A 56,269-nucleotide genomic window follows, 5' to 3' on the forward strand; every position below is an offset into this window, starting at 1 on the left:
GGCATGAAACAGGTGCCTGGCGGGGTACGGTTTCCGGCGGTGATGTTGATGACACCGGTGAGACCTTTGGTAGCGGAGGAGCGGCGACAGCTGAGTTCCCGCCCGTCGATCCGGATCTCGCAGCGCCGGCGGCAGACGTCCCAGCGCCGACGGCCAACGAAGGACCTGCCGAACCGCCCCAGCCGCGCGCTCCGGGTCTGTAGGCAGTCTCTCCGGAGCCCGACCCCCTAGCGCCAGGCTTTGGACTGGCTCAAACTGGACATGGAACCAAATAAGTAGCTCTAACGAGGGCCGGCCACCACAACGGGCCGGCCCTCGCGGCATATCCCCGAAAGGTAGGAATTCCGCGTCATGGCACCCTCCAGCAATGTGGAAGCTGAACAGAAATTCGACGCCGAAGCGTCCACGCCGCTTCCTGCCCTCGACGCGATCGACGGGATAGGGCGAGTGGGTGAACCTGCAAGCCACAGCTTGGAAGCCATCTACTTTGACACCCGGCACTTGGCCCTTGCGTCCCGCGGAATCACGCTTCGCCGCCGGACCGGTGGGCCGGACGCCGGCTGGCACCTGAAGCTCCCGCACAGTGCGGGAAAGCGAACAGAGATCCAGGAGCCGTTGGGCAACGCGGACACTGTTCCGGTGGAACTCATGGACCGTGTGCTCGCTTACACCCGGGGTCATGCAGTGGCGGCTGTCGCAAACCTGGCCACGGAACGTACCAGCTACCCCTTGTATGGCAACGACGGCCACCACCTGGCTGACTTTGTGGATGATTACGTTCGCGCCAAAGCGATGCTTGGTGAACCCCGCGAGCTGGAATGGAGGGAGTGGGAGGTGGAGTTGGCACCGGATGAAGCCGACGACGACACCTTGCTGAGCACCCTGACGCAGCAACTCTCCGATGCCGGAGCTAAATCGAGCGAGCGCACCTCCAAGCTGGCCACAGCATTGGGCGACTCATGGCCTCCTTCGAAGCGAACAGGCCGCGAAGAGCCCAGCGGTAACGGTCCAGCCGTATTTCCCGTGCTCAAGTATCTGGACGAGCAAGTGGCCGATCTACTCCTTCAGGACTCCCACGTTCGCCTTGCCCGAGATGATTCAGTTCACCAAATGCGGTCACAGATCCGCCGAATCCGTGCTGTCCTGCATGGTTTTAGGGCGCTGTTCGAACCGGTCCCTGTGAAGGATCTTGAAAAGGAACTGAAATCGCTCGCGAAGACCCTTGGCCGGTATCGGGATGTGGAAGTCTTGCACGAACGCCTGAAGAGCAGCCTCGATGAGCTGCCGGGAAAGCTCGTCCTTGGTCAACTCCAGAATGAGCTGGAAGAGCGTATGGCGCTGAGGGCCCATACTGCGATGTCTGCCGTAAGGAACCGTTTGAACAGTCCCCGCTACTTCAAGCTGCTGGATGATCTGGAAGCTTTCATCGACGCCCCGCCCACCACGTCAAAGGGTGACGCGGCGGCCAAGGAGACCACGGCGAAGCTCGTCAACAAGGCCGGCAAAAGACTCCGCAAACGGCATGGCGAAGCGGTGGATGCCGCCGTCGGGCCTCAACGCGACAAGGCACTCCACGAAGTCCGGAAGGCCGCCAAGAAGCTGCGCTTTGCCGCTGCTGCTGTGGAAGATATCCACGGCAAACGTGCAGTGAAGTTGGAGGACGCGGCACACAGGGTCCAGTCGATTCTTGGCGACCACCAGGACAGTGTGATGGCGCGGGCGGAACTGCTGAAGCTAGGCGCCGCGCCAGGCGTCAGCAACGGTGCTTTCACGTATGGAGTGATCCACGCGATGGAAAGCACCGCCGCTGACGCCACTCAGCAGGAATACCTGCGGAAGGGCAAGAAGGCGCGGAAACTACGCCTCAAAAAGTAGCTCCAGGTTTTACTTCTTGAGGAACGCCAGCAGGGCCTCGTTGATTTCTGCCCCGTGCGTCCAAAGCAGGCCGTGCGGTGCGCCCTCAATTTCAAGGTACTCGGCGCTGGGCAGGGCATCCTTGAATCGCCGGCCCGTGACATCGATGGGCAGGATGTTGTCCGCTGTGCCATGGACGATCAAGGCCGGGACATCGATCTTGGGGATGTCCGCGCGGAAGTCCGTCAGCCAGGTGGGCTGGGCGGCTACTGAGGCGAACGCGCCGGATTTGCTGGCAAGGTTCCAGCTGGCATCCACGGATTCCTGGCTGAGCCGAGCTGTGCCAAGGAAGGTGTCCGTGTTGTAGAAGTTCTTGAAGAAGTCGGTGAAGAAGGCGTACCGGTCAGCCTTGACGGACTCGGCCAGGCCATCGAAGACCTCCTGCGGGACACCGTCAGGGTTGTCGTCAGTCTTCAAAAGGAATGGCTCCAGCGAACCGAGGAACACGGCCTTTGCAACGCGGGCCGAACCATAAGTGCTGATGTAGCGCGCCACTTCGCCTGTACCCATGGAGAAGCCCACCAACACGGCGTCGTTCAGGTCCAACGTGTCCAGCACGGTCTTCAGGTCTGCGGCGAAGGTGTCGTAGTCGTAGCCTTCAGTCGGTTGGCTGGACTTGCCGAACCCGCGGCGATCGTACGTGATGACGCGATATCCGGCGTCGAGCAGTGCGGCGGTCTGCTTCTCCCAGGAGGATCCGTCCAACGGGTAGCCGTGAATCAGGACCACTGGCTGGCCGGCTCCATGGTCCTCGTAGTAAAGCTCAATCTCAGTGCTGTTTTCGTTTCCGACGGTGATGTAAGCCAAAACTCAAGTCCCTTCGATGCGGTTCAACACGAACGTTTCCAGCCTACTGTCCGGGGCTGACACTGGCATGGACTCCAGCTCAGGGTGGTGTTCCCACCACCACCATCCGGGGACACTGGTTGCCGACGTTGTTGCAGTGGATTCTTGGATCACCGCCGATGACGAAACCAAGGAACACTCATGCCCCTTGCCCTACGCTCCGCCACCGAGAGTTACGCCTCCATCGACGACCTCTTGGGCGATGGACGCCGCCGCTTCTTCAGCCACGGGTACAAGACCACCAACCCCCGGCTGCGGACCCTTCGCGTTGCCCACACCGTCGCTGAGTCCACGTTGACTGCCCGAGCCAGTTTGGGTGTTGAAGGAGTTTGGTCCATCAAAGGCAATAAGGAGCAAACTCCGCACCTTGGCACCACGGACGTCCTTGTCCTGGCTTGCAGAATGGCGGAAGCCCTGCTGGCCAGCAGATTTTCGCCGGATATATTGCCAACTGCTTATCTGACGTCCGTCACCATCTCCGGCGGCAGTGAACCGGTGGAAGGCACGTTGGGTGATCTTGGCTGCAAGGCTACCCTGCAGGACCACGGTGACGGGTCCGTCCTGCGGTGCTCGGTCGCCTCCATGAGCGCGGTCCTTGAAGTGGCCCACGCTCCGGCTGAACTTGGACTTGCTTCCGTCGAGTCACCCTCAGAAGAGGCGTTGGTGGGCGACGCCGCCATGCGACTTTATGGTGACCTGTGGGCCGAACGGCAGGTTACGTTGGTGAACGTGGTTCTCGAACCGGAACTGGAACCGGTACAGGCTACAGCCCACGCGCAGCTCTCGTTTCGCCAGCAACCCACGTTGGGCCACCAGCTGGCTGACCGGCGCGGGCTGGAAGCTGCGTACCCCCAGGCGCTGTCCGCCGTCGAGTGCTTCGTGGCCACCCTGCAACTAGGGCAGGTTCTGCTCTACAGGTTGGACGCCATGAGCCGTTCCGACAGCAACACGCTTTGGATGCGCAAGACCCGGGTTACTTTTGCCGGTCCAGGCCCGAAAATTGGGGGCGGACAGGGAACCGGTTTGAGTGTGAGGTTGCAGAAGGGCCGGCTGATCGGGAAGGACGGCGGGTCCTGGCGCTGCGCCGACGTGGTGGGAACGTTCGACGGCGGCGAGGTAGTCTGCAGCGTCGCTCACCAACTGCCGGCAGGGGCTGTTCAATGAGCGCGAGATCCGCGGTGGTCCGCGGCTTGGGCGGCGCGCTCCCCGAACGAGTGGTCACGAATGAGCATCTCTCCACTGTCTTGGATACCTCTGATGAATGGATTCGGCGCCGGACCGGCATCGCCGAGCGGCGCCACTCGGACGAAACTGAGAGCACCAGCGTCCTTGCCACAACAGCTGCACGACGCGCCTTGGCGAGTGCCGGCGTCGATTCCGTGGGGCTGCTGATCGTGGCGACCTCTACGCCGGACAAGGTGTGCCCGGCCACTGCACCGAAGGTTGCGGCGAACCTTGGGCTTCAGGGGATTGCCGCCTTCGATATTTCGGCGGTTTGTTCAGGATTTGTCTACGCGCTCGCTACGGCCAGCTGGGCCATCACCTCAGGCTCCGTTGGTTCTGCACTGGTGATCGGCGCGGACACTTTCACCCGTTTGCTGGACCCGACGGACCGCACCACGTCCGTGATCTTCGGCGACGGAGCAGGAGCGGCCTATCTCTCGGCGGGAACCGCAGATGAACCGGGTGCCATCCTTGCTTCCACGCTCCATTCCGACGGCGACGGGGAAACGCTGATTCATGTTCCACGCGGTGCCGGTGCCTTTTTTGAAATGCAAGGCAAGGAAGTGTTCACGCAGGCGGTGACGGCGATGTCGGACTCCGTGGAGACCGTGCTGGCGAGTGTTGGCTGGACGGCGGGCGACGTCGATTCCCTGATCGCACACCAGGCCAACCTGCGGATCCTCACCACGGTGGCTTCGGTGACGGGAATACCCGTATCCAAAGCCGAGGTCCACTTGGACAGGGTGGGAAATACTTCAGCTGCCTCGATTCCACTGGCCATGACCGACGCCGGCACCAAGGGCCACAGGTCTCCCGGGGACAAAGTGGTCCTGACGGCCTTCGGCGGGGGAACAACCTGGGGTGCCATCGCCATGACCTGGCCTTCGATCTCGGTTGTGGACCCGCATTAGGGCCGCTACCGATTCCTGCGGGCAGGGTGCCTTGCAGGATCACCGTGGCCCGGCCATCCCGGGCCACACTACAAAGGGGGAAACCAATGGAAATTACAGCTTTGGACGTCGTTGAGGCTATCCGATCCACCATGGACGAGCTCAGCCACATGGGCCCGGACGACTCCTTCGCGGACCTGGACATCGATTCATTGTCGCTTGTTGAAGCGGCCGTCATCCTCAGCAACAAGTTCGGCGTTCGCGTGGACGAATTCGAACTCGCAGACGCAGGAACGGCCCGGGTTGCGGCCGGACTGGTGACCGGGAAGCTTGCCCTGCAGCCCGCCGTCTAGCGGGAACCCACTAACGAGTAACCTTCGCCACCACCTGGACACAGGTACCAACAGATACAAACAGTGAGGACACCCATGGCCACTCCGGCAATTGCAGTTGTTTACTATTCAGGTTCCGGTCACACCAAGGTCCTCGCGGACGCAGTGGTCTCCGCTGCCGCCTCCACGGGAGCCACCGCAGCCCTCCTGCGCGTGGATGAACTTACCGAGGAGTCCTGGAACTTCATCGATGAGGCCGATGCCATCATCTTCGGCGCACCCACGTATATGGGTACCGCACCTTCAGCGTTCCACGCCTTCGCAGAAAAGACGGCAGGCCGTTGGGCTGTGCAGAAGTGGCACAACAAGCTGGGTGCAGGCTTCACCAACGCCGCCTGTAAGGCAGGCGACAAAAACTCAACCCTGGATTACTTCGCTACTTTTGGCGCCCAGCACGGCATGAACTGGATCAACCTCGGCCTGCTTCCGGGCTGGAAGAGCACCAAGGGTACCGAAAACGACCTCAACCGCTTCGGCTACTTCAACGGCGCTGCCGCACAAACGTTCTCGGACATCGGCATCGAGGGCGTCCACCCCGCAGATATCGCTACGGCCGCCCACTTGGGCCGGCGCGTTGCGGAAATCACGGCGGTCTTCGCTGCCGGAAAAGCCGCCTTGGAGAACCTTAACCAGGAGAACCGCACCTCCGAGAGCAACACTTCAGACCGGGAACTCATCAGCACGGGGGCATAAACGACCCCACGCCGAGGAGCGGCCGGACACGTATAAAGCTTGGCGACATGGATAAAGCCTGGGGACACGCACATTTGGGTGTCCACAGGCTTTATTCATGTCGCTGTTTGGTGTGGACGTCCCTGCTCGCCTCAGAGGACAGGGTCTTTTCCACGAGCAAACGCACGGCAGGGTTGCCCAGGTGAAACAGATGGCCTCCAGTGTCCAGCTTCACCAAGCGTGGTTCGGCCGCGCACCATGCGGCCCAGCGCAGGGAATCGGCAACCGGCACCACAGGATCGTCGGCGCTGTAGAGGACGGTGGCTGGAACTTCCAACTGTTTCCTGGGTGGTGTTCCCGGATATCCCGCCAGAAGATCGAGGTCCTCAAGGAGGACTTCCCGGGCACGCGGCGATAGTGCGCCCGCAGCGGCAACTGCGGCAGCACCGGCGTCGTGCATTCCCGACGGCTGGCGCGTGGCGGCAAGGAAGACGTGGGCCACCCGCTCTGTGTGCTGTAGCCGCAGTGCGATCTCGAAGGCGAGGACAGCTCCCATGCTGTGGCCGTATAGGGCGAGCTGGACAGACGCCGACGCCGAAACCCGCTCTGCGAGGGCATCAGCAGCCGCCCCCAAGGACCTGAAGTCCCAGCCACGATAGCTGAGTTTGGTAACCGTCACGCCGTCGAAGCGCCAGCCTGCGAAACTGGCCGTAGTCCCACCGGCGTGGTGCAGGCAAAACAGGTGCACGCCAGGGTCCTGACCGTCAGTTGAAGGCGAGCCGGTGGCGGTCGTGCTCCAAACGGGACGCTGCAACGTCATCCATGTGCTCCTCCGCCCATTCCTTCATTTCAAAAATGATGCGAAGCAGCGAGCGGCCCCGGGGAGTGAGTTCGTAGTCGGTGCGGATGGGAACTGACACCGTGACATGCCGGAGGACCAACCCATCGCGTTCCAGGGAGCGGAGGGTGGACGTCAGCATCTTCTGGCTGGCACCCGGTATGAGCTTCCGAAGGTCGCTGTGGCGCTGCTGGCCGTCCTCAAGGGCAAGCATCACCAAGGTGACCCACTTGCTGCTGATGGCCTCCAGCAATTGCCGGGCCGGGCAAAGGTCCAAGGACGCGTTGTAATGCTTCCGGGCTTTCTGGCGTTTCTGTTCAGCCGTGAGAGTCATATCCCCAATACTTTCCTCATCAAGTGGACTGCTGGGCACAGTTTACTCGGGGCCTATGACAGCTGGGGGAACGGTGTCGTAAACCTTAACTCACCGGCGTTGTCACGGCTCTCAGCGTTGCGTCAACCAACAGGGATTCACCGGCCAGGGCCATGAATGGGAGATCCGAAGGGTGATCCCCGTAAGCGAAGCTGCCCGCGAGATCCACGTTGTTCGCTAACGCGTGGGCCAGGACGGCACGGGCTTTGGCGTCACCCACCAGTGCTTCCTCGATCCCACCGGTGTACTTGCCATCGGCCACCAAGGGGCGGGTGCATAACAGCTCAAGGTGGGGCCACCGCCGTCGAACCCTTACCAAAGCCGGTTCGAATGATGCCGTGACTGCCACCAGTTGCCGCCCGGAGTCCGCATGGGCGTCCAAAATAGACGCCACAGGCTCCAGGAAAGCCCAGCCGGCCGCCTGCCCATCCTGCAGATCCGCCCAGCGCTCGCCGAGTTCGGCCACCTCTGTGACGTTTCGGCCGTGCCACCAGCGGAAGTAGCGGGCGTTCGTCACCGAACGAGGGACAGTGTTCGCCGCCGCAGTGCGCAGACCGGCAAGGAACTCTTCGGCCTCTTCAGCCCGGGCATGTTCGGCGGCGTCGAAGCGAAGGAACTCGAAAATGGTGTTGTAAGCGGTGACAGTGCCGTCGATGTCTGTGTAGGCAGCTTGGCTGCGGCTTCGGGAGGATTCTTCCACAGGAAGAATCCTATGGACCGATACGCCGTTCGGAAGCCCCTAAGGGCAGGGCACTTTGAGGTGCCCTAGGCACAAAAAAGTGCGTTCTTACGCGGCGCCGCGCTGTCAGTGAGGATCGATCACGGGGCACAAAGCGTCCCCGAAAGCACAGCCTCGAAAGGAAGCCAATGCCTACCATCCTCCACATCAACGCCTCTCCGCGCTACGCCAACAGCGACTCCCTGCGGTTGGCCCGGCACTTCATCGATTCCGTCCAGACTGCCGGTGCGGAGAGTTTCGAAGTGGAGACTCTGAACCTGTTCGACGACGGCGCGCTGCCCGTTTTCGGTCGCGTCGCCGCCGCTGCGAAGATGGCTGTTTTCACCGGACAGGACCAGACTCCCGATCAGGTTGCCGCCTGGGAATCTGCCCGTGCAGTATTCGACCAGTTCGCTGCCGCCGACGCCTACGTCTTCAACATCCCCATGTGGAACTCGGGCGTTCCGTATGTCCTGAAGCAGTGGATCGACATCATCACCCAGCCCGGCTGGAGCTTCGGTTTCGACCCCGAGCAGGGCTACCGCGGCCTGCTGGAGGGCAAGCAGGCACTTGCAATCCACACCAGCGGCGTTTACGCACCGGGCGTGCCGGCCGCGTTCGGCTCTGACTTCAGCAGCACTTTCTTTGCCGACTGGCTGAACTTCGTGGGCATCGAGGACGCAACGCACGTTCGCTTTGCCCCCACGGTGCTCAACGGTGACGTGGATGGCACCCGTAAGGTTGCCGAGGCTGACCTCAGCGACGCTGCCATCGAGTTCGCCGGCAAGCTCAGCGCCGCGGGAACCCTCCAGCTCGTCAACGACTAAGGCGGACGCAGTGCGCATCGGCATTTCAGGTACCTACTCCTCGGGCAAAACGTTCACGTCCATGGCCTTGTCCCACTACACGGGGCTGCCCCGGACCAAGGCAAGGACCATGCGTGAAATCCTCCCCGAGGCCGCGCCAGGCAAGACCCTTGAGGAGTGCACGGCCGCGGAGCTTATCCAGATGATCGTGACACGCCATGTTGAGCGGGCCGTTTACGAGGACAAGCTCTCGGCAGGGTTCATTTCCGACGGGTCATCCTTGCAGGAATGGATCTATGGGTCTGTGCGGGTTTCGCTTGGCCTGAATCCCAGTGCCTCGGCGCATCTTTCGGCGGGCGAGATCGTGGAGAAGACGCCGGAACTCGCCTTCTTCGAAGAGGTGATGACCAGCCTTGGCAACAGCTTCAAGAGGCACGTGCAGAACTCCTTCGATGTGTTTGTGCACCTGAAGAACGAGCTCCCGCTCTCCGCCGACGGGCACCGCCCGGTCAACGATCAGTTCCGGAACATGTCCGACGCCATCTTGCAGCAAACCATGGACGAGCTGGGGATACCGTTCCATGTGGTGTCCGGATCCGTGGAGGAACGACTCGAGCAGATCGCTTCCCTGTTCAAGCTGGAGCCACGCATGAGTCCGGAGGATGCTGCTCGTTTGGCCTCCGAAGAGTACGCACAGTTGGACGTCCGTTCTGAAAAGGAACGCGTCCTGCAGTAATCCGCCTGACCCAGGATTCCGGATTCGACCCACCCGTCCGGCCGACTGCCATAAAGCGGTCGGCCGGACGCTCGTCATGAGTGGAGAACCCATGCCCACCCAACCTTCTGCTTCCCACCAAGCGCGGTCCAACCATGCGCGACTAGGCGAGTTCTTCCGCACCCGCCGCGAGCAGACCCGGCCGGAGGACGTCGGGCTACCGGTCAGCCCACGACGACGGACTCCCGGACTCAGGCGCGAAGAGGTGGCCGTCCTGGCCAACGTTGGGGTCTCCTGGTACACGTGGCTGGAGCAGGGGCGGGCCATTGGTGCCTCCGCGGAAATCCTGGACGCGATAGCCAATGCCCTGCAGCTCAGTCCTGAAGACAGGACCTATGTCCGCAGGCTTGCGTCCGGGCGCCGGCCCAGCCCCGCCGCCGGCACCATGCAGGCCGGTGGCAGTGATGGCTTTCCTGGAACCGTGGACGGTGGACATCGTTTCGACGTCGACAACACCCAGCTGGCGCTTCTGCAGCAACTGGTGGATGCCATGGCAAATCCCAGCTACATCGCAGACCCGTTTTGGACCGTCGTAGCTATGAACCCTGCCGCGGCTGACACTTTTGATACCCGGGTGGGCGAAAGCTGCCTCCACCGCTTCTTCACCGATCCGGAGCTTGCCCGGCCCCACGTCCACAAAGAGATGATGGCCCGATCCATGGTTGCCCAGTTTCGGGCGCAATCAGCCAAGTTCCCTGACGATCCCCGTTTCGACACCATGGCCCGGAGCCTCTGTGAGGTCTCGAAGGCCTTCAATGAGCTGTGGCAGCGCCAGGTGGTCAGCGACTCGTACCATGTGGACGTTGTCTACGACCACCCAACACTCGGCCGGCTCAGCTTCGCCCCCATGGTTCTGGGCGTCCCCCAGTTTCCCGCTCTCCGCCTGTTTACCTACCTACCCAAAAGCGGGACAGGGACGCAGGCATCCCTTCTGGGGCTCGGCCGGAAGGCTGTTGTCTAGTGCTGGTCAGAGGTTCGTCATCCGTTCGCCGGCCTCGTTGTAGCGGCCACCCTCCACCGTGATTTTCGCAGCGGCCGCTTCGATTTCGTCAAGCTCTGCAGGCGAAAGTCCGACGTCGGCCGCGGCCAGGTTTTCTTCGAGGCGGTGCAGTTTTCGTGTGCCTGGAATCGGCACGATCCACGGCTTTTGTGCCAGCAACCATGCCAAGGCGATCTGGCCCGGCGTCGCGCCTTTTCGTTCTGCGATTCCGGCGAGCAGGTCCACCACAGCCTGGTTATTTTGCATAGCCTCGGGGGTGAACCGGGGGATGGTGCTGCGGATGTCGTTGCCGGATTCGAAGTTGGTGGAAGCGTTGATGGTACCGGTCAGGAAGCCCTTGCCCAGCGGGCTGAAGGGAACGAACCCGATGCCAAGTTCTTCGCATACATCCAGGACTTCTTCCTCTGGTCGACGCCACCACAACGAGTACTCGCTCTGGACCGCAGCCACAGGGAGGACTGCATGGGCCCGGCGGATGGTGCCGGCCGCAGCCTCGGACATTCCGAAGTGCTTCACCTTTCCGGCGTCGACGAGTTCCTTGACTGCACCTGCCACGTCCTCGATGGGTACGTCCGGGTCAACCCGGTGCTGGTAGTAGAGATCCAAGGTGTCCACTCCCAGCCGCTGCAGTGATCCTTCCACTACCTCTTTGATGACCTCGGGGCGGCTGGTGACCTTGCCGCTGGCTTTCCGCGCGGCGGGGTCAATGTCCCAACCGAATTTGGTGGCGATGACTACCTGGTCCTTGAACGGGGCCAGTGCTTCGCCGACGAGTTCCTCATTGGCATAGGGTCCGTAAATTTCGGCGGTGTCGAAAAACGTCACGCCGCGCTCCACGCCTGTGCGGATCAGCGAAATCATTTCCTCGCGGTCCGGCCTCTCGCTGTAGCCGCCTGACATGCTCATGCATCCCATGCCAATGGCGGAAACCTCAAGGCCGCCGGTGCCGAGTGTGCGCTTTTCCATGGTTGGTCTCCTGTGCTGTTCGGGCTGATTGCTTACCTCGACGGTATGGCCATGCTGAGAGGTGAGGGAGTCACTGGCATTACCCCTCAGTTCCCTCTAGTTGCCCACAGCAACCAGACGTAAACTGGCCTTCGGTTCACATCGCCTGGCTCGGAGTCCCCATGCTTTGGAAGGTTCTCGTTCGGTTCCTGAAGCCGCATCAGCGGTTGCTGATCGCCGTCGTCGTCTTTCAATTGGCGCAGTCCATCGCGTCCCTTTACCTGCCTACGCTCAACGCCGACATCATCGACAACGGGGTGGCCACCGGCGATACCGATTACATCCTGCGCATGGGTGGCCTCATGCTGCTGATCACGCTGTTGCAGATCGCGTGTGCGGTGGTGGCTGTGTACTTCGGCGCGAAAGCTGCCATGGGAATGGGCCGCGACCTGCGGGATGCCGTCTTTGCAAGGGTGGGGGAGTTCTCGGAGCAGGAGGTCACCAGGTTCGGGGCTCCGTCCTTAATTACACGATCCACCAACGACGTCCAGCAGGTGCAGCAACTGGTCCTCATGTCCTGCACGCTCATGGTCGCGGCTCCCATGCTGAGCATTGGCGGCGTGATCATGGCCGTGCGGCAGGACGCCCAATTATCCTGGCTGATTGCCGTTTGCGTGCCAGTGTTGCTGGTGGCGGTCGCGCTGATCGTGACGCGGATGGTGCCGCTGTTCCGCAAGATGCAGGTCCGGATCGACGCCGTTAACAGGGTTCTCCGCGAGCAGCTCACCGGCATTCGTGTGGTGCGGGCTTTCGTCCGCGAGGACATGGAGGCAGCCCGGTTCGGCAAAGCGAACGACGACGTAACTGACGTTGCGTTGCGGGCCGGCCGTTTGATGGCGCTCATGTTCCCTGTGGTCATGCTTGTGATGAACGTTTCCAGCGTGGCGGTCATCTGGTTCGGATCTTTCCGGATTGAGGACGGCTCCATGCAGGTAGGCACCTTGATCGCGTTCTTGAGCTACCTCATGCAGATCCTTATGTCCGTCATGATGGCCACGTTCATGGCCGTGATGATCCCACGCGCGTCCGTTTCGGCCGACCGCATCAGCGAGGTCCTGGACACCGAGTCAAGTGTCCAGCCGCCGTCGAACCCTGTCAGGGGCGGGATACGCCGCGGCGAACTGGAAATGCACGACGTCGGATTCGCCTACCCGGGTGCCGAGCAGCCGGTGCTGAGCGGGCTTTCGTTTACCGCTCGTGCGGGGGAAACCACCGCGATCATCGGCAGCACCGGCGCTGGCAAGACCACTTTGGTGAACCTCATGCCGCGGCTGTTCGACGCGACCAAAGGATCCGTGCGGATGGACGGCGTGAATGTCCGCGAACTTCACCCGGACCTGCTCTGGGGGCATATCGGGCTGGTGCCGCAGCGGCCCTACCTGTTCTCCGGGACGGTCCGCAGCAACCTTCAGTATGGCAAGCCCGATGCCACTGAGGATGAGCTGTGGCGGGCGCTGTCAGTAGCCCAGGCCAAGGACTTTGTGGAGGAGATGGAGGGCGGACTGGACGCCGTGATTTCGCAAGGCGGTACCAACGTCTCCGGCGGGCAGAGGCAACGGCTCGCTATCGCCCGGGCCCTGGTGAAACAGCCGGAGCTCTACATCTTTGACGATTCCTTCTCCTCCCTGGATACCGCCACCGATGCCAGGCTCCGCCAGGGACTCAAACGCCACACCAACGGCGCCACGCTGGTGATCGTTGCACAGCGCGTCTCCAGCATTGCGGATGCGGACCAGATCCTAGTGCTCGACGACGGCGGGATCGTTGGGCGCGGAACGCATGATGAGCTGTTGGAGACGTCCGAAACGTACCGGGAAATCGTGTCCTCCCAGCTCGCGTCGGAGGAGGCGGCATGAGTGCTGTGTCAGCCGGTCCCCGTGGTCCGCAGCGGCCGGCGATGGGTCCGGGCCGTGGAGGCCCCTTCGCCGGAATGAACATTCCTGCCGAGAAAGCCTCGAATTTTGGTGCCTCAGCCCGGCGTTTGCTGGGGACACTGCGGCCTGAACGCTTTTGGTTGGTTCTGGTGCTGGTCTTCGCCGTGGTCAGCGTTACTTTGTCTGTGATCGGACCCCGTTTGCTGGGGGAAGGCACCAACCTGATTTTCGCCGGCGTCGTCTCCAAACAGCTGCCTGAAGGCGCGTCCAAAGCCGAGGTGATCGCAGGTTTGCGCGCCTCGGGCGAGAACAGCAAGGCAGACATGCTGGGCGCCATGACCCTCACGCCCGGCGTCGGAATCGACTTCAACGCGTTGGCCTCGGTGCTGCTGTGGGCGTTGGCGCTCTACGTCCTGGCCTCAGCGTTCGGTTGGATTCAGGCGTACGTACTCAACGGCGTCGTGCAACGGACCGTGTACCGCCTCCGCACGCGCATTGAAGCGAAAATTCACCGACTGCCCCTGCGGTATTTCGACTCCATTCAGCGCGGTGAGCTGCTGAGCCGGGTGACCAACGATGTGGACAACATCTCCCAAAGCCTGCAGCAGTCCATCAGCCAGATGGTGTCGTCCCTGCTGACCGTGCTTGGTGTGCTGGTGATGATGTTCCTGCTCTCTCCGCTGTTGGCGCTCATTGCCTTGGTGACCATTCCGTTGACGCTGGGAACCACACTGCTGATCGCCAAGCGTTCGCAGAAGCTGTTCGTTGCGCAGTGGAAGAACACAGGGGAGCTCAACGGCCAGATCGAGGAAACCTACACGGGGCACGCGCTGGTGAAGGTGTTCGGGCGGCAGAACGAGGTCCAGGAGAAGTTCCGGGCCAAGAACGGCGAGCTGTATCAGGCGAGCTTCGGCGCGCAGTTCGTGAGCGGCCTGATCATGCCCGCCATGACGTTCATCGGGAACCTGGTCTATGTGGGGATCGCCGTGGTGGGCGGCCTTCAGGTGGCCGCGGGCTCCATGCAGTTGGGCGACGTCCAAGCATTTATCCAGTACTCGCGGCAGTTCACCATGCCGCTGGCGCAGCTCGGGTCCATGGCGAACATGCTGCAGTCCGGTGTTGCCTCGGCCGAGCGGGTTTTCGACTTGTTGGATGAAGAGGAAGAGTCGGCCGAACCTGACCCTGTTCCGCCGTCGGGTCCGTCGCGTGGGCGCCTCGTCTTCGAGAATGTGTCCTTCCGCTACTCGCCGGACAAACCGCTCATCACGGACCTCAGCCTGGTAGCAGAACCTGGTCAGAGCATCGCGATAGTCGGGCCGACGGGAGCTGGCAAAACCACGCTGGTGAACCTCATGATGCGCTTCTACGAGCTTGATTCCGGGCGCATAACCCTCGACGGCGTGGACATCACCTCGCTGTCACGGCAGGAACTTCGCTCTCGCATGGGCATGGTCCTTCAAGACACCTGGTTGTTCGGTGGGACGATCCGCGACAACATCGCCTACGGGCGCCCCTCTGCTTCCGAGGTCGAGATTATGGAGGCCGCGCAGGCGACGTACGTGGACCGCTTTGTTCGGTCCTTGCCCGAGGGCTACGACACCCTGCTCGACGACGAAGGCGGCAACGTTTCGGCGGGTGAGAAGCAGTTGCTCACCATTGCCAGGGCCTTCCTGTCCCGCCCATCAGTGCTGATCCTCGATGAAGCCACCAGCTCCGTAGACACCCGCACCGAGGTATTGGTGCAGAAAGCCATGAATGCCCTTCGCTCTGACCGGACCAGCTTTGTGATCGCCCATCGGCTCTCCACCATCCGGGACGCCGACCTCATTCTGGTGATGGAAGCCGGGCAGATTGTTGAGCAGGGGACCCACGCCGAACTGCTTGCCTCGGGCGGGGCGTACTCCCGGCTGTATGAGGCGCAGTTTGCGGCACCTGCCGCGCTTGAGCCCTAGATTTATTGGGCCTGTGGCTTCTGGCCCAACTTTCGACGGCGGAGGGCTGGTTTACAACTTGCGCAGGTTGATTTGGGGCTGCTTGGGATTCAATGAAGGGCTGGAAGCCCCGGGCTCTACCCCCGGCGCCGGGCTACGGCGTAGGAAGGTTCGCGGAGTCGCCTCGTCCAGCCGTAAGTGCTAGCTGTTGGAAGCGGATTGAGGACCGGATCAAATCGTGCGGCGGTGTCTTTGCCCACGCCGTCAGCAAGGGTGAGCGTCAATGTTCCGAACCTGGTCCATGGTCCCAGTGGGCTTGCATGATGAAGTTCGAGGATCCATGCTTGCTGGCCAAGCTGGGAACTGAAGGCGCCGGGGTCTGCGGGCAGCTTTTTGGGACCGGCGATGGTCCTTGCTCCTATCAGCACCGGGCCGGTCTCTGATTTGTAGGGCATCATCGTGGAGAAAACTGCTGACGCGGCGTCCCGTCGGAGCCTCAGGATGAAGCGGCCGAGTCCTGACGCTCCGGTGGTGGCGAGGAGTACGTCCGACAGTTTGTTCTTCTCAGAGAAGCGCACGGCCAGACCGATAATGTCCGGGAAGGATCCCGGCAGTCCGATCGACCGCGAGAGCCGTGCGTCCACCTGGCTGGTCCCGGCGGTGTCCAGCCAAGGGATTCCCGACGCCGGGCGTGGACCTTCGTCCCTCTCAAGGGTTCCCACCAGGTGAATGCCTTCCGGGTGGTTGGGCCTGTTCGGACGAACCATCTTGATGGCCCGGAACGCCGCAGCGAAAGCAGACCCGGCGAAGGCTTGGAGGTTGGTACTCAGTCTCTTCACGGAATTACCCTATGCGGGCGAACCCCTAAAAGACAGGTTCCTGACGATTACCTGTCAACCGTGATGGTCATGGCAACCGCGTAGGCCGAAGAACGTTGGCGTCCCCGGCCTTGCCCGGGTCGAGCGGCACAGGACTGATCAGCACGGCCGGACCCCGATGCAGCACGCCTCCGGCGATCACCTGGCACCGAACGCCGCCGCGCCCACGCATCGCCTTATGGGCGCCCGGGGCGAGCATTTCATCCATCCAGGCGCAGGGATGGGCAGGTCGCCCGGCTTTGAGCCGCACGTCGTCTCCACCGGACTCAAGCGTGAACTCGTGGCTAAGCAAAGGAGCCAGCTCCACTCCGCGCAGTACAACGTTCCGCCGGGTCAACAGGGGATTCAATGGCCCAGTCCCGAGTTCTGATGCAATGGCTTCGAGAGCCTCCACCGCGAATAACGTCACGGCGGCATCCATGTGTGCGGCCTTGCCGAAGAACCGGTCGCCAATGATGCCTTTGCCCGCCACCAACTCGGCTTGCCGGGCATCGGTAGTGGGGACGTCTGCCGCCCCTTCGCGTGCACGGCCAAAGTAGGCGTGGGCCGGCGACATCAAAAGGTGCAGCACATCGACGTCGTACCTGTACTCAACGGTCATCCCTCAACGCTAGCCCCAGCTGGGACAGTGCGCATCAGCTATTGCCCGCCAAAGTAAAGGATGCTTTACTTTGTCCATGAGTAAAGCTTCCTTTACATCAGGGCGGGCACCGGCCCACCACTACGTCTTGGCGATCATCCTCGGGGTCATCCTGACGGTGGTGGTTTCCGTCCTGGTGGGAGCCTCGAACCCGGATGACTTTTGGCTCGCTGCAGCAATCGGCGCCCTTTGCGCCGCCTACCCGGCTATGTCCCTGGCCGGCAAAGTGTTCGTTTCCAATCACACGGTCACCCGCGATCCGCACGGCGAACAGAGCGTGGAGTTGCAGTGGATGCGCCAAGCGGGAGCGGGCGCTTTCCTGGATGTCCTGGCCGCTATCGTGGTGGCTTCGCTGGTGCTGGCCATCGGCCGCTTCAACATCGATGCGCTTACAGTCCTTCCGGGCCTTGTTGCGCTAAGCGTGGTTGATGCCGGGCTGCGATACGTGGTCATTCGCCACCGCACGCTGAAGTGAAGAACAACCTCGCGGAGCGTCGTGCCGAACGTCGCTGGACACAGGCGGACCTTGCGTCAGCACTCGGCGTTTCCCGGCAGACCGTCATCTCCATCGAGCGGGAGAAGTTTGATCCCTCGCTTCCGTTGGCCTTCCTCATTGCGCGGACGTTTGACTGTGCCATTGAGGACATTTTCACTGCGGATTAACGTGCTTGTGTCCCACGCCACAGCGCTTTGAGCCCCGCCCGGATACTGTGGCACGGTGAACTTTGCTGAGGCCGCCGACGGCGCTGAACTCGCCTGGACATCGGAAGGCGAAGGCGAGCCAATGCTGCTTATCGCCGGACAGGCGACAGCCATGGACGGTTGGGGTCCGACGGCGGAGCTTCTGTCCCGCTATTACCGCGTCATCCGCTTCGATCACCGGGGGATAGGCCGAAGTGGCAAGGGCGAGGCCGTGCGCTACAGTACACGACTCCTCGCCGAGGATGCAGTAGCTGTCCTTGACGCTGCAGGAGTGGATTTAGCACACGTGTACGGTCATTCGATGGGTGGTCGAGTTGGGCAGTGGTTGGCTATCGACTACCCGCAGAAAGTCCGCACTCTGATCCTCGCAGCAACGAGCGGTGGAAGATCGCCGGACGCCGGAATGCAGCCGGATAGGGCAGCTTTGGAAGCTTTGACCAGTGGTGACATGTGCCGGCTTGAATCGCTCTTCTTTGACTCCGAATGGGTTAGGAGCAATCCCGTGGCGACGCACACCTTCTTCAACTCCCAGGCTTCGGCGTGGGCTAAGGCGCGCCACTTCCAGGCCAGCCGCGAGCATGATGCCTGGCGTGATCTCAGCTCCATCCAGTCGCCGACGCTGATACTTCACGGCACCGAGGACGCGTTGACGCCCTTGCCCAACGCGCTGCTCCTCCGCGAGAACATTCCCCGCTCGGTGCTGGTGCGGGTTCCTGGTGCTGGTCATGGCTTGCACCTGGACCATCCTGAGACGGTTGGGTGGATCCGGCAATTCATCGCCGGAAAGAGCCGTTCGTCAGGATGATTGGCAGGCCGGCTTGGATGGTCGGCCCTACAGAGAATTCTCACCAAGGTGCCGGACCAGGGCATCGACGATGGGGAGTTGCCCTTTGACGAGCTTGGTTCGGGCCACGGATTCTTCAAACCACCGGGCGTCGTCGATCTCCGGAAATTCCTTGATAGCGCCTGAGCCTTTGGGCCACTCCATGGGAAAGGTGTTGCTGACAATCTGCTCAGGTTGAAAGTCGCGGGCTTCGGCAGCGAACGCGGTGATTAGTTTGCCGGAGGGCTGCCGAAAAACGCCCAGGAGGTCGTAGTGGGCCGCTGGCGGTGGTGTGCCAATTTCTTCGGTGAATTCCCGTTGGGCGGCAACCAAGGCGTCTTCGTTCTCAGGGAATTCTCCCTTGGGAATTGACCAGGCGTGTTCATCTTTGCGGGCCCAAAAAGGCCCGCCCATGTGGGCTATCCACAGTTCCAATTGCCCGGCGGTGTTTCGTCGGTGAAGGAGGATGCCTGCGCTGCGAATTGTGATGTGCCCTCCCGGGGTAAGGCCCTGCGCGAAAGTTTTCGGACACGTCAAGGCTACTCGTGGAGTTGGTGCCGTTATCCAATTGATGTTGTGTGGACGAATTTGCTTGTTCATTTCGCTTCCGGCAGGACCCTGGCTACTTGATAATCGAGGACAGACGTTTCTCGGGGGGTGGAACGTCGCTGCGGTCAGCGGCATCAGCCGTTGACGGTTCTGGGCGCATCAGCAGGAGGAAACAGCTATGGCATTGTCAGTGAGGCTCCTTCCACGTGGGGGAAGAAAAGCAATGGGGTTGGCCGTCGTCGTTGCGGTTGGCTTATCGATGTTCACAGGAACTGGCCCCTCGCATGCAGCGGACACCACGCCCATGGCTGAGGATCCTGGCCCGGTGGGCAGCTTTGCGTGGAAAGGGTTCAACTGGCAGAAGCGCTTTTGGGGCGGGGCGCCTATGTATAACGCGAGTTGGGATGCGAACAATGTGAGCAACCCGGACGCAAACGGGTACGTCAAATTGTCCATCAGCAACCCCACGGGCTCGGCTCCGAAGGGAGCGGAATTCCAATCCACGCGTGAAGGATTCGGCTATGGAACGTACAGCACCACGGTGGAAAAGGATGTCAGCGCCCTCCAGAAGGAAGTGGTCTGGGGATGCCTGTTTACCTATGATCCCAATGCGGTGCCTGGCTATACCGAGATTGACCTTTGTGAAGCCTCGGCCTGGGGTGGGGGCGCCGCCTACGGTGAAGACTGGCCTGTGACCCAAGGGCATGGATATTGGTTTGACGCCAGCTTGCCCCCGGGGCAGGGAAACAACACCGTCACTTTTGACGTCACCAATGCCCCGATCCTCACCCACAGGATGGTCTGGGAACCGGGCAAGCTGACCTACGAGACATTTGCAGGGGAAGGCTACGACGGCACATTGCTCAAGAGGACCGTTTTGGAAGGATCCACGGTCCCGCTTCCCGCTAAGGAACAAATTCACTTCAACCTCTGGGTAACTGGCGGTGGAGGCGGGGATGCAGCACACGTGGTGCCTGAAACAGTCATCATCCGGGACTTCTCCTTCGTTCCCGCGAACCAAGGTCAGCTCACAGCGCCAACACCCACCGTCTCCGGCACGGCAGCCGTAGGCTCAACGTTGACCGCAGCTCCGGGAACCTGGACCACCGGCACCGCCCTGAGCTATCAGTGGTTCCGGAACGGCACGGCAATTGCCGGCGCGACCAGCGCCACCAGGGTCCTTGCCGGCGCGGATCAGGGCACCAGCCTGACGGTCCGCGTCACGGGAACCAAGGCCGGCTACGCAACTGCCGTCAGGGAGTCTGCTCCCACGGCGCTGGTAGTAGCCGGGACTTTGGTAGCGCCCACCCCGATTATCACGGGAACGCTGATAGTGGGTTCAACGCTTACGGCCAATCCCGGAGTGTGGACGTCCGGGACCACCTTGACGTATCAGTGGCTCCGCTCGGGTGTGGCAATCCCCGGGGCAACGGCCCGTTCCTACAAGCTGGTGAGTGCTGACCAGGCTGACGCGATGAGCGTGAGGGTCACCGGCACTAAACCCGGCTACACCACGGTGGCCAAGTTCTCGACCAGCACGGCCCCGGTGCAGTAGGCCAATAGGGCGATAGGGAAGTACGGCGAATACAACAAACCCGCCGTTGTGTCGCGCTGGAGGTAGCGACACAACTGCGGGTTCGTTGCCTAATCTGGTTCTTCCATGCCTACTTTTGTGCCCGGACCGGAACGATCCTCTTAACGGCAAGTCCGAGAGCCAGCATGGCAAAGGCCGCCAGCGCGAACCAGAAGAGGTCTCCTGCCCCGGTCAATGCGAGCGTTCCTGAGCCCATCCCGGCTGCCACTGCCCCTGACACTGGGGCTACTGGGTTGTTGTACATGAGTCGATTTACCAAACTTTCTTTCTGTTGAATGCTGCATCCAGGTACGCCTTGGCGTGGACAACTTGGAGGAAGATATCGATGACGGTTTCGTACATGGTTGCGGCCAGGAGCATGTACCTCCAGCCCCGGAAACGCACAGTAACTATGCGTTCCAGGATGAAAATGCCGGTGACGGTAATCCAGAAGGGCTGAAGGTTCAGGCCCATACCGGAAAACAACGCGAACAGGAGGGAACCGAAGTAGGCCAGCGTCACGACGACGCCGATCATGGAAAGAAACTGGCGTCCCCAGTAAGGCCTGGTTACTTTGGTCCATCCGTATTGCACGCAGTTCTCCACCGCGCCGCGCTTCCACCGCAGCCGCTGTGACCACAGTTCACGCCACGTGGGCATGACCTCGGTGACCAACGTGCAGTTGGGTGGAGACGCGATGCGGTAGCCCAGGGTCAGCAGGGCAAAGGAGAGTTCGTTGTCCTCGGTCAGCACCGAGGTGTCATACACGCCGCCCTTGCCGTTTCCGGGTGGGAGCTCGCCCTTCAACCGGGCAGCCACGACGTCCCGCAAAGTCTTGACGCGGAAAAGGGCTGCTGTGCCGGTAACTACCAGGCACTTGCCGTGAAGTCGCTTCACATCCCGTGCGTAGCGGGCGTATTCGTTGCGCTGCAGGTGGCCCACAAAACCGCCGCCCGGACCGCCGCTGAAAACTCCTCCCACAGCGCCGAGCAGTTCGTCCGCGAGCAAGTTCCTGGTGGCGTTCTCGATGAAGTCGAGGGCGAGTTGAGAGTCGGCATCCTGGACCAGGAACAGGTCCTCCGGGTCGGCATCGGGAAGGAGCTCGCTGAGGGCGAAGTTCAGGGCACCGGCCTTCTTGTCTTTGTTTCCCACGGTGCGCATAACTTCGGCGCCCTGAGCGAGGGCAAGCTCTTCGGTGTCATCGGTGCAGTTGTCTGCCACTACGATCACACGGTCCGGGCGATGAGTCTGGTTTTTCAAGGAGAGCAGCGTCTCGGTGATTCCGGCAGACTCGTTGTGTGCCGGAACCAGGACGGTGACCACCCCGCCTGCCGCGCGGTGGGATCGTCGCGGCCTGGCCGCCGCCTCCGGTGCGTTTGCCGGGGCTGGTGCAGCTGCATTGGCCTTGGTTTCCGTGAGCATTGTGATCCCTCCGTTCATGCGTTGAAGCGTCGACTCACTTAGAGTTCCAACGCGAACGCAAGATCAGGGGAGGGAAACCATCAAGGAAGTCTCAAGGTTCCATCAGGACTTTCTGTATGGCGTCACGAACGGGGTGTATGGACCACTGGTGCCAATTTCCCGGTGGAACTCGGACTTGTTCACGTCACGAGCCGTAGAACGTCGGGGGAGGCGCACAACTGGAGGGAGGCGCGCTTAAACGCAAGAGGACGACGTCGGGAGGTCCCGGCGTCGTCCTCTTGCGTAGAGCTTGAGCTGCTTAGCGGTTCAGGCTGACCGTGAAGGTCTTGGGTCCGCTCAGGGTAACTGCGATTCCGCAGTTTTCGGCGGCAGCGCGGTGTGAGAGGGATTCAATGGCGGCATCGATGGTGTGGTCGATTGCCGACTTGTCCCAGATTTTCAGCGTAATGGAGTCAGTATGTGTCGTCATTGTCAGTACTTTCACTCAGGCCGTTAACAGCCCCAAGCTTCTTCGCAGGGGCCGCATCCTCGTCGGTGAGGATTGCTGATTCAGCTTGTATGGGAACGAATTCCCTCATTCATGGTTCATGCTGCCCACCACGGTTGACAAGTAAATCCAGCCAAGTGTGACCGATTACACGTTCCTTATTACTCCGTGTATCCGTGGGGCCGGCTCAAGCGGCGGGCGGCAAGTCCAGCGTGTACACCACCAGCTGCACCTTCGGTGCTGGCCGTTCCTTTTCACGCTCCGGGCGGCGAACGTAGCCTAGACGGCGGTAAAGGCGCTGGGAAGGCTCATTGTCGACGGCGGTGTCCAGCACCACACGCTCGGCGCCCCTGGCGGCCGCCAGGCGGGCTGACTCGTCCAGGAGTCTCCTGCCGAGTCCGGTCCGGCGGGCTTCGGGCAAAACTGCGAGGAGCCTGAGTTCAACTTCGCCTTCCTCGGCTTGGCGGCTCAACCGGGAGCCGTAGGGCAGGAGGCTTGCCGTGCCCACCAAGCGTCCGGATTCCTCGTCCTCGGCAACCAGCAGCACACCTTCCCGTGCCCGGGCGGCGGCGTTCAGCAGGAGACCAAGACGCTCATCGTCCGGCTGATGCGCGCCGGGAAGATGGTGACCAAAGCCCTCGTACGTCAGCCGCCCCACGGCGTCGTACTCTTCTTGGCGAGCCTCCCGAATCACGTACGTGCCGGTGGCGACGGCTGAAGTGGTGGTCATGGTTGTCCTTTCGGCTGCGGATCGAGTCCGAGGTGGGATTTCAGTGTTGTGCCCGAGTACTCGCGGCGGGCGAGACCTCGCTCTTGGAGTAGGGGAATGACCCCGGAGGCGAAGCGCTCCAGGTCATGGGGCAGCAGGGAGAACATGAGGTTGAAGCCATCGGCGGCGCTTTCTGCATGCCAGCGTGCCAAAGAATCTGCAACGTGCTGTGGGGGCCCGATGAAGTCATGATTGCGTTTGTCGCCCGTGAGGATCGAGTAGAGATCCTTGAGCGTTATCTCCTCTTCGCGGCCCTGGATCTGCTCTCCAGCGGAGCGAAAATCAGTCCTGGGTTGCGCGATGGTAGGGATGCCGGATTGGGCCACGGTGGCGTCCGCTCCGAGCCCGGTGAAATCCACTGTGCCTTCGCGGGTAGGATCGGCGAAGTACTCCTGAAGGAAGTCCAGGACCTGCTGGTCAGTGATGAGGCTGTCCAGCTCCCGGAGGCGTTCCAAGGCTTCCTCGCGGGTGTCCGCCACAACGGGTGAAATGGCTTGGTAGACGTAGATTTCGTCAGGATCTCGGCCGAACGTCGCGGCTTGGGACCGGACTGAATCCCTGTACGTACGTGCTTGGGGGATGTCCGGATGGCTTGCGAACAGGGCATTGGCAAACTTCGCGCCCAGTTTCTGGCCAGGGACGGAAGTTCCCGCTTGGGCCAGCAAGGGGGAGTGCTGTGGGGAAGGGCCGATGTTGAGTGGACCGGCAACCTTGAAAAACTCTCCGCCATAGTCAAGCCGGCTGAGCTTGTTGCGGTCAAAGAACTGCCCGGCTTCCTTGTTGTAGAGGAAAGCGTCCGGGTCCCAGGAATTCCAAAGCCCCTGCGTGACCTCAACAAACTCTTCGGCGCGCCGGTAACGGAGGCTGTGGTCGAAATGCTCATCAGCGCTGAAGTTGGCGGCCGTGCTGTTGGTGAGGTCGCGGGTAGTGACGATGTTCCAGCCGACGCGTCCACCGCTGATGTGGTCCGCCGTAAGGGCCGCCCGCGCAAAGTTGAACGGCTCATCGTAAGAGGTGGACGACGTGGCGATCAAGCCGATGTTGCTGGTGACCGCGCCGAGGGCCGTGACCAAGCCGATAGGGTCGAAGCGATTGAGGATGCCTGGGTTGGATGTCTCGTCGATCGCGAGGGAGTCGCCCAGGAAAATGGCATCAAACTTGGCCTTTTCCGCGATTCCGGCCAGCTCCACCTGATGCCTGAAATCGATGCTGGCCTGAGGGAAAGCCGTTTCGTGGCGCCATGAAGCCAGATGGATGCCCGTGCCCACAAGGTAGGCGAAGAAATGGATCTGTTGGCGTTCGCTGATGAGTGTCTGGTTCATGGCCCTGTTCCTGAATATTCGAAGGGTGCCCGCAACAAGGCAGGCACCCTGCAAACAGCTACTTGGTCTTCTTGATGGCTTCTTCTTCAGCTGTGAGGACTTCCTGAAGTTTGGCCGCAGTCCAATCGGCCTTGAACTGAAGGTTGCCGTCATTGAGCTTGGTCACCGAGGCTTCCACCTCGGGGGAGTGGTAGGCATCCACGATCTTCTTCCACGTGGGATCGTCCTTGCGGTCAGCCTTCACCACGAAGCCGTTGATGTAGGGAGCCAGGGATTCCGAATTCAGGTCTTCCTTGAAGATGATCTTCTCGTCCCCCAAGCCGCCCTTCTGGGCCTGCGTGTTATTGACGACGGCGGCATCCGTGGTTCCCTTCAGCGCGTTCACCGTCTGGTTGCTGTCCACCGGGACAACCTTGATCTTGCTCGAGGTGATCTCAGCCGGGGTGGACAGGGAGTTGCCGCCATCCTTGAGCTGCAGCAAACCTGCGGTCTGGAGGTTCAGCAGGGCGCGGGCCTGGTTGGTGGGGTTGTTGGGAATAGCAACCTCGGCATCGGCCGGGAGCTCCTCAACAGACTTGAACTTCTCCGAGTAGAGCGCCAGTGGGTACACCGCAGTGGCTCCAACCGGGACCAGCGTGCCGTTGCTGTTGACGTTGAACTGTGACAAGTACTTCAAGTGCTGGAACAGGTTGATGTCCACCTGGCCCTGCTGCGTTGCGGTGTTGATCTGCGCGCCGTCGGTGAAGTTCTTGACCTCAAGATCGATGCCCTGGTCCTTCAGCTTGTTCTTCAGGAGGGTCCAGTGTTCCTCGGCGCCGTCGTCCACACCGATAACCACCTTGGTGCTCGCAGCGGTTGATGAGCCACTTGAGGCACCCCCGCAAGCCGAGAGGGATAGGGCGGCAATCAGGCCGACGGCGGCAACTAACAGGCGGTTCTTCATGATGCGTCTCCGTACAAAGGGTATTGATGCGAAATGGAAGGTACGGGGTGTTCCCCCTGCCTCACGCTAGGCAGTTGCCGCGGTGAGAATCGAACGTCTTCGCAACACTCCGACGCGCATCGTCAAGGAAAGAAACCGCGGGTCACAGGGGGTCATTGGGTTGGATACGAGGGCTGGGGCGCTGTTGGAATGGGCATCCAATCAACCCAAAAGGAGGCTCCGGTGAGCGCGATCGTTTCGCTGCGCGGCGTCAGCAAAGTGTTCCCGGTTCAAGGCAGCAACCGCGCCCAAGGAAGCAAACACGCGGAACCAGTACTCGCCGTGGATAACGTCACCCTGGACGTTGAAGAGGGCACAGTCGTCGGTATCGTCGGCTACTCAGGCGCTGGAAAATCCACGCTGGTGAGGCTGCTCAACGGCTTGGAACGTGCCACGGAAGGGCAGGTCCTCGTCAAGGGGCAGGACATCTCCGCCCTGCCCGAAGGCCAGTTGCGCAAAGTCCGCTCCGGCATCGGCATGATCTTCCAGCAGTTCAATCTCCTGAAGTCCCGCACCGTATTCGGGAACGTCGCCTATCCGTTGAAAGTAGCGGGCTGGCCCAAGGAGAAGATCAAGCCCCGCGTCGACGAACTGCTGGAATTCGTAGGGATCGCAGACAAAGCCGGCTCTTACCCCCGGCGTCTTTCCGGAGGCCAACAGCAACGCGTGGGAATTGCCCGCGCGCTGGCCAACGCTCCGGACATCCTGCTCGCCGACGAAGCTACAAGCGCCCTGGACCCTGAGACCACCAGGGATGTCCTCCGCCTCCTCCGACGCATCAACAAAGAACTCGGCACCACAGTTGTAGTCATCACCCACGAAATGCACGTGGTTCGCGAAATCTGCGACACCGTGGTGATGATGGAATCCGGCCGCGTGGTGGAAGCCGGACCCACCTACTCGGTGTTCGCTGACCCCCAAAGCAGTTCCACCCAACGCTTCGTCTCCACGGCCGTGCATGGCACCCCGGAAGCGGACACGGTTAGCCGCCTTGCCGCAGCGCATCCAGGCCGGCTCGTATCCATTGGCATCTCCGAAGCTGCGCCCACCCCGCTCGTGGCCGCCACTTTCGAACGGCAGGGCGTGGGATCCAGCGTCGTCTTCGGTGGCGTCACCGAGATCCAGAACAAGATCCTGGGAACACTCACCTACGAGCTCACAGGCAGCGACGCCGCCATTGACGCTGCGCTCGCCGACTTAGGCAACGTCACCGCCGTCGAACGCCAAATTCCGACGGCGGCAGCTGCCGTCAGCGCCTTACCGCACCTGCCAGCCCCCGTCCCAGCGAACGCCGGAGAATAGCCATGACCGACTGGACAACGCTCCTGCCCGTCCTGGGCGAATCCTTCCAGCAGACCATCTACATGGTGGTTATCACTGTCCTGCTCAGTGGCGCCGCCGGCCTCGCACTGGGCGTCACCCTCTACGCCACCCGTCCGGGAAACCTGTTCGCGAACAAAGCAGTTTTCTCGGTCCTGAATTTCGTGGTCAACGTCATCCGGCCCATCCCGTTCATCATCTTCATCACGGCCATTGCGCCTTTGACCCTGATCATCATGGGCACCACCATAGGCACCACGGCGGCCATCCTTCCCATGGCGCTGATGGCAGGCGTGGTCATTGGTCGGGTAGTGGAACAGAACCTGGTGGCATCCGATCCCGGGGTTGTAGAAGCCGCGCGTGCTGTGGGCGACAGCCGGCTGCACATCCTCTGGTCAGTGGTCATTCCCGAGTCCTTGGCACCGCTGATCCTTGGCTACACGTTCATGATCATCGCCATCGTGGACATGTCAGCCATGGCGGGCTACATCGGCGGCGGCGGCTTGGGCAACTTCGCCATCATGTACGGGTACCAGCAGTTCAATTGGGAAGTCACGCTGGTGACCGTCCTGATCATCATCGTCATGGTGCAGGCCGCTCAGTTGCTGGGTAACTTCCTCGCCCAGCGCATCCTTCGCCGCTAACTCTGTGTCAGGAGAACCACAATGCCTATCGAATTCCTCGGTATGGGTGCCGGCAATGATTCCACGGAAACTTCGCCGGCCACCACGTCCTTTTTCGACCCTGACTACGCTGCACGCATTGCCAGGATCCACGAGGACAACAACTGGGACCACGTCCTGTTCGCCTACAACTCCACTACGCAGGATCCCTCCATTCATGCTGCGTGGGTTGCGGCAAACACAGAACGGATCCAGCTGCGGTTGGCGCACCGTCCCAACGTTTCTCACCCCACGTTTGCGGCCCGGTCCTTCCTGACGCTGGACCACATCGCGCAAGGCCGGTTGACCGTGCACTTCATCACGGGCGGAAGCCAGGCAGACCAGGCCCGCGAAGGCGACTTCCTTGCCAAAGACGCACGATACGGCCGGACGCAGGAGTACATGCAGATCGTGCGACGGGCGTGGTCTGGAGAGTCGTTTGATTGGTCCGGCGAGCACTACAGATTCGAGAACTTCGCCAGCGGTTTGGGGTCTTTCAAGGGCAAGCCGCCCGGGATTTCGTTTGGTGGGTCCTCCGAAGCGGCCTGGGCTGTGGGCGCCGCTGAGGCGGATATCTATGCGCTCTTCGGAGAACCGCTAGCCGATGCCGCCGGCCAGCAGGAGCAGATCCTTTCGCGGGCTGCGTCGCTCGGGCGCCGCGAGCCGTTGCGCTGGCAGATAGCCTTCCGGCCCATCGTTGCCGCAACGGACGAGCTGGCTTGGGAGAAGGCCCATGCCGTCCTTGCCAGGCTCGAGTCCCGCCGGGACAACGGCGAGGTTATCGACCCCGTCCGCCACTACAATCAGAAACCCGAAGCCGCTGGTACCCAGCGGCTCCTGGCCGCAGCGGAACGCGGAGACCTCCACGACCGGGCCCTCTGGACGGCCCTTGCTAAGGCCGCGGGTGGTGGAGGTGGAAGCGCGACGGCGTTGGTGGGCTCCTACGACACCGTCACGCAGGCGATTCTGGACTATCACGAGCTCGGCTTCGAAATTTTCGGTCTCCGCGGCTACGACTTCATCCCGGATGCCCTTGAGTTCGGCCAGCACGTGATCCCGCAGCTGAAACAGGAAGTAGCGCACCGGGAGCAGGGCCGGACCGCCGAGGAACTCCGGGCAGGCCAGGCAGCGGCGCGCGCACGCGTGTTGGCTGACGCCTTCTGACCCTCTTTGAGTGGCCTCCGGGCCCAAACCAACCCTTTGTGGTTGTTTTCGATCACCCGCAGAGGCAAAACAGGTCAGGAAGGAACGCGATGAACGGCCCGGGAAGCCACTCTAAACGTTCCGCCCTCTGGCTTTGCCTGGGCGCAGGATTCATCACTCTGCTGGACCAGTCAATGTTCGTGCTGGCGGTTCCCGCGATGTCCGTCTCGCTTCACGCCGATTCAGGCTCTGTGCAATGGATCCTGGCGAGCTATTCACTGGCGTTTGGTGTTGCGCTGGTTCCCGCGGGCAGGCTGGGTGACATTGTCGGCCGGAGAACCCTCTTCATCGCAGGCATTGCCGTCTTCGGGGCATCGAGCCTGCTGGGCGGCCTGGCCACGGACCCATCGCTGGTCATCGTCGCCAGGCTCCTGCAGGGGCTCGGGGCGGGAACCCTGAATCCGCAAGTGCTTGGCCTCCTGCAGGACATCTACTCCGGGCCTGACCGCGCCAAAGCACTGGGTGCGTACGCTGCCGCCGGCGGTTCCGCTGCGGTCTGCGGCCCGCTGATCGGCGGACTCGTCCTCTCACTGGGAGACCCGTCGATCGGCTGGCGGGTCCTGTTCCTCGCGAATGTTCCCTTGGTGCTGGTCCTGGTTCCGCTGGCCTTCCGGCTCCTGCCCCGGCCGGCCAGCAAAGACCCGGAAAAGGGCACGACGAAGCCCTCCATCGATGTGCCGGGTGCGCTGTTGCTCGGCGGAGTGGTGATCGCCTCGCTCATCCCGACAATTTACGATTCACGCACTATTGCCGTGACGTCGCTGGCGATCGGCGGGAGTGCGCTCCTCGCCTTCGCCGGCTGGGAAATCCTCTACCACCGGCGCGGACGAACCCCCTTGCTCAGTGCCGCGCTGATGAAATCCAGGGGCTATGCCTTAGGCACTGTGGTGGCGCTCTGCCAGTTCGGTGTCGGTGCCGGAATGGCCGCTGTCACGGCGTTCTACTTCCTTGCCGGGAGCGGGATGGCTCCTTTGGCAGCTGCAGCCATCCTCGCGCCGCAAGCAGCCGGAATGCTGTTGGCGTCCAGCTTCAGTTGGCGCTTCGTCGCCCGATACGGGCGTCTTGGGATCGTCTTCGCGCTCGTGGGCAGTCTGGCCTGCTTGGTAACCAAGGACCTCTTCGTGCAGGGGTTCGACGGCGGGACAGCGGCCCTTGCCGTGGCCGCCGTCGGGCTTTTCCAAGGAGTGGCGACCGGCCTGGTGGTTGCACCGAACCAGACCCTCACCCTCGCGAATGCACCCGTGGGCGCCGCCGGCGTAGCAGCGGGTTTTTACCAACTCAGCCAAAGATTCGCGGCAGCGCTTTGCTCAGCCGCGGCGGCAGGCATGTTCCTGGATGCGCACCGAGCAGCCACTGGCGAAGCGTCAAAGGACGCCTTCCACCAAGGCATCGTCATGTGCTGCATTCTGCTTGGCGCCGCCTTGCTTGCCGGCGGACTCGACTGGCTGCGTGAGGCGCGGGACCGCAGAGACACAAGTGCCGCCGTCGTGACTTCCGGAAAGGAAGCCCCGACGGCGGCGGCAGTACATAAGCCGGAAGGCCCGACGGCGGCAGGTACTCAGCGTTCGGAAGCCACCGAAGCGGTTGACGCCTGAGCTGTTGCGACCGGCACTGCCGGTTCGACGGCGGGGGCTGTTTCACTGGGCGCAACCGTGGGACGCGTGGTGGGGACGCCGGCGTCGCGCAGGGCCGGGAACCCTCCATCCACGTGGACTGCGTTGGCATAGCCGAGGACCTTGAGCTTCTGCGCTACGGGACGTGAGCCGTTCACGGAGCCGCAGAACACCACGATTTTCTGGTCCGTTCCGCTGACCTGCGCCAAACGATGGGCGGATTCCGGGTTGAAGTCCTCCTCAACATGCTCGCGGTTGACCACCACGGCACCAGGAACCGCGCCGGTGCTGGCACGGCCGCCTTCGCTGCGGACATCGATCAGTAGGGCGCCCTCTTCGATGAGCTTTGCCGCTTCATCAGCGGTGATCAGCTGGGTATCCTGCACTTCGGTTTCGATGGACATACTGCTCCTTTATGGGTGAGTGGAAATCGGAAACTAGAGACCCCAGGCCTCGGCGAGCAGTTGGTAGGAGCTCTGCCGGTCGGCGGGGTGGTGGGCAGTAGTGCTGATCAGGAGTTCCTGGGCCCCAGTTGCGCGTTGCAGCGTGCGTAGCTTGTGACTGACTTGGTGGGGGTCGCCCACAAAGCGGGTATCCACTCGGTCTTTGATCAGCTCCTCGGCTTCCGCGTCCAAGGGAAGATCCAGTGCATCGTCGGGCGAAGGGTAGGGGATGGCGCCCTGGCCGCTGCGGATACCGTAAACCCATTGGGCGTAGCCGCGGGCCAAGCGCTGAGCCTGGTGTTCGTTTGGGGCCACCAAGACGTCTGCCGAGGCGATCACATACGGTTCCTGCAAGGCGGCGGACGGTTCGAAGTGGGCCCGGTATTCAGCGATGGAATCCAGCACCCCTGCCGGTGCTACGTGGTAATTCGCGCCGAAGGGAAGACCCAGCTTGCCAGCGAGCCGGGCACTAGGTCCGGCGGTTGAGCCGTGGATCCAGAACTGCGGCGCCTGGCCAAGGGCAGGTGTTGCCGTGACTTCCTCGCCGTGCTTCGTCCTGTAGTCGCCGGTGAAAAACCCGATGATGTCCTGCACGTCGTTCTCGAAATTGTCCGTGTCCCCGGGGAAACGACCCAGCAATTCAGCTTGCAGTCGGAACTTCCTGGGAAGGACGGCGCCGAAGATAGGGCGCGGGGAAGGGATCAGCAGACCGTCAATCACTCGGTCGCCGGAAGCGGCCACGTCCGCTGCAAACACCACCCCAGGCGCCGGTTCGCTGGGCGACTTGGGCGGCCCGGAGCGACCAAAGCCGAGGTCCAAACGGTCAGGGAAGACCGCGGCGAGCGTTCCGATGCTCTCCGCAATCTGAAGCGGCTTGTAGTTTCCCAGCAGGGTGGCCGCGGTACCCACTCGGATGGTTTTGGTGGCCGACGCCACCAGGCCGGCGAGGATGTGTGGAGCAGAACCAGCAACACCGGTATTGAGGTGGTGCTCGGCCAACCAGTACCGCGAATAGCCGGAAGCCTCTGTGGCGGCGGCAAGGTTAAGGGTGCTGCGCAAAGCCTCGCCTGGGGTCTGCCCGGCTGACACCGGACTTAGGTCAAGGACGGACAGGGGAGTAACTGAAGGCTTCGGCATGGCACGACACTACGGAGCGCAATGCGTCAGCCAAAGCGGATCCGTCACCCCGCTCAACGGGGGTAAATCCAGCGAAATCCGGCGAAACGGACCGTCATAAGGACCGCCGGTTACGAACCTGTGACCCCTGCATCTTTGCTGAGTCTCCTGTACAAATCCGAACATTTCCCACCGAATTCTCACAGTCATTTCTTGTCAAACTCTTGACTGGGTGATTGAGGCGCTGGTAAACCTTGTTGGCGGAAAGCGTTTTCTCACATTGCTGCGCACCAACCCCTCGTCTCGATGGGCTGACTGCATGGCGTGTGTGAAACGTTCCAATCCGGTCGTGCAGATCCTCTGCCGCCCAGCATCAAAGGAGATGTTCTTTGGCTTACCCCTCGAAATGTTCTTACCGCAGTACCCGTGGCCGCGCATGGAAGGCTGTCCCCCTGGCGGCCTCTGCTTCACTCGCCGCTGCCGCCATCGCGTTGACGGGCGTCCCCCTCGCTCAAGCAGCCCCCGCCCAAATCCCGCAAGCAGCGCAAGCCGGCCTCCCCGGCGTCGTGCCTGCCGCGAAGGCTCCATCCACCCTTAAGCGGCAGGTGGAGAACCTGGACCGGGCGCCGGTTGCTGTCCTGACGGATCAGGGCGTCACGCTGAGCTGGCGCATGCTCGGCCTGGACAAGGACAGCGTCGGCTTCCAAGTCCTGCGCGACGGCGTAAATATCACCCCGGAACCCATCCGAAATGCCACAATGTTCGTGGACCCGGATGGAACGGCGGAGTCCAACTATGTCATTAAAACCGTCGGCAATGGGCAAGGCGAGGACAAGCTGAGCGAAGCCGTCACGCCGCTGGCGCAGAACTATATGGCCATCAAGCTGGACAAACCGGCCGATGGAGTGACCCCTGACGGGAAGCCCTATACCTACTCCGCCAACGATGCGACCGTCGCGGACCTCGACGGTGACGGAAAGTACGAGGTTATTCAAACTTGGGCACCGTCCAACGCTAAGGACAACTCCCAGTCCGGATACACGGGCAACGTCTACGTGGACGCCTACAAGCTCGATGGCAGCAAGCTGTGGCGCATTGACCTGGGCCGCAACATCCGCGCCGGCGCACATTACACCCAGGTTTTGGCCTACGACTTCGACGGCGATGGCAAGGCTGAGGTTTCCCTCAAGACAGCGGACGGCACCCGCGATGCCGCCGGAACGGTCATCGGGAACGCCGACGCCGACTTCCGCAACAGTGCTGGTTACATCCTTTCCGGTCCGGAATTCCTGACCGTCTTCAAGGGCGAAACCGGCACCATCATGGACACCGTGGCCTACGAGCCCCCGCGTGGCGCTGTCGCCGGCTGGGGCGACAACTACGGAAATCGCGTAGATCGCTTCCTGGCCGGAGTGGCCTATCTCGACGGTGAGCATCCATCCATGATGGTCAGCCGCGGCTACTACACGCGCACCGTCCTGGTCACCTACGATCTGGTGGACGGCAAGCTCGTGAAGCGCTGGACCTTCGATTCGAACCTTGCCGGGGACGAATACAAGGGGCAGGGTAACCACAACATGTCCGTTGCTGACGTGGACCAGGACGGCAAGGACGAGTTCATCTTCGGTTCCATGACCATCGACGACAATGGCCAGCCTCTTTACAACACCAAGCTTGGCCACGGCGATGCCATACACACCAGCGACTTGGACCCGTCCAGGCCTGGGCTGGAGACGTTCGCCGTCCACGAGAGCATGAGCCAGAGCGGCAACCGTGGAGCAACATTCCGCGATGCCGCCACCGGTGAAGTCATCTGGAGCATCCCGGCGGCCAGGGACACCGGTCGCGGTGCAGCAGGTGACATCGATCCCCGCTATGCCGGGGCGGAAGGATGGGCTGTCGGAGGTACGGCCGCGTGGGACTCACCGGTTGGCCAGTTGGTATCGGCCAAGGGCGAGCTGATCGCCGGGAAGATCCCCGCCGCGAACTTCCTGGCATGGTGGGATGGTGACCTGCTCCGGGAAATTGTGGACCACGACTATGACGCAACGTTGTCCCGCGGCGTTCCCACCATCTCCAAATGGAACTGGGAAACCGAGTCCAGCGATCGGCTCCTGACTGCCGAAGGTGCACGCAGTAACAACACCACCAAGGGCAACCCGTCAATCCAAGCGGACATCCTGGGTGACTGGCGCGAGGAGATCGCCTGGCCGTCCGCCGACAGCAGCGAGTTGCGGATCTACACCACCACGGCTCCCACCGAGGTTCGCCTGCGGACCCTGATGCATGACACGGTCTACCGCACAGCTGTGGCCCGCGAAAACGTCGCCTACAACCAGCCTCCGCACCCGAGCTTCTTCATTGGTGAGGGCATGCAGGCTCCGGCGATTCCCGACGTCGTCTATACAGGGACCAAGAAGTAGCCGGTTCCCTGCTGCCGAAGGCCTTTTAAGAACAGAGCGCTTAACAAGTGAGTCCCGCCCGGGTCGCGTTGAAACCGGGCGGCACTCGATGTTGGGCTTAGCGCTGTCCTGGCAACCAGCCGCTCTGGGGCGGTATGAAGCCTGGGCCGCGCTCCTCGTCTTTCTGCCGTTCGGCGGCGCTGCGGGTGTCGCTGTCGGCGGTTTCGTCGGAATCGCCTTCAAGGTCCACCAACCCGTTGGTTTGGTCAAAGACGTGGGTGACGGGATCGACGATCGGTGGCGAATCCGAGGTGGGGGTGCCGGAAGCGCCGGTGGCGGCAGCCGCGCCGGTTGCCGTGCCGGCAGTGCTGCCCGTGGTGGTTGACCCTGTGGTCCCGACGCCGGTCTCCGGTGCCTGCTTCTCGATGTACTCCTTGAACTTCTTCAAGTCTGACTCAGCCTGCCTTTCAACAATGTGCAACTTGTCTCCCAGGAATTCGAGGACGCCGTGCGGTTCGTATTCCAAGGACAGATGCAGTGACGTCTGGCTGGGGCCCGCCTCCTTGAAATCAACCCAGCCGGCATTCTTGGCACCCTCGACGGCGGCCCAAGCCACAGCGCGGTCCACGTCCTGCTGAACGATTTTGGCTTCCCAGCGGCGATGGACGCCCGCGATTTCGGCCACCCATTCCAGCCTGTCGTCGCTGAGCCGTGTCACGCGTTCCACCCCGCCCATGAAGTGCGGAAACTCCTCGAACTTGGTCCACTGCCTGTAGGCCGTACTGACCGGAACGTTGACCATGATGGTCTTGTTCACTTTCGTGGTCATCATGTCCTCCTACTCGATATTGATCAGCATACTTACATTATCGAGCTTTGTGGAGGGTAATAACAGGTCCAGGCGGGGGTGCAGAAGCAGAAGCTAGGAGATCACCCGGCCATTCTGGATGAGGTACTCAAGGTGCTCGGAAATGTCGGCCAGCACGGAAATATCCGCCACAGGGTCGGCCCCAAGGACCAGCATGTCGGCATCCGCCCCAGGCGAGATCACGCCAAGTTCACCTTCGCGCTCAAGCAGCAAAGCCGCCGTCGTGGTTGCAGAGCGAATGGCGTCAATAGCTGGCTGGACCTTACCGAGCAGCCTGAACTGCTCGTTCTGGTGGCGGTGCATCCCGCCCAGGAGGTCGGAGCCGAAGGCCATTTTGACGCCCGCTTCGTGGGCGCGGGCGATCGCTTCAAGTCCGCTGGTGAGTACTGAATCGACTTTTGCCCACATTTCCTCCGTGAGGCCGAATTCCTTACCCTCTTCCTTTAACGCCCAGTAGGTGACAAGGGTGGGGACCAGGAAAGCGTCCTTTTCCAGGAACAGCTTGAGGCTCTCATCGTCCAAGAGGTTGCCGTGTTCGATCGAGCGGACGCCTGCTTCCAGGGCGCGGTTGATGGCTCGGGCGGTGTAGGCGTGGGCCGCAACGTAGCGGTTGGCGGCTTGGGCCTCTTCCACTGCGGCGCGCATCTCTTCCATGGAGTACTGGGTGGAGTCGATGCGGTCCGTGGGAGAGGAGACGCCGCCGGACGCCATGATTTTGATGTGGTGGGCGCCCTTGCGGATCTCGTCGCGAGCGGCCGCGCGGACCGCATCCACGCCGTCGGCCACACGGCCGATGCCGCAACAGCCGCGTCCGTTGGGATCATGGTCTTCGCCGGGCAAGCGCATGTCGCCGTGACCGCCGGTCTGGCTGAGCGCGTGACCGCAGAAGTGGATCTTCGGACCCTCGAGCAGACCTTCTTCCTGAGCCATGGCCAGCCCAAAATCGGCGCCGGACAGATCGCGGACAGTCGTGAAGCCGCGACGCAGCATCTGTCCCATGATCCGTGCGGTCTGCGCATAAACGTAGGACGCCGGCGTGTAGGTGAGCGAACGGAAATCGGCGCTGGACGCCACCACGTGGACGTGCGCATCGATCAGGCCGGGGATGACGAACTTTCCGGTGCCGTCAATGACCCGCGCGCCGGAGGGCATCTCGGCGTTCGGCCCGACACTGCTGATCTTCCCGTCAACGCTTACGACGTCGGCAGTGGAGTAGGTGCCCGCCTCGACGTCCAGGACGCTCGCGTTGCGGATGACCAACGGGATGGTTTCTGGGGTGGTGCTCACGTTAAACGGTGTCCTTCGCGGGGGCTTCGGGGGCTTCGGTGACTTCTGTGGGGTGCGCTTCAAAGGCCTGAACCAGCTCAGCCCGGTTCGCGTTGATGACGTCGACGGCGGATTCCACACTTTCCTGCGTGTACTTGCCTTCTGCATCCAGGAGTGCGAGAACGCCCACAACGTTGTGCTGTTGGTCGAGGACGGGCACGTTGATGACGGCGCCGCAGCCCAGTTGCTGGATGAGTCCGGAGTCTGAAAAGACTTCCCGGAGGGCTTCCAGGTTGGCCGCGAGGAAAGGCTCCTTGTCCTCGATGACCGTCCCCAACCAGCCGGGCGAGATCTCTACGGTCTTCTCGCCGCCCACCGGGTATTCGGCCGGATGGCTGGTGAAGAGTCGCTTGAGGCTGGAGCGTTTCGGAATCCACTGCAGCGCCGTGAAGAGAATGACTCCTGGTTCCTTCTGCATTGCGTCGAAGGTTTGCTGGAAAACTACGTCGGTCTTCATGGTGTTCACTTACTTCCTGCCGCTGCCGGATCATGCTCGGCGCGGGCGTTGATGTCTTCCAGCGACTTCCCCGCTGTGGACGCGCCGAAGATGACCACGCCAAGGACGCCGATGGTCAGCACTACCGTGGTCATGGTGAACACTCCACCGAAGCCAAGGGAAGCGGCGAAGATGCCGATGATGGATGGAGCCAGGATGCTGCCGATACGGCCCACCGCGCTGGCCAGGCCAACACCCGTGGCACGCATCCAGGTGGGGAAGAGCTCCGGAGTGTAGGCGTAGACGCCGGCGTAGGTTCCGTTGAGGAAGAAGGACAATGTTGCGGCCGCCACCAGGATCATGCCGGAATCGTTGGATTGGCTCAGCCAGAAGGCGCTGATGGCGGATCCCGCCAGGTACAGGGCGATGGTGTTCTTGCGGTCAATCCGGTCACACAACCATGCGGCGGAGAAGTAGCCCGGGATCTGGGCCAGATAAATCAGTATCGAGAACTCGAAGCTCTTGGTGATGGTGATGCCGCGGCCTACAAGGAGAGTGGGAATCCAGGAGAAGAAGCCGTAGTAGGAGAACGTGATGACGAACCAGATCAACCAGATCACCGCAGTGCGACGGCGCATGGCCCTGGACCACATGAATTTGAGGGCATTCCAGATGCTGATTTTCTGCTCGTGCTTGGTGATCTCTTCCTCGGCTGGCGGCAGGGCGGCGAGTGGTTTGCCGGTGGCCTTTACAACGCTTTGCTCAAAGCGATCCACCACTTCCGTGGCCTCTGCAATGCGACCGCGGCTGATGAGATACCGGGGGGATTCCGGCAGGCTGCGTCGCCACCAGAGAAGGAGAAGGATGGGAATTGCAGTGATGACCTGCGCCCAGCGCCAGCCGTCCTCGCCCAGTGGGACAACGAAGCGCCCGATGAGGGCGGCACCCACGAAGCCGAAGGAGAAGAAGCCGGCGAGGGTTCCGATGAACCAGCCTCGACGCTTCGGGGGAATGAACTCGGAGAGGAACGGTGCAATGATCACGCTTTCAGCGCCTGCACCCAAACCTGCAAAGATCCGTGCAATGAGGAAGATTTCAAAGTTGGGGGCCATGGCGGCCACCACTGACATGAGGCAGTAGAAGGCCAGTGCCCAGAGCATGACCTTCTTGCGGCCAAAGCGGTCGCCCATCCAGCCAGCCAGGATCGCGCCGAAGAAGAAGCCGAGCGGGGCTGCCGAGCCAACCAATCCAAGGCTCGCGGTGCTGAGGCCCCACAGTTCCTGGATGCGCGGGAGCAGGAAGGCGACCACTGCCCCGTCCATACCGTCGAACGAGTAGCCGAGGCCTCCAATGAGGAGAAGCTTGTAGTGTGGTCGACTGAGAGCCAGACGATCCAAGCGTGCTGTGAGAGACATGGTGATTCCTGCCAAAGTGGGCCAAGTTGTACATTTTTAGGAATATGCACGGATCTGTGCAGAAGTGATGTATCGAAGGTACGGCCAAAGTGTGAGGTAGGTCAATAGGTGGAAGAAGATTTCGACTCGTCAACGCTGACCGAGTGGCTGGACAGTCGTGTCCAAGGACGCAAGCTCGCAGCCCGCCAATTGCAGGTGATTGGCATCCTCCGCTCCCAGCCCCGGCTTGCGTCATATGGCTCCGTCAGTGACATCGCCGCAGTGGCCGCCTCGAATGCCTCCACCGTGACCCGAACCGCGCAAACACTGGGGTTCAAGGGCTGGGCAGACTTCCAATTCGAGCTAAGATCCCGGTTCCTGGCGTCACTGAGCGCCGTGGAAGTTGCCGCCGAACACAATGGCCACATCAGCAGTCCTGCACAAGCTGCGGTGTCCACTGACCGGGCCAATCTGGCCCATTTTGAGCGCACCTTGGACGCCGACACGCTTCACAATATTGCGAAGGCAATCGCTGGTGCGCGGCAAACTTTCATCGTCGCGGCAGGAAGCTACGCCATCCCCGGCAAGGCGCTGGAGCACAACGCAATCATCGCCGGATACAACGTCCGGCTCCTCGATGCCGACGTCGCCGCCCTCACCAATGCGATTGCACGGCTCGGTGCGGAGGACCTGGTCATTGCCATCAGTCTCTGGCGGGTCTATGACAGCACCATGCGGGCCGTCGATATCGCCCACAATCTGGGCACGCCCATCGTTTCCATCACCGACAGTGCCGGCTCGCCGGTGGCCGTGCACGCTGACCACAGGATTGTGGTGCCCACGGAGGGTGCCGGTTTCTTCCCATCCCTGACAGGTGCGGTGGCTGCGGTCCAGGCGATCGCCGTCGAGCTTGCCTCCTTGGACCGCGAACGCTCCAACCAGAACATCGCCGCCTCGGAGCGGACCTGGGATCAGATGCGTATCATGCATCCCCGCTCAAGTTCCTAACGCGGGGCCATTGACTTAGCCCGCGAGTCGGCGATATCGTACAACCAAATGGTTGTAGATCAGCTCAAGACAAGGCCCTCGGACGCCGAAAGCGACCGCCTGTTCCACGCGTTGGCAGATGCGACGCGCAGGGACATCGTGGCCCGGGTGACGGCGGGGGAGTACTCGGTCTCCGGGCTCGCCGCGCTCTACACCATGAGTTTCGCGGCCGTGCAAAAGCATGTCGCGGTCCTGGAACGGGCCTCCCTGGTCACCAAGGAAAAGCGTGGGAGGGAGCAGATCGTGCGGGGGAACCATGAAGGATTACAGAAAGCCCGCCATCTGCTGGATCAACTTGAAATGATCTGGCGGCAACGCGCCGGCCGGATTGCGGACATACTCGCCGAAGATGATGAAAGGGATCTGCCATGACTGTTGTGAGCGTAAACAAGGATGTCGAGGCTCTGAGCTTCAGCATTGTTTCTGAATTCGATGCCGACGTGAAACGCGTCTGGAGGATCTGGGAAGACCCCCGGCAGCTTGAGCGTTGGTGGGGTCCGCCGACTTGGCCGGCCACTTTTGAGACGCATGAATTCACCGTTGGCGGGAAGGCCGCCTACTACATGACCGGACCGGACGGCACCAAGGCGCGGGGTTGGTGGAAGTTCACCGCCATCAACGCCCCGGACCACCTGGAATTCGACGACGGCTTCGCAGATGAGCAGGGCGAGCCCGTAAATGACCTGGGCATCACGCACGCCACCGTGAAGCTTGAACCCCTGGAGAACCGCACCCGGATGACCATCACCTCCACCTTCGACTCCGAGGAGCAGATGCAGAAGATGGTCGAGATGGGCATGGAAGAAGGAATGCGGGAGGCGGCCGAGCAGATCGACGCCGTCCTTAAGGAATCAGCCAACGCCTGACGACTGGAACACCAGCAAAAAGATGCCGACGACAGCGGGTACCTCCCGCCGTCGTCGGCGTATGGTTAAGTCCCGGCTGCCTCTCGAAACGGACCAGTGTCATGGCGCGATTGATCATCATTGGCCCTCCGGGATCCGGTAAAGGCACGCAGGCGGAGCACATCGCGCGGCATTTTGGGATCCCTGCCATTTCTACTGGTGAGCTGTTCCGCGCCCACGTCCGCGACAAGACGGAGTTGGGTGCTGAAGCCAGCGGATATATGGATCGCGGCGAGTTCGTGCCGGACCACGTCACCACGGCAATGCTGAGAGTCCGGCTTGAAGAAGCGGATGCCGCGGCCGGTTTCCTCCTTGACGGCTATCCCAGGACCGTCATCCAGATTGGTGCGCTGGACGAGATACTCGCTGATCGGCAGCAAGCCCTTGAAGCGGTCCTCGAGCTAACCGGTTCCGATGATGAACTCATTGACCGGATGCTGCTCCGAGCACAGGAAGAGGGGCGCGCCGATGACACAGAACCCGTGATCCAACGCCGTCTGGAACTGTACCGGGACGAGACGCAAACAGTGCTGACGGCGTACTCGCACCGCGGGATTCTGCTCACCGTTGATGGATCAGGGCAACGGGAAATGATCACGAAGGCAGCGATTGCCGCGTTAGAGGGGGCGCTGAGGGGCTAGCCGCTGGCGGATTAGCCGCTGGCGGCAGTCGGACGCCCGGCAGGTGGCAGCTCAGCTGCAAGGGAGCGTAGATACCCGGCGAATCCTTCCGGGGCGCGGGCATGCGTCCGTCCCGATGTGAGAACTCGGATGCTGTCCGTAGCTGTCTCTTGGCCTCAAGCCTCATTCCGGGGCCCTCCGCTGCGAAGACTCCCCAGGCGCCTTTGTGTTGGCCTTCGGCTTCGACTCCGGCCTGGACTCTGGCCTGCGTGAGGATTGCAAGCGCATCGAGGTGCGGTTCGAGCACTCGTCCCGCAGCAATGTCCACGGCTGTGACGGAGGCCAGGAGCTCCCAGAGCTTGGCGGTGTTTCCCTCGCCCGGTTTTGGTGCTGTCCATCCAATATCCTCCGCGATGACCAGCAACGCCGCCACGTCCCCCACAGCGGCCCGCACTTTGTCGAGCACGGGTTCCAAAGCTTGCAGCTGCGCGGGCTCGGAACTGATGCGGACGGGCTGGGCCTCGGAATCGGTCATGAGAGCCAGCCTATTCTAAGGCGCCTTAGGGTCTTGCCATGTTGGGCGTACAGCGAACGACGGCGGGAGGTTCCCGCCGTCGTCCGCCTTGCTCTGTTTCTTGGTGCTAGATGATCAGGTTCATGGCGTTCCAGCCGGAGCCGACCAGGCCACGGGGAAGCCATCCTCCCTGGCCGTTGCTGGGGTAGAGCCACAGGGCGCCTCCGGCGTCACGGGCCAGGAGATCCACGTTGCCGTCACCGTTGAAATCACCGGGGCCCGCGATTGCGGTCATGGCGTTCCAGCCGTAGCCGACTTGGGTGGGACCAATTAGATCAGACGACACTCCCCAGTCATGCCGTGCCCAATGACCTCTGTAAGCCTGCAAGGCTCCGGCTCCGTCAACAGCCAGAAGATCCGGAACACCGTCCTTGGTGAAATCGCCGGGCCCCGTCATCGCCGTCAAAACCTGCCACCCGTTGCCCTTCCGGTCTGGGGAAAACCAGCCACCTTTGCCGTTGCCTCGGTAGAGCCAGAGATAGCTATCCGGGTCACGTGCCACCAAGTCCGCGTTTCCGTCCAAGTCGAGGTCCCCGACTGCCGTGATGGCACTCATCGAGTTCCACCCTTGACCCACATGGATTCTTCCGAACCAGCCGCCCCCGGGGTAGAGCCAGAGCGCGCCGTTGGCATCCTGTGCCAACACATCTGCTTTGCCGTCACCGTTGAAGTCCCCGGGGGCCACGATGGACGTCATCACATTCCAGCCGTGCCCAACCTGAATCCGTGGAAGCCAGCCACCGTTGCCTTGGCCCGGGTACAGCCATAAGTTCCCATTTCCATCGCGCGAAAGAACATCGGGCTTGAGGTCTCCATTAAAGTCGTGCCCGACCTTAGCCGCTTTGATCGTGATGCTGAGCAGTGGGGTTACGGCATCCGGGTTGTAGCCATTGATTGCTGCGATGCGGAAGGTGTAAGTGCCTGGAGTGGTGGGAACGCCGTGCAGCAACCCGCCATGATTTAGGGACTCCAGAGTGAGGCCTGGGGGTAGTACTCCGCTGGCGACTTTGAACTGAGGTACCAGCGACCCACTTGACGTCAGACTATGCGCGTACCGGACTCCCACTGTGCCTGTGCTCGGGGGAAGGCTGGATGTGATGGTAGGTGGAACGTTTTTGCCGTCTATGATCCGGATCTCAGCGGCACCTGAGTCGAGGACATAGATCTTGTTCGTGGCCTCGTTCACGGCCAGGTCAGCAGGGTTGTTGAAGCCCCGGACATCACCCAGGAGGTTTGCCTGCGAATCAAATACTGTTACTCGGTAACCGTAATGATCGGATGCATAGACTTTGCTGGTGGTTTCATTGACTGAAATGCTCTGATAAGTGGTTTGGGCGGCGGGGGTATTAGTAACTTTTAGTGTGGTTCCGTCGAGTGCCGTCAGATACTGGCCGCCTTGATCTGAGGCATAGACCACGTTGGCTTTGCGATTAATTGCCATGACGCTTGGGCGGGCATCTGTTCCAGTGGCGACCAGAGTTACGCCATTGGTTTGTCCATTGAGAACCGCAAATGCTTTGGTGGCCGGGCAGGCAAAGAAGACCTGCTGGGTAGCGCTATTCAATACCGCAGACTGTGCGACGCATCCGAGATCGATTGTGCTGAAAGTATGTTTAACTCCGTCGAGAACCGCGGTCTTGTTACTGACCCAGTCCGTGACAACGACCCTGTTCGTTGTCTCATCAACGACCATTGATTCAACAGCCAAGGGCGAAGGCAAAAGACTTGCTGTCCGAGTGGACCCGTCGATAACGGAGAGTCCTACGCCCCTGTGGCTAACATAGATTTTGTTGGTCTTGCTGTTAACGGCGAGAGCCGATGGGCGCGATGCGAGTGCGATTGTCGTCGTCATTTCAGATGCGCCGTCGATTACGGTGAGCACGTTGCTGCCGGCATGAGAGACGTATATCTTGTTGGTAATTTCATTGATGGCAATTTCCGCGGGAAACTCGGTAACAGCGATCGATTTCGCAGTCATGGTGTTTCCATCAATGACCATCACAGACTTGGCGGTGTAATTCGTCACGTAGATCTTGTTGGTCTTGGCATTCAACACTTCATCTATTGGCATGCTGCCTTTGAACTTTTGGTCAGTCAAGATGTCAGCTTGGGCCGACCCTGCTCCCACTCCGACGAGGACGGTCGCCGTCGTGAGCAAGACCAGAAGCCCGGCAGCAAGGCGCCTGCCAGCACCGACAAAAGACATGGATATACCCCGAGCGGCCAAGGCTCAACCCCCAATAATTGGATTCGCGACTATCGCTTCAACCAGCGAAGCCTACAGCCAGCCGTGCATCGAATGTGATCCGGGTCGCAATGTTTCATCGAGGCACGCCAGAGGTCCGGACCTTCAACGCACTCCACCCCCGCGAAAGTTCCCCTTGGTCCCAACATGAAGCCGCATCTTCACAGCTTTTGTCATGCCTGTCACATCCTCTTGTCATTAGTGGTGACAGATTCCGTAGCTTGGAAGGGTCAGCAGTCCCCGAGCTAGGAGAACCAATGCCGCAGTCAAACGAATCCGCCACCGTTCCCGCCGACTCACACAGCCCGCCAGGAACCAAGCCCGCCTTCCTGAGCAATCTCGGGGCAGACCTCCCTGCGTCGCTCGTCGTCTTTCTGGTAGCCCTTCCGCTTTCCCTCGGCATCGCCGCAGCCTCAGGTGCTCCCGTCATGGCGGGCCTCATCGCCGCGGCCGTCGGCGGCATTGTCGCAGGCAGTCTCGGTGGCTCCCCACTACAGGTGAGCGGCCCTGCCGCCGGACTGACCGTCGTCGTTGCCGGTTTGGTGGACGAGTTCGGCTGGCAGGTGACGTGCGCCATCACCGCTGCTGCCGGCGTCGTGCAGCTGCTCATGGGTGTCAGCCGCATTGGCCGGGCGGCGCTGGCAGTGTCGCCGGTGGTGGTCAAGGCGATGCTTGCAGGCATTGGGATTACCATCATCCTCCAGCAACTCCATGTGCTTCTCGGCGGTCAAGCCGCGGGCTCAGCTATCGAAAACCTCACCGGGCTTCCGGCGGCCATCACTAACGTTGAGCTCCACTCTGCGCTCCTGGGTCTGGCCGTCGTCGCCATCCTGCTGACTTGGAAGTTCCTCCCCGCAGCGGTGCGGAAAATCCCCGGGCCGCTTGCCGCCGTCGTCGCCGTGACAGCTGTTTCCGTTGCGGTTGCACCAAGCGTGGAGCGCATCAGCTTCAGCGGGTCCATTTTCGACGCCATCGCACTTCCCAGCCTGCCCGACGGGAACTGGCGCGCCGCGGCCATGGCTGTCATCACCGTGGCGCTGATCGCGAGCATCGAGTCGCTTTTGTCAGCCGTCGCCGTGGACAAAATGCATGGCGGCTCGCGCACCAACCTGAACCGCGAACTCGTCGGTCAGGGCTCAGCGAACGTCGTTTCCGGCATGCTCGGCGGACTCCCGGTGACCGGCGTGATCGTCCGGAGTGCCACCAACGTTGAAGCGGGCGCCAAGAACCGGACCTCGGCCATCCTGCACGGCGTGTGGGTCCTGGTGTTCTCTGCGCTCTTCGCCGGCCTCATCCAATTGATTCCGTTGTCCGTGCTCGCAGGTCTGCTGCTGGTGATCGGCGCAAAGCTCATTAAAATTGCGGACATCCGCACCAGCCTCCGCACCGGCGACCTCCTCGTCTACAGCGTCACCCTGGTCTGCGTTGTGGCCCTCAACCTGCTCGAAGGCGTCATCATCGGCCTCGCACTGGCTGCCCTCTGCGTGCTCTGGCGGGTGCTCCGCGCACAGATCCACGCACATGCTCCCTCTGCTGAAGCGCTGCCATGGCGTGTCACCATCGCCGGCTCGTGCAGCTTCTTCGCGCTGCCCCGTCTCAACCGCGTCCTCCATTCTGTGCCCGAAGGCCAGGACGTGGTGGTGGAACTTAACGCCGACTACCTCGATCACGCCTTCCACGAAGCCCTGGTTGCCTGGCAGAAGCAGCAGCGCAACACCGGCGCGTCGGTGATCCTCGAAGAACACGGCACCACTGCTTTCAGCGACGCCGAGGACAACACTCCGCAGCGCCAGGACCCGCGCGAATTCCCGCTGCCGCCCCGTACTTCCTGGTTGCCTTCTGGTGTCGGTTCAACATCGGACGACGACGACGGCGGGCGGCTGCCGCTGCGGTCGATCCTCCTGGGCATCGACAAGTATCACCGGCGGCACGCGGACAAGGTCCGTCCGCTGGTGCAGGACCTCACGGAGGGACAGAACCCGGACACGCTCTTTGTTGCCTGCGTCGACTCCCGGGTGAACCCGAATCTGATCACCAGTAGTGGACCGGGCGACCTCCTCACCCTCCGGAACATCGGCAACGTGGTGTGCAACGACGGCAGCGATGCTTCCATCGACTCTGCATTGTCCTTCGCCGTCAAAGGGCTGTCGGTGGACTCGATTGTGGTCTGTGGCCACTCCAACTGTGGTGCGATGAAGGCGGTCATTGCCGATGCTGAGGGGGCTTCGCCGAACATGGGCGACGGCTTCGATGCCTGGCTGGAGCATGCCCGGCCGAGCTACTCCGCGCTGCTTGCCGGGCACCCTGTAGCGGTTGCTGCTTCGGCCGAGGGGTATAGCAGACTCGACCAATTGAGCATGGTGAACGTGGCCCTTCAACTCCGGAAATTGGAAGAACACCCTGTCACAGGCCCCGCTCTGGCTTCCGGTCAAGTGCAGGCCACTGGATTGTTCTACGACATCTGCACGGCCCGGGTCGTCCTGGTGACGCCGGAGGGCATCGAGCAACTGGATCCGAGCATGGCTGTCCGCGCCTAGCTCCTGGAGCGCCCGGGTTGCAGGTTCGGCCACCACCCACTTTGAGCTGCATTCGGCCCCGACACACCCGGAAACACGGGGTGTCGGGGCTGCTGCAATTTCATAGTGGGTGGCATTGGCACAGGGGTTCGTCCGGTTTCAAATAACGAGTGCCGGGGTACGGGGATTAACCACGGGCAAGGTGCGGAATACTGGATTCAGAACCACGATTTCCGGCAGGCGAGGGCTGCCGTGTGAGGAGGTGGCGGAAACGTGAACGCCGAGAACAACGCCTTCAGGCGGAAGCTCGAGCGCGGAGCGGAACTGCGGGCGGTGCGCTCCTGGGGCGGAAATGCCGAGGAAGATGCAGAGCTTGAGGCCGCGGATGCCGAAGAACGCGAGAAACGCCGCAAGGTAGACGACGCTGCCCGGGTTGAGTACCTCATCCGGGACGCCATGAACCAAGGCAAGTTCGACGACCTGAAGTATGCCGGCAAGCCGATCCCCGGCCTGGGGGAGCACTATGACCCCGACTGGTGGGTCAAGGGCCTCATCCAGCGCGAACGGCTCAGCGGTATCGGTCCTCCCGCCATCTTGCTACGGATCGAGGACTCGGAGCTCGACGCCAAGTTGGACCAGCAGTACACGGACAAACAGGTCCGGGACATCCTCGAGGACTTCAACAAGCGCGTAATCGAGGCGCGCCGCCAGCTGCAGGGCGGCCCTCCCGTGATCACCAAGCTCCGTGATGTGGAAGCTGAGGTGGACAAGTGGCGGGAGCGCAGGGCCGCGGCGGCACCTCCCGAGCCGGAACCCGAACCGCAGGGTGAACGGACCTGGTGGCAGCGCCTCTGGAACGGCTCCGGCTAGCCCAACTGAGTAGCAGTTCAGGTCGTTCCCAGCCCTGAGAACGACATCAATTGCGACCTACTTGGGCGGGGACGGCACAAACAGCAGCCGACGGCGGGACTGAAGTTCCGCCGTCGGCTGCTGTTCTGCGTAGGGTCCTTTAGGCGAAGCTGTCCTCCCTGGCCTCCGGCGCAGCTGCAGTTGGCTTCCGACTGATCAGAGCCGACAGATGCGCCTGCTGTTGGCGGAAGTGGCCGTGGGCGGTGAGGCCGAACTCGTAGGCGGACTCGGCGTGCTGGGTGAGGTCGACGCCGGTGACTTCGTGCTCCAGGGGAACCCGGAATCCGATGGTCTTGTGAATGGCCCGGCCGATCACCAGCGTGCCCGCACCGGACACGGCGATGGTGATCAGAACGGCGACCGTCTGGGCAATGAGCTGCTGCGGGCCGCCACCGTAAAGGAGGCCGCCGGCCGTGCCCTCGGTGGGGAAGGCGATGAAGCCCAAGGACAGTGTGCCAATGACACCGGCGCCAAAGTGTACGCCCACCACGTCCAGGGAGTCGTCGAAACCGAACCTGTACTTCAGGTCCACAAACACTGCGCAGGCGGCGCCGGCAACCAGGCCCAGCCCAAGGGCGGCAAGAGGGCTGATGTTGGCACAGGAAGGCGTGATGGCCACCAAGCCAGCCACGACGCCGGACGCCGCACCCAGCGATGTCGGGTGGCCGTGGCGGATCTTCTCCACCACGAGCCAGCTCAGCATCGCCGCAGCCGGTGTGACCAGGGTGTTGATCCAGATGAGGCCAGCCTGCTCGGCCGTGGTTGCTGCGCCGCCGTTGAAGCCGAACCAGCCGAACCAGAGGATGGCCGCGCCGATCATGATGAACGGCACATTGTGCGGACGGTGGTTGGGGTCTTTGGCGAATCCGTGACGCTTTCCCACGATCAGTGCGAGGACGAAAGCGGCGGTTCCGGAGCTGACCTCAACCACTGCGCCGCCGGCGAAGTCGATGACCTGGCCGAAGATCTGGGTTACGGCGCCCCCGGCGCTCATGAGACCACCACCCCAGATCATGTAGGCCAGCGGGCAGTAAACCACGGTAATCCAGATCGGCACGAACAGTGCCCAAGCGCCAAACTTGGCGCGGTCGGCGATCGCACCGCTGATGAGGGCAACGGTGATAATGGCAAAAGTGGCGGCGAAGCCGGCCTTGATGAGATCGGGCGAGCCAATCAGGTCCTGCAGGCCGAAGTGTGCAAAGGGATTGCCGAACAGGCCGAGGAAGCCGTCGCCGGTGGTCATCGAGTAGCCCCACAGGACCCACACCGCGCCAACGATGCCCGCCGAAATGAAGCTCATCATGATCATGTTGAGCGCAGCCTTGGCCCGGGTCATGCCGCCGTAGAAGAGGCCGAGGCCGGGGGTCATGAACAGCACCATTGCCGCCGACAACATCATCCAGACGTGTTGCGCAGAGATCTCCACCTGCGTTCCCTTCTCATTGAGCCTGTCCGAAACGGGGCCGTTGTTCCGGCCCACGCCAACCCCCCGATCAATATTCGGTGAGCTATGTTTCCGACTCAGAAGAGCTAAGTTGCAGGTAAGTTACAGAAATCCCCGGTTCGTGAAGATCACGTCACTGTCATGTTTCCGGGATGTTAACGGCGGTTCTCACGCGGCCCGGCGGGATAGCCACCCCGTCGGCTGGCGATGATGATCACCAGGGCGACCGCCGTGGGCAGGGCCGCGGCCAGCGGCACCAGTTGGGCACCCACGCTGGTGAGGGCGAAGGCTCCGTACACGGCGCCGACGGCGATACCCAGCTGGATGGTCACCACGGTGAGTCCATTGGCAGCATCCTTGTGCTCACCACCGGCGCGAAGAATCGCGGCCTGGTTATAAATGCCCACGGCGCCGAACGCGATGCCCCATAGCGTCATCAGCCCGAACGCCCCCACCCAGGTGCCGCCCAGCACAGGCAGCAGGGCGAACGCAAGGGTCAAGAGTCCGACGGCGGCAATCACCGAGGTGCGTGGGCGGGAGTCAGCCGTCATGCCGGCAATCCAGATACCCACCAGGCTGGCGATTCCCACAACGGATAGCGACAGGCTTGTGGCGGATTCCGGCAGCCCCGAGGCGAGCAGGAACGGGGCCACGTAGGTGAACAGTGTGAAATGGGCGAGCAACAAGAGCGGCCAAGCGATGGCGATGGCCACAACGCCGGGCAGTTTCATGGCTGCCCTAAGGGACGGAGTCTTTTGGCTGGCTTGGTCATGTGCTGCCGGGAGAAGCCAAAACGCCAGAACTGCCAGCAGTGCACCCACTCCGGCAAGGACCATGAACGAGGCCCGCCACGTCATGAGCGAACCCATCAGCGTTCCAATGGGAGCGCCGACGGCCAACGCGATGCTGTTGCCGCTGAACACAACAGCCATGGCCTTGCCCACGGAATGTGCGGGAACGATACGTGCCACATACGGCGCCATGCTGGACCACAACATTCCGTGCGCGATGCCGCCAAGGAGCCGCGCCCCGATCGCCCAACCCAAGGTGGGGCTGAGCGCCAGGAGCACGTTGCTGAGGGCAAACGCCAGAACAGTGGCGATGAGCAGGGTCTTGCGCGGAACCCGTCCGGCAAGGAACCGGGAGAGAGGCAGGGCCGTGAAGACGATGATTGCCGCATAGACCGCAGTCAGGGAACCCACAGCCGATTCGTCCACTCCCAGATCCCGGCTGATTTGAGGGAGCAGACCCGAAGGCAGGAGTTCGGTGGTCACCGCGGTGAAACCTGCAGCCGCGAGCACCAAGAGTCCGCCCCACGGGATCTTCTTCGGTTGCTGCGTTTCAGCACGCGACGCCTCGGGTGATGGCGTTCCGACGACCATGGGGTCCTGCTTCAAAGATTTGCTCCTCTGGGATGAGTCATGGGGGTTCGTAGGGATCCCTACAACGTTATGCAGCCACGGCGATGCGAGGGAGTCACTGTCAGAAACCCCCTCCCGCTAGCAACACACTTTGTCCGTCAGCCATTCCTCGCGCAGACTGGGCCTGTGAAGCCCTTCCTATTGCTGGCCACCCGCGCCGAGGATGCCGCAGCCGACGATGAGTACCAGGCGTACCTCCGGTACTGCGACCTGAAACCGGAAGAACTGGTCCGTATTCGGCTGGAATCCGGGCCTTTACCGCCCTTTGAGCTGTCCGATTATTCCGGCGTGATCGTCGGCGGCAGCCCTTACACCTCCAGCGATCCGGTGGAGGAAAAGAGCGCAGCCCAGATCCGGGTTGAGACGGAACTCTCATCGCTGCTGAACCGGATCGTGGCCGAAGACTTCCCGTTCCTGGGTGCCTGCTACGGCGTCGGCACCTTGGGCGTGCACCAAGGAGCCGTCATCGATCGCCGTTTTGGGGAAGCGGTGGGGGCAACCCGGATCACGCTGACCGCCGACGGTGAAAGCGATCCCATGCTTCGCGGTGTCCCGCGAACCTTCGATGCGTTCGTTGGACACAAGGAAGCGTGCAGTCAACTTCCCGAACACGCTGTGCTGTTGGCCAGTTCAGAGGCGTGCCCTGTGCACATGTTCCGGATCAAGAACAACCTGTACGCCACGCAGTTCCACCCTGAACTGGACGCCGACGGCCTCATCACCCGCATCAACATCTACAAGAACGCCGGCTACTTTCCGCCCCACACTGCCGACGAACTCATCGGGACGGCCCGCCGATCATCCGTGACCGAACCGATGCGGGTGCTCAGGAACTTCACGGAGCGCTACGCCCGCTAGCCCTTCATTGATGCGCCCTGCTCGTTGTGGGGCCTGCTTTGCGCGCTTTCGTGGGGGAGTTCCGTGCGGACTGGGCCTCGCAATTGGGGTGGGGGTGTTGTGGGGCCTGCTTTGCGTCCCCACCGCCTCCCTAGCTTCGCAAGCTCAGCCAGGGAACCCGGGCGGCGTGGGCCCTGCTGTCGAATGCCGCGCAGAATAGGCCTCGCAACGGGAGTGGGTGTGTTGTGGGGCCTGCTTTGCGCGCTTTCGTGGGGGAATTGCGTGCAGATTAGGCCTCGCAACGGGGGTGGGTGTGTTGTGGGGCCTGCTTTGCGTGCTTTCGTGGGGGAGTTCCGCGCAGACTGGGCCTCGCAACGGGGTGGGTGTGTTGTGGGGCCTGCTTTGCGTCCCCACCGCCTCCCTAGCTTCGCAAGCTCAGCCAGGGAACCCGGGCGGCGTGGGCCCTGCTGTCGAATGCCGTGCAGATTAGGCCTCGCAACGCAACGTCAGCGACGCGTCAGCGTTGGAGTCGCCGGCACGGTAGGCGCAGGTGACGGGGGTGGAGCCGGTGCCACGAACGGCCCGCTCGGGTAGAGGGCCACGGCTTCCACCATGTAGTTGGCCCATTGGGGACCGGCGATCATGTACCCGTCCAAGGATTTGTAGAACTTGCCGTTGATGGTGACGTTTTGCCCCGCCCGCTGTTGTCCCGCCGTCGTATCTCCAAAGAACGACGCCGTAGCTAGCGTCGTGGTGTAACCGGCCACCCATGTGGCGCCGTTGTTGTTGGACGTGCCTGTCTTGGCGGCAACGGGGACCTTCGTGTGGACCTTGGGTTCGATCCATACACCGGAACCTACCTTCATCACATCTTGCAAGACGGCGTTCACTCCGCGGGCCACGGCCGGTTTCACGGCCTCCCGGCATTCCGGCGTTTGGGCCTCGTACTCCCTGCCCTGGGAATCGCTGATCTCGGTGATCGCGATGGGCTCGCAATATGTGCCGTCATTGGCAAATGTGGCGTAGGCACTGGCCAGGACCAGTGGGGCCACACCGATGGAGCCGAGGAGGTTGCCGATCTGGTGCATGTTGACGGGCGCATTGTCCAAGCCGCTGTGCAGTCCAACTGCGTCCACCATCTTCTGGATCCCGCAGAAGTCCAGTTGGGCTGCAGTGGCGAAGGTAGCGGTGTTGATGGAGTTGTAGAGGCCGTAGTTGATGGGCATCGGGCGGTAGTAGCCGTCGTCGTTGTTTTGCAGGTCGTCATCTGCGCCCAGGTTCTGGGCTTTCTGGGCGGTGCTGTAACCGCCAAGGACCTTGCCGCAGCTCGAACGCCATGGGAAACCAACGGGGTACACCCTGCGGGAAGCATCCACCACGGCGGTGGGGTGCTTGCCCTCGTTGAGCCACTCGGCGTAAATGAAGGGTTTCATGGTTGAACCGGGCTGGAAGCCACCCGCACCATTGAGGTCGTAACCGTTCTCGTCTTTGGCATCCACATTGAAGTTCAGCTGGGTGTCGTACTTTCCTTCCTGTGGTACAAATACCGTGTTTTGGGCCATTGCCAGGATCTTCCCGGTACCCGGCTGAACAGTGGTCATCGCGGCGCCCCACTTGTCCGGGTTGGCTCCGGCGGATGCGTCCACCTGTTGCTGGGCGACGTGCTGAAGCCGGGTGTCCAAGGTGGTGGTGATGGTCAGGCCACCGCGATACAGAAGCCGCTCACGATCCTCCACGGTTGCCCCGTACGCCTCGTTGTTCAGGATCAGGTGGGAAACGTAGTCGCAGAAGTAGGTGGCGAACGATGTTCCCGCACACCCTTGCAAGGAAGGAGTGATGTCCAGTTCGATAGGCGTGGCCACCGCTACGCCGTGGTCCACAGCCGTGATCTTGCCCTGTTCCAGCATCCTGGACAACACCAGGTTGCGGCGGTCGAGTGCAGCCTGGGGATCGGCAATGGGGTCATAAATGCTGGGGCCATTGACCAAACCGGCCAGCAGGGCTGCTTGGGGCAGGGTCAGATCCATGGCGGAGGTGCTGAAGAAGTAGCGGGATGCGGCCTCGATGCCGTACGCGTTCCGGTTGAAGAACACGATGTTCAGGTAACCCTCAAGGATCTGGTCCTTGCTGAAGCGCTTCTCTAGTTCCAGGGCAAGCTTGATCTCGCGCAACTTGTCGCCCACGGTCTTCTGGCCACTGAGCACCACGTCCTCCGGCCGCCCCTCGGACAGGCGGGACTCGTTGAGGACGTTGGTGACGTACTGCTGGGTGAGCGTGGAAGCGCCTTGCCTGGTGCCTTGGGTCAAGTTGGAACTCAGCGCCCGCATGATGCCTTGGGCGTCCACACCCGCATGTTCGTAGAAGCGGCTGTCCTCGATCGCGATGATCGCCTCACGGATGAACGGCGACATCTCCTCCAAGGGGACTTTGACCCGGTTCTCGGCGAAGAAGGTGGCTATGAGTTGCCCGTCTGCAGAGACCACTGTGCTGGAAAGCGAGGGAGAATCGACGTCGAGCTCGGCCGGCAGGCTTTGGTAAAACCCTACGGAGCCGTGCACGGTGGTGCTGGTGAAGGCAACCACGGGGGCCAGGAATCCTGTGATCAGCACCCCGCAGAGAGTGCTCACGAAGAAGAAGCCGAAGACCCTCAAGAGGACCTTGCCCAGACCTATCTTTGGACCCTTTTTCCGCGTCATTTTCGTGCCACTCCCTAGGGATGTCAGGCTGAAAAGTAGCTACAGAATACGTCCACCAACGCTGTGGGGCTATGGGTTTGACGCCCTAATATGGTCCCAAATCGGACTCAATCCAGCGGCAGCGTAACCCTCACAGTGGTGCCCCGCCCAACCGCAGAATCGATGTCTACCGTCCCGCCGGCGTCGTGCACTGCAATGGACATCAGCAGCAATCCGTAACCGTGCCGCCGGCCACTGGGAGCCGCGTGAATCTCGAAACCGGTGCCATCGTCCGTGACGGTGATCTGAATGCCGTGGTAAACGGCGTTGAGCCGGACGGTGAGCTGGCTGGCGTTTGCGTAGTTGAGGGTGTTGCTGAAGGTCTCCTGCGCCACGTGATAGAGGAGGGCGGCAGCTGAGGAGGAGATCTCGATGCCGTGATGCGGGGTGTGCCAGTGCACTGTGACGCCTGCACGCCGGAGCGGTGCTGCCAGCCGGTCGATGCATCCTGCGACACCCAGCGCGTAGAAATCCACGGGGTGCTGGTCCTGGATGATGCCCTTGACGGAGACCACCTCGGTTAGTGCTGATGCCTGTTCCATTGCTTCCCCCACATCGTCGTGTTTCATACTGGAAATTCGTTGCCGAAACCCCTGTGTATTGGTGCTTCGTCTGCTTCCAGCGTGGCGCTGCTATATCAAGGAAGCTTTTCGATTGGCTCAAGTTCGCATCAAGTTTGCTGGGGAGGCTTGCGGACACCCTGCGGGTTCTTTAAAGCGCCCGACGACGGCACTTGAGTGCCGTCGTCGGGCGCTGCTTATTCCGTTTAAGACAGGGCCGTGAGCACCAGCCGGCAGGCGCTTGGGATCGGTTGGATGATGTCGACGGCGGTGGTCTCCGCCAGCCGCCGCGCGGTGGCGCTGAGTGGGCCGCCGGCGATGATGACTGCCTCGGCGTTGTCAGTGGCCATAGCCTCTGTGACAGCCCGCGCCAACTCCTGGAACTGACGTTCAGGGTCTGCCGCCAAGACCAAAGGTTCTGAAAGCGTCAGGCGGACACCGGTGAAGTGCTCCTGGAACCCGTGGTCTGCCACCAGCTTGCCCAGGGCTTCCGCCAACAATGGCGTGCTTGTTGCCATGCCAAAGCGACGGAGGCCGCCGTGAGAGTTCCGGGCCGCAGCGTAAACGGAGCCCTGCCCTATGCCGATCACCGGGATGTCCAGTTCGTGGTCCAACTGTGCCCGCCCGGGATCACCTATCGCTGCCACGATCACTGCCGCCACCCTGCCGCCGTCGGGCCCGGAAAGATAGCCGTGCACAGCATCGCGGACGTGCGCCTCAGACTCGGACAAGGAGACCGGATCCACGATCATGGGAGGCCCGGCGGCTGCGGTAATGCCCACAACCCGGAGACCATGCGGCGCCAGGGTCTCCTCAGCCAGGTCCACCATCATGGTTGTGGTGTTGCCGTTGGTGTTCGGATTGACCAGAAGGACTGTGTCCGGGCTGGAAACGCTAGTGTCCATAGATCGCAGCTTCCTCGTCATCGCCCGGTTCAGCGTCCTCTTCCAGGGGCTTGTTGAAGGTCTCGGGCGGGAATTGGACCACGATCGCCAGGATGACGAACAGCACTGCCAGCGTGGTGAACATGCCCGGCAACCCGGCGGAGTCGAACACGGCCCCGGAGATGAGCGGGAACAGGCCTCCGGACAAGGAACCCGCTGCCAGGATGATGGACGTACCGAAACCACGGGTGCGCGTGGGGTAGAGCTCCGGAGCAAACAGCCAGATGGTGGTGTTAAGGATGATCACCGAGAAGTTGAAGAGGACTCCGAAGATCACAACGAGCACGATGTCGGTGGCAAGGAAGGCCATGGACAGCCCGGACAGGCAGCCAAGAATTGCGGCCGCGGTGAGCACTTTCTTCCGCGGCAACCGGCTGGCGAGGTAGGCGGCTGTGCAGGCTCCCAGCAATGAACCCGACTGCATGATCAGCGTGAACCAGAGGCTCGTGTTCACGGCATAACCGCGGGACACCAGGATGGTTGGCATCAGCGTCAGCATGGAAATCTGGGCGGCGTAGGACATGCAAACGGCAATGCACAGCAGCACCGTTCGCTTGAGGAGCTTGCCGCGGAGGGCGTCCTTCCAGTGGCCGGACGATTTCACCACCACAGGATCGGGTACTGCGGTGATGTAGGTGTCGGGGTCCTTAATGGGGCCGGAGAGCTTGTTGCGGGCAAGCCGGGTGATGACGAGGTTTGCCTCATCGATTTTGCCTTGGGAAGCCAGGAAGCGCGGCGTCTCCGGGACGTACCTTCTGAAGAACATCACTAGTAGAGCGGGGATGAACAGCAGGCCGAACACCCAGCGCCACTTGTCCGGGCCGTCGAAAAGCGTGAAGACGAGGATGCCGAAGGCCGGTGCCAGCATGTTGCCCAGACCGGCTGCGGTGACGTTGATCAGTCCCACTGCGGTGCCGCGGTGTTTGGCGGCGAAGAACTCCGCCATCATGATCACGGCAACGGCTATTTCACCACCGAGCCCGAAGCCGACAATGAAGCGGCCCGCGGCCAAAATGGGATAGTTCGGAGCAACGGCGCAGAGCAATGAGCCACCGGCGAAGATGATGAGGTTGATGACCAGCATGTGCCGCCGGCCGTACTTATCGACGATGAGGCCCGTCGCAAGCCGTCCAAGTGCGGTTGCCGTAAACGTCATCGTGTTCAGCAAACCGATTTCGGTGGCGCCTAATCCCCACGACTGGCGGAGGATGGGGCCCGTGATTCCCACGGCATTTTGTTCGAGGGCGTCGAAGAACACGCCCAGCAGGATCATGAAGACAATTTGGCGGTGTGCGCCGGTCACCCCAATCCGCTGATACGCGCC

The 56,269-nt window shown here is 61.9% G+C and carries 55 protein-coding genes (2 of these 55 cut by a window edge); 27 read left to right on the top strand and 28 right to left on the bottom strand.

Annotated features, from left to right (window positions below; genetic code table 11):
- Nucleotides 1–203: the 3' portion of an SRPBCC family protein gene (locus M1D89_RS05570; RefSeq protein WP_498648762.1), read on the top strand. The gene continues 448 nt to the left of window position 1, outside the view; the window shows 203 of its 651 coding nt (coding positions 449–651); its start codon lies beyond the left edge, outside the window; the stop codon is at nt 201–203.
- A gap of 148 nt (nt 204–351) precedes the next feature.
- Nucleotides 352–1,875 carry a CYTH and CHAD domain-containing protein gene (locus M1D89_RS05575; protein ID WP_498648765.1) on the top strand — a complete coding sequence of 508 codons (1,524 nt, stop codon included), beginning with the start codon at nt 352–354 and terminating at the stop codon, nt 1,873–1,875.
- A 9-nt stretch (nt 1,876–1,884) separates the two neighbouring features.
- Here M1D89_RS05575 and M1D89_RS05580 read toward each other — a convergent pair whose 3' ends face one another.
- The gene (locus tag M1D89_RS05580) at nt 1,885–2,721 is read right to left on the bottom strand and encodes an alpha/beta fold hydrolase (RefSeq protein ID WP_498648769.1); all 837 of its coding nucleotides are present in this window, start codon (nt 2,719–2,721) and stop codon (nt 1,885–1,887) included.
- A gap of 180 nt (nt 2,722–2,901) precedes the next feature.
- On the opposite strand from M1D89_RS05580, the gene M1D89_RS05585 reads away from it, so the two are divergent.
- The 4 genes from M1D89_RS05585 (at nt 2,902) to M1D89_RS05600 (ending at nt 5,959) form a co-directional block, all read left to right on the top strand.
- Nucleotides 2,902–3,924: an AvrD family protein gene (locus tag M1D89_RS05585; RefSeq protein WP_498648772.1), complete on the top strand. Its 1,023-nt coding sequence runs from the start codon at nt 2,902–2,904 to the stop codon at nt 3,922–3,924.
- Complete coding sequence (locus tag M1D89_RS05590; protein ID WP_498648774.1) at nt 3,921–4,895, top strand: beta-ketoacyl-ACP synthase III; 975 nt, start codon at nt 3,921–3,923, stop codon at nt 4,893–4,895. Before M1D89_RS05585 ends, M1D89_RS05590 begins: the two co-directional genes overlap by 4 nt.
- A gap of 86 nt (nt 4,896–4,981) precedes the next feature.
- Complete coding sequence (locus tag M1D89_RS05595; protein WP_017200682.1) at nt 4,982–5,227, top strand: acyl carrier protein; 246 nt, start codon at nt 4,982–4,984, stop codon at nt 5,225–5,227.
- Nucleotides 5,228–5,302: 75 nt separating this feature from the next.
- A complete protein-coding gene (locus tag M1D89_RS05600; RefSeq protein WP_498648777.1) occupies nt 5,303–5,959 on the top strand; it encodes a flavodoxin family protein in 657 nt (218 codons plus the stop codon).
- A 91-nt stretch (nt 5,960–6,050) separates the two neighbouring features.
- Here the strand turns inward: M1D89_RS05600 and M1D89_RS05605 are convergent, their stop codons facing one another.
- From M1D89_RS05605 to M1D89_RS05615, 3 genes are all read right to left on the bottom strand, one after another.
- Nucleotides 6,051–6,758, bottom strand: coding sequence for a thioesterase II family protein (locus tag M1D89_RS05605; RefSeq protein ID WP_498648779.1), 708 nt, complete (start codon nt 6,756–6,758; stop codon nt 6,051–6,053).
- Nucleotides 6,703–7,110 carry a winged helix-turn-helix transcriptional regulator gene (locus tag M1D89_RS05610; protein ID WP_017200679.1) on the bottom strand — a complete coding sequence of 136 codons (408 nt, stop codon included), beginning with the start codon at nt 7,108–7,110 and terminating at the stop codon, nt 6,703–6,705. Before M1D89_RS05610 ends, M1D89_RS05605 begins: the two co-directional genes overlap by 56 nt.
- Before the next feature lie 85 nt (nt 7,111–7,195).
- Nucleotides 7,196–7,849, bottom strand: a complete 654-nt coding sequence (locus tag M1D89_RS05615; protein WP_498648783.1) for an HAD family hydrolase — start codon at nt 7,847–7,849, stop codon at nt 7,196–7,198.
- Between the two features lie 167 nt (nt 7,850–8,016).
- Between M1D89_RS05615 and M1D89_RS05620 the strand changes: the two genes are divergently transcribed.
- The 3 genes from M1D89_RS05620 (at nt 8,017) to M1D89_RS05630 (ending at nt 10,409) form a co-directional block, all read left to right on the top strand.
- On the top strand, nt 8,017–8,694 hold the full coding sequence (locus M1D89_RS05620; protein WP_017200677.1) for an FMN-dependent NADH-azoreductase: 678 nt from the start codon (nt 8,017–8,019) through the stop codon (nt 8,692–8,694).
- Between the two features lie 10 nt (nt 8,695–8,704).
- Nucleotides 8,705–9,409 carry an AAA family ATPase gene (locus M1D89_RS05625; protein ID WP_498648786.1) on the top strand — a complete coding sequence of 235 codons (705 nt, stop codon included), beginning with the start codon at nt 8,705–8,707 and terminating at the stop codon, nt 9,407–9,409.
- A 91-nt stretch (nt 9,410–9,500) separates the two neighbouring features.
- Nucleotides 9,501–10,409, top strand: a complete 909-nt coding sequence (locus M1D89_RS05630) for a helix-turn-helix transcriptional regulator (protein WP_498648787.1) — start codon at nt 9,501–9,503, stop codon at nt 10,407–10,409.
- Between the two features lie 6 nt (nt 10,410–10,415).
- Here M1D89_RS05630 and M1D89_RS05635 read toward each other — a convergent pair whose 3' ends face one another.
- A complete protein-coding gene (locus M1D89_RS05635) occupies nt 10,416–11,414 on the bottom strand; it encodes an aldo/keto reductase (RefSeq protein ID WP_498648788.1) in 999 nt (332 codons plus the stop codon).
- Between the two features lie 161 nt (nt 11,415–11,575).
- Between M1D89_RS05635 and M1D89_RS05640 the strand changes: the two genes are divergently transcribed.
- The gene (locus tag M1D89_RS05640) at nt 11,576–13,309 is read left to right on the top strand and encodes an ABC transporter ATP-binding protein (RefSeq protein ID WP_498648790.1); all 1,734 of its coding nucleotides are present in this window, start codon (nt 11,576–11,578) and stop codon (nt 13,307–13,309) included.
- Nucleotides 13,306–15,279 carry an ABC transporter ATP-binding protein gene (locus tag M1D89_RS05645; RefSeq protein ID WP_498648792.1) on the top strand — a complete coding sequence of 658 codons (1,974 nt, stop codon included), beginning with the start codon at nt 13,306–13,308 and terminating at the stop codon, nt 15,277–15,279. Before M1D89_RS05640 ends, M1D89_RS05645 begins: the two co-directional genes overlap by 4 nt.
- Before the next feature lie 116 nt (nt 15,280–15,395).
- On the opposite strand, the gene M1D89_RS05650 is transcribed toward M1D89_RS05645, so the two are convergent.
- Both M1D89_RS05650 and M1D89_RS05655 read right to left on the bottom strand, forming a co-directional pair.
- On the bottom strand, nt 15,396–16,097 hold the full coding sequence (locus M1D89_RS05650) for a hypothetical protein (protein WP_498648794.1): 702 nt from the start codon (nt 16,095–16,097) through the stop codon (nt 15,396–15,398).
- A 67-nt stretch (nt 16,098–16,164) separates the two neighbouring features.
- Nucleotides 16,165–16,737: an MOSC domain-containing protein gene (locus tag M1D89_RS05655; protein ID WP_498648796.1), complete on the bottom strand. Its 573-nt coding sequence runs from the start codon at nt 16,735–16,737 to the stop codon at nt 16,165–16,167.
- Nucleotides 16,738–16,813: 76 nt separating this feature from the next.
- Here M1D89_RS05655 and M1D89_RS05660 point away from each other — a divergent pair, with 76 nt between their 5' ends.
- From M1D89_RS05660 to M1D89_RS05670, 3 genes are read left to right on the top strand one after another with little or no spacing between them, the layout of a single operon-like run.
- Nucleotides 16,814–17,251 carry a hypothetical protein gene (locus M1D89_RS05660; protein WP_498648798.1) on the top strand — a complete coding sequence of 146 codons (438 nt, stop codon included), beginning with the start codon at nt 16,814–16,816 and terminating at the stop codon, nt 17,249–17,251.
- Nucleotides 17,248–17,439 carry a helix-turn-helix transcriptional regulator gene (locus M1D89_RS05665; RefSeq protein WP_498648799.1) on the top strand — a complete coding sequence of 64 codons (192 nt, stop codon included), beginning with the start codon at nt 17,248–17,250 and terminating at the stop codon, nt 17,437–17,439. Before M1D89_RS05660 ends, M1D89_RS05665 begins: the two co-directional genes overlap by 4 nt.
- 55 nt (nt 17,440–17,494) lie before the next feature.
- Nucleotides 17,495–18,283: an alpha/beta fold hydrolase gene (locus M1D89_RS05670; protein ID WP_498648801.1), complete on the top strand. Its 789-nt coding sequence runs from the start codon at nt 17,495–17,497 to the stop codon at nt 18,281–18,283.
- A 27-nt stretch (nt 18,284–18,310) separates the two neighbouring features.
- On the opposite strand, the gene M1D89_RS05675 is transcribed toward M1D89_RS05670, so the two are convergent.
- Complete coding sequence (locus M1D89_RS05675; RefSeq protein ID WP_498650902.1) at nt 18,311–18,790, bottom strand: NUDIX hydrolase; 480 nt, start codon at nt 18,788–18,790, stop codon at nt 18,311–18,313.
- 319 nt (nt 18,791–19,109) lie between these two features.
- On the opposite strand from M1D89_RS05675, the gene M1D89_RS05680 reads away from it, so the two are divergent.
- The gene (locus M1D89_RS05680) at nt 19,110–20,405 is read left to right on the top strand and encodes a hypothetical protein (RefSeq protein ID WP_498648803.1); all 1,296 of its coding nucleotides are present in this window, start codon (nt 19,110–19,112) and stop codon (nt 20,403–20,405) included.
- Nucleotides 20,406–20,514: 109 nt separating this feature from the next.
- Here the strand turns inward: M1D89_RS05680 and M1D89_RS05685 are convergent, their stop codons facing one another.
- The 6 genes from M1D89_RS05685 to M1D89_RS05710 all read right to left on the bottom strand — a co-directional run bounded on the left by M1D89_RS05685 (nt 20,515) and on the right by M1D89_RS05710 (nt 25,366).
- Complete coding sequence (locus tag M1D89_RS05685) at nt 20,515–20,688, bottom strand: hypothetical protein (RefSeq protein ID WP_017200667.1); 174 nt, start codon at nt 20,686–20,688, stop codon at nt 20,515–20,517.
- Between the two features lie 8 nt (nt 20,689–20,696).
- Nucleotides 20,697–21,845, bottom strand: coding sequence for a glycosyltransferase family 2 protein (locus M1D89_RS05690; protein ID WP_498650903.1), 1,149 nt, complete (start codon nt 21,843–21,845; stop codon nt 20,697–20,699).
- Nucleotides 21,846–22,143: 298 nt separating this feature from the next.
- Nucleotides 22,144–22,314 carry a hypothetical protein gene (locus M1D89_RS05695; protein WP_178994140.1) on the bottom strand — a complete coding sequence of 57 codons (171 nt, stop codon included), beginning with the start codon at nt 22,312–22,314 and terminating at the stop codon, nt 22,144–22,146.
- A gap of 205 nt (nt 22,315–22,519) precedes the next feature.
- Nucleotides 22,520–23,062, bottom strand: coding sequence for a GNAT family N-acetyltransferase (locus M1D89_RS05700; protein ID WP_498648806.1), 543 nt, complete (start codon nt 23,060–23,062; stop codon nt 22,520–22,522).
- Entirely contained in the window at nt 23,059–24,423 is a 1,365-nt protein-coding gene (locus M1D89_RS05705; RefSeq protein WP_498648808.1) for an LLM class flavin-dependent oxidoreductase, read from the bottom strand. The genes M1D89_RS05700 and M1D89_RS05705 overlap by 4 nt, the downstream gene beginning before the upstream one ends.
- Before the next feature lie 58 nt (nt 24,424–24,481).
- Complete coding sequence (locus M1D89_RS05710; RefSeq protein ID WP_498648809.1) at nt 24,482–25,366, bottom strand: MetQ/NlpA family ABC transporter substrate-binding protein; 885 nt, start codon at nt 25,364–25,366, stop codon at nt 24,482–24,484.
- A 222-nt stretch (nt 25,367–25,588) separates the two neighbouring features.
- Here M1D89_RS05710 and M1D89_RS05715 point away from each other — a divergent pair, with 222 nt between their 5' ends.
- The 4 genes from M1D89_RS05715 (at nt 25,589) to M1D89_RS05730 (ending at nt 30,185) form a co-directional block, all read left to right on the top strand.
- Nucleotides 25,589–26,707, top strand: coding sequence for a methionine ABC transporter ATP-binding protein (locus M1D89_RS05715; RefSeq protein ID WP_498648811.1), 1,119 nt, complete (start codon nt 25,589–25,591; stop codon nt 26,705–26,707).
- Between the two features lie 2 nt (nt 26,708–26,709).
- Entirely contained in the window at nt 26,710–27,369 is a 660-nt protein-coding gene (locus M1D89_RS05720; protein ID WP_498648813.1) for a methionine ABC transporter permease, read from the top strand.
- A gap of 21 nt (nt 27,370–27,390) precedes the next feature.
- Nucleotides 27,391–28,551 carry an LLM class flavin-dependent oxidoreductase gene (locus M1D89_RS05725; protein ID WP_498648815.1) on the top strand — a complete coding sequence of 387 codons (1,161 nt, stop codon included), beginning with the start codon at nt 27,391–27,393 and terminating at the stop codon, nt 28,549–28,551.
- 89 nt (nt 28,552–28,640) lie between these two features.
- Complete coding sequence (locus tag M1D89_RS05730) at nt 28,641–30,185, top strand: MFS transporter (RefSeq protein ID WP_498648817.1); 1,545 nt, start codon at nt 28,641–28,643, stop codon at nt 30,183–30,185.
- Here the strand turns inward: M1D89_RS05730 and M1D89_RS05735 are convergent.
- Together M1D89_RS05735 and M1D89_RS05740 are read right to left on the bottom strand one after the other, a co-directional pair.
- Entirely contained in the window at nt 30,149–30,607 is a 459-nt protein-coding gene (locus M1D89_RS05735; protein WP_498648819.1) for a rhodanese-like domain-containing protein, read from the bottom strand. The two genes, M1D89_RS05730 and M1D89_RS05735, sit on opposite strands and share 37 nt — an antisense overlap.
- 33 nt (nt 30,608–30,640) lie before the next feature.
- The gene (locus M1D89_RS05740) at nt 30,641–31,783 is read right to left on the bottom strand and encodes an LLM class flavin-dependent oxidoreductase (RefSeq protein ID WP_498648820.1); all 1,143 of its coding nucleotides are present in this window, start codon (nt 31,781–31,783) and stop codon (nt 30,641–30,643) included.
- A 368-nt stretch (nt 31,784–32,151) separates the two neighbouring features.
- On the opposite strand from M1D89_RS05740, the gene M1D89_RS05745 reads away from it, so the two are divergent.
- Nucleotides 32,152–34,185: a rhamnogalacturonan lyase gene (locus tag M1D89_RS05745; RefSeq protein WP_498648822.1), complete on the top strand. Its 2,034-nt coding sequence runs from the start codon at nt 32,152–32,154 to the stop codon at nt 34,183–34,185.
- Between the two features lie 97 nt (nt 34,186–34,282).
- Here M1D89_RS05745 and M1D89_RS05750 read toward each other — a convergent pair whose 3' ends face one another.
- The 4 genes from M1D89_RS05750 to M1D89_RS05765 all read right to left on the bottom strand — a co-directional run bounded on the left by M1D89_RS05750 (nt 34,283) and on the right by M1D89_RS05765 (nt 38,209).
- Nucleotides 34,283–34,993 (bottom strand): SRPBCC family protein, encoded by a 711-nt coding sequence (locus M1D89_RS05750; protein WP_498650904.1) that lies wholly within the window; start codon nt 34,991–34,993, stop codon nt 34,283–34,285.
- Between the two features lie 93 nt (nt 34,994–35,086).
- A complete protein-coding gene (locus M1D89_RS05755; RefSeq protein ID WP_498648825.1) occupies nt 35,087–36,319 on the bottom strand; it encodes a metal-dependent hydrolase family protein in 1,233 nt (410 codons plus the stop codon).
- Nucleotide 36,320: 1 nt separating this feature from the next.
- Nucleotides 36,321–36,815 carry a GAF domain-containing protein gene (locus M1D89_RS05760; RefSeq protein WP_498650905.1) on the bottom strand — a complete coding sequence of 165 codons (495 nt, stop codon included), beginning with the start codon at nt 36,813–36,815 and terminating at the stop codon, nt 36,321–36,323.
- A gap of 5 nt (nt 36,816–36,820) precedes the next feature.
- Nucleotides 36,821–38,209 carry an MFS transporter gene (locus tag M1D89_RS05765; RefSeq protein ID WP_498648827.1) on the bottom strand — a complete coding sequence of 463 codons (1,389 nt, stop codon included), beginning with the start codon at nt 38,207–38,209 and terminating at the stop codon, nt 36,821–36,823.
- A 108-nt stretch (nt 38,210–38,317) separates the two neighbouring features.
- On the opposite strand from M1D89_RS05765, the gene M1D89_RS05770 reads away from it, so the two are divergent.
- From M1D89_RS05770 to M1D89_RS05785, 4 genes are all read left to right on the top strand, one after another.
- Complete coding sequence (locus M1D89_RS05770) at nt 38,318–39,196, top strand: MurR/RpiR family transcriptional regulator (RefSeq protein WP_498648828.1); 879 nt, start codon at nt 38,318–38,320, stop codon at nt 39,194–39,196.
- Between the two features lie 48 nt (nt 39,197–39,244).
- Nucleotides 39,245–39,607: an ArsR/SmtB family transcription factor gene (locus M1D89_RS05775; protein ID WP_498648830.1), complete on the top strand. Its 363-nt coding sequence runs from the start codon at nt 39,245–39,247 to the stop codon at nt 39,605–39,607.
- Nucleotides 39,604–40,101: an SRPBCC family protein gene (locus M1D89_RS05780; RefSeq protein WP_498648832.1), complete on the top strand. Its 498-nt coding sequence runs from the start codon at nt 39,604–39,606 to the stop codon at nt 40,099–40,101. Before M1D89_RS05775 ends, M1D89_RS05780 begins: the two co-directional genes overlap by 4 nt.
- 101 nt (nt 40,102–40,202) lie before the next feature.
- Nucleotides 40,203–40,781 carry an adenylate kinase gene (locus M1D89_RS05785; protein ID WP_498648834.1) on the top strand — a complete coding sequence of 193 codons (579 nt, stop codon included), beginning with the start codon at nt 40,203–40,205 and terminating at the stop codon, nt 40,779–40,781.
- Here the strand turns inward: M1D89_RS05785 and M1D89_RS05790 are convergent.
- Both M1D89_RS05790 and M1D89_RS05795 read right to left on the bottom strand, forming a co-directional pair.
- Entirely contained in the window at nt 40,735–41,295 is a 561-nt protein-coding gene (locus tag M1D89_RS05790) for a hypothetical protein (protein ID WP_498648836.1), read from the bottom strand. The genes M1D89_RS05785 and M1D89_RS05790 overlap by 47 nt on opposite strands.
- Nucleotides 41,296–41,401: 106 nt before the next feature.
- Nucleotides 41,402–43,540 carry an FG-GAP-like repeat-containing protein gene (locus tag M1D89_RS05795; RefSeq protein ID WP_498648838.1) on the bottom strand — a complete coding sequence of 713 codons (2,139 nt, stop codon included), beginning with the start codon at nt 43,538–43,540 and terminating at the stop codon, nt 41,402–41,404.
- 296 nt (nt 43,541–43,836) lie between these two features.
- Between M1D89_RS05795 and M1D89_RS05800 the strand changes: the two genes are divergently transcribed.
- Nucleotides 43,837–46,116: a SulP family inorganic anion transporter gene (locus M1D89_RS05800; RefSeq protein ID WP_498648840.1), complete on the top strand. Its 2,280-nt coding sequence runs from the start codon at nt 43,837–43,839 to the stop codon at nt 46,114–46,116.
- A 252-nt stretch (nt 46,117–46,368) separates the two neighbouring features.
- Nucleotides 46,369–46,965 carry a DnaJ family domain-containing protein gene (locus M1D89_RS05805; protein WP_498648842.1) on the top strand — a complete coding sequence of 199 codons (597 nt, stop codon included), beginning with the start codon at nt 46,369–46,371 and terminating at the stop codon, nt 46,963–46,965.
- Nucleotides 46,966–47,104: 139 nt separating this feature from the next.
- On the opposite strand, the gene M1D89_RS05810 is transcribed toward M1D89_RS05805, so the two are convergent.
- Both M1D89_RS05810 and M1D89_RS05815 read right to left on the bottom strand, forming a co-directional pair.
- Nucleotides 47,105–48,430: an ammonium transporter gene (locus M1D89_RS05810; protein WP_498650906.1), complete on the bottom strand. Its 1,326-nt coding sequence runs from the start codon at nt 48,428–48,430 to the stop codon at nt 47,105–47,107.
- 173 nt (nt 48,431–48,603) lie between these two features.
- Nucleotides 48,604–49,830, bottom strand: a complete 1,227-nt coding sequence (locus M1D89_RS05815; protein ID WP_498650907.1) for an MFS transporter — start codon at nt 49,828–49,830, stop codon at nt 48,604–48,606.
- 165 nt (nt 49,831–49,995) lie between these two features.
- On the opposite strand from M1D89_RS05815, the gene M1D89_RS05820 reads away from it, so the two are divergent.
- Nucleotides 49,996–50,727 carry a glutamine amidotransferase gene (locus M1D89_RS05820; protein WP_498648845.1) on the top strand — a complete coding sequence of 244 codons (732 nt, stop codon included), beginning with the start codon at nt 49,996–49,998 and terminating at the stop codon, nt 50,725–50,727.
- Between the two features lie 485 nt (nt 50,728–51,212).
- On the opposite strand, the gene M1D89_RS05825 is transcribed toward M1D89_RS05820, so the two are convergent.
- The 4 genes from M1D89_RS05825 to M1D89_RS05840 all read right to left on the bottom strand — a co-directional run.
- Nucleotides 51,213–53,402 carry a transglycosylase domain-containing protein gene (locus tag M1D89_RS05825; RefSeq protein WP_498648847.1) on the bottom strand — a complete coding sequence of 730 codons (2,190 nt, stop codon included), beginning with the start codon at nt 53,400–53,402 and terminating at the stop codon, nt 51,213–51,215.
- Between the two features lie 107 nt (nt 53,403–53,509).
- Nucleotides 53,510–54,010, bottom strand: a complete 501-nt coding sequence (locus tag M1D89_RS05830) for a sensor histidine kinase (protein ID WP_498648848.1) — start codon at nt 54,008–54,010, stop codon at nt 53,510–53,512.
- A gap of 197 nt (nt 54,011–54,207) precedes the next feature.
- Nucleotides 54,208–54,906 carry an aspartate/glutamate racemase family protein gene (locus M1D89_RS05835; protein ID WP_498648850.1) on the bottom strand — a complete coding sequence of 233 codons (699 nt, stop codon included), beginning with the start codon at nt 54,904–54,906 and terminating at the stop codon, nt 54,208–54,210.
- Nucleotides 54,896–56,269: the 3' portion of an MFS transporter gene (locus tag M1D89_RS05840; protein WP_498648852.1), read on the bottom strand. It continues 66 nt past the right edge of the window; the window shows 1,374 of its 1,440 coding nt (coding positions 67–1,440); the start codon falls outside the window, past its right edge; its stop codon occupies nt 54,896–54,898. The genes M1D89_RS05835 and M1D89_RS05840 overlap by 11 nt, the downstream gene beginning before the upstream one ends.

It is taken from the genome of Arthrobacter sp. D3-18, from assembly GCF_054408525.1.

Bases quoted from the DNA above. Each gene is read 5' to 3' on its own strand.
- M1D89_RS05585 (WP_498648772.1), top strand. From the start codon at position 2,902: ATGCCCCTTGCCCTACGCTCCGCCACCGAGAGTTACGCCTCCATCGAC.
- M1D89_RS05835 (WP_498648850.1), bottom strand. From the start codon at position 54,906: ATGGACACTAGCGTTTCCAGCCCGGACACAGTCCTTCTGGTCAATCCG.
- M1D89_RS05730 (WP_498648817.1), top strand. From the start codon at position 28,641: ATGAACGGCCCGGGAAGCCACTCTAAACGTTCCGCCCTCTGGCTTTGC.
- M1D89_RS05800 (WP_498648840.1), top strand. From the start codon at position 43,837: ATGCCGCAGTCAAACGAATCCGCCACCGTTCCCGCCGACTCACACAGC.
- M1D89_RS05700 (WP_498648806.1), bottom strand. From the start codon at position 23,062: ATGACCACCACTTCAGCCGTCGCCACCGGCACGTACGTGATTCGGGAG.
- M1D89_RS05685 (WP_017200667.1), bottom strand. From the start codon at position 20,688: ATGTACAACAACCCAGTAGCCCCAGTGTCAGGGGCAGTGGCAGCCGGG.
- M1D89_RS05680 (WP_498648803.1), top strand. From the start codon at position 19,110: ATGTTCACAGGAACTGGCCCCTCGCATGCAGCGGACACCACGCCCATG.
- M1D89_RS05695 (WP_178994140.1), bottom strand. From the start codon at position 22,314: ATGACGACACATACTGACTCCATTACGCTGAAAATCTGGGACAAGTCG.
- M1D89_RS05765 (WP_498648827.1), bottom strand. From the start codon at position 38,209: ATGTCTCTCACAGCACGCTTGGATCGTCTGGCTCTCAGTCGACCACAC.
- M1D89_RS05595 (WP_017200682.1), top strand. From the start codon at position 4,982: ATGGAAATTACAGCTTTGGACGTCGTTGAGGCTATCCGATCCACCATG.
- M1D89_RS05600 (WP_498648777.1), top strand. From the start codon at position 5,303: ATGGCCACTCCGGCAATTGCAGTTGTTTACTATTCAGGTTCCGGTCAC.
- M1D89_RS05825 (WP_498648847.1), bottom strand. From the start codon at position 53,402: ATGACGCGGAAAAAGGGTCCAAAGATAGGTCTGGGCAAGGTCCTCTTG.
- M1D89_RS05605 (WP_498648779.1), bottom strand. From the start codon at position 6,758: ATGACGTTGCAGCGTCCCGTTTGGAGCACGACCGCCACCGGCTCGCCT.
- M1D89_RS05645 (WP_498648792.1), top strand. From the start codon at position 13,306: ATGAGTGCTGTGTCAGCCGGTCCCCGTGGTCCGCAGCGGCCGGCGATG.
- M1D89_RS05690 (WP_498650903.1), bottom strand. From the start codon at position 21,845: ATGCTCACGGAAACCAAGGCCAATGCAGCTGCACCAGCCCCGGCAAAC.
- M1D89_RS05705 (WP_498648808.1), bottom strand. From the start codon at position 24,423: ATGAACCAGACACTCATCAGCGAACGCCAACAGATCCATTTCTTCGCC.
- M1D89_RS05725 (WP_498648815.1), top strand. From the start codon at position 27,391: ATGCCTATCGAATTCCTCGGTATGGGTGCCGGCAATGATTCCACGGAA.
- M1D89_RS05720 (WP_498648813.1), top strand. From the start codon at position 26,710: ATGACCGACTGGACAACGCTCCTGCCCGTCCTGGGCGAATCCTTCCAG.
- M1D89_RS05640 (WP_498648790.1), top strand. From the start codon at position 11,576: ATGCTTTGGAAGGTTCTCGTTCGGTTCCTGAAGCCGCATCAGCGGTTG.
- M1D89_RS05815 (WP_498650907.1), bottom strand. From the start codon at position 49,830: ATGGTCGTCGGAACGCCATCACCCGAGGCGTCGCGTGCTGAAACGCAG.
- M1D89_RS05795 (WP_498648838.1), bottom strand. From the start codon at position 43,540: ATGTCTTTTGTCGGTGCTGGCAGGCGCCTTGCTGCCGGGCTTCTGGTC.
- M1D89_RS05610 (WP_017200679.1), bottom strand. From the start codon at position 7,110: ATGACTCTCACGGCTGAACAGAAACGCCAGAAAGCCCGGAAGCATTAC.
- M1D89_RS05590 (WP_498648774.1), top strand. From the start codon at position 3,921: ATGAGCGCGAGATCCGCGGTGGTCCGCGGCTTGGGCGGCGCGCTCCCC.
- M1D89_RS05780 (WP_498648832.1), top strand. From the start codon at position 39,604: ATGACTGTTGTGAGCGTAAACAAGGATGTCGAGGCTCTGAGCTTCAGC.
- M1D89_RS05710 (WP_498648809.1), bottom strand. From the start codon at position 25,366: ATGAAGAACCGCCTGTTAGTTGCCGCCGTCGGCCTGATTGCCGCCCTA.
- M1D89_RS05655 (WP_498648796.1), bottom strand. From the start codon at position 16,737: ATGACCGTTGAGTACAGGTACGACGTCGATGTGCTGCACCTTTTGATG.
- M1D89_RS05760 (WP_498650905.1), bottom strand. From the start codon at position 36,815: ATGAAGACCGACGTAGTTTTCCAGCAAACCTTCGACGCAATGCAGAAG.
- M1D89_RS05630 (WP_498648787.1), top strand. From the start codon at position 9,501: ATGCCCACCCAACCTTCTGCTTCCCACCAAGCGCGGTCCAACCATGCG.
- M1D89_RS05790 (WP_498648836.1), bottom strand. From the start codon at position 41,295: ATGACCGATTCCGAGGCCCAGCCCGTCCGCATCAGTTCCGAGCCCGCG.
- M1D89_RS05635 (WP_498648788.1), bottom strand. From the start codon at position 11,414: ATGGAAAAGCGCACACTCGGCACCGGCGGCCTTGAGGTTTCCGCCATT.
- M1D89_RS05750 (WP_498650904.1), bottom strand. From the start codon at position 34,993: ATGACCACGAAAGTGAACAAGACCATCATGGTCAACGTTCCGGTCAGT.
- M1D89_RS05735 (WP_498648819.1), bottom strand. From the start codon at position 30,607: ATGTCCATCGAAACCGAAGTGCAGGATACCCAGCTGATCACCGCTGAT.
- M1D89_RS05785 (WP_498648834.1), top strand. From the start codon at position 40,203: ATGGCGCGATTGATCATCATTGGCCCTCCGGGATCCGGTAAAGGCACG.
- M1D89_RS05575 (WP_498648765.1), top strand. From the start codon at position 352: ATGGCACCCTCCAGCAATGTGGAAGCTGAACAGAAATTCGACGCCGAA.
- M1D89_RS05775 (WP_498648830.1), top strand. From the start codon at position 39,245: ATGGTTGTAGATCAGCTCAAGACAAGGCCCTCGGACGCCGAAAGCGAC.
- M1D89_RS05620 (WP_017200677.1), top strand. From the start codon at position 8,017: ATGCCTACCATCCTCCACATCAACGCCTCTCCGCGCTACGCCAACAGC.
- M1D89_RS05660 (WP_498648798.1), top strand. From the start codon at position 16,814: ATGAGTAAAGCTTCCTTTACATCAGGGCGGGCACCGGCCCACCACTAC.
- M1D89_RS05740 (WP_498648820.1), bottom strand. From the start codon at position 31,783: ATGCCGAAGCCTTCAGTTACTCCCCTGTCCGTCCTTGACCTAAGTCCG.
- M1D89_RS05830 (WP_498648848.1), bottom strand. From the start codon at position 54,010: ATGAAACACGACGATGTGGGGGAAGCAATGGAACAGGCATCAGCACTA.